This is a genomic window from Haemophilus influenzae (assembly GCF_019703545.1).
Lineage (GTDB): Bacteria > Pseudomonadota > Gammaproteobacteria > Enterobacterales > Pasteurellaceae > Haemophilus > Haemophilus influenzae_E.
The window spans coordinates 1495798-1553468 of sequence record NZ_AP018771.1; the positions used below are offsets into that span (position 1 = coordinate 1495798).

Genomic DNA, 57671 nt, shown 5'->3' on the forward strand with positions numbered 1-57671 from the left:
CCAAATATTTTCGTCCACGCCGTTTAATATCCCCACCAAACGACCTTGAGCTTTTAAGCCAGAAAGTAAGCCTTGTAAACCATAGGCAAATTCAGGTGTCGTGATTTCTTCTGCATAAGTTGGGCTAACAGTCGTGCTTGCATCAGAATAGAACAAGCCTGATTTTAAATAAGAAATTTGTCCGAATAACTCCAAACCGTCCACATTAAACATGCCTGCTGGCAAACCAATTTCGTACAAATGATGATAAGAAAACTGCCCTTGATACGCCAAGTTATGAATAGTGAACACCGATTTTGCTGGTTTGCCTTTGTTGAACAAATAAGCTGCACAAAGCCCTGCGTGCCAATCGTGAGCATGTACCACTTCTGCACGCCACCAGCTGTCTAAACCTGTAGCTAATTCTGCCCCCACCCAACCGAGCAAAGCAAAACGTTTGTAATTGTCGCCGTAGTCATTGTAATAGGCATTGTGGTAAGGATTGCCTTCGCGACCGTATAAGTGCGGTGCGTCAATCAAATAGATCCCGACACCGTTATATTCTCCATAACGCAACACCACGTGCCCAGCGAAGTTGTCAAATTCGGCAACCACTTGGGTATGCGGAATACCTGCTGTAATTGCAGGATAAGCAGGCAATAAAACGCGAGCATCCAACCCGATTTGGTTTTGTGCTTGGGGTAATGCCCCTAAAACATCGGCAAGCCCGCCTGTTTTTAATAGCGGATAGAGTTCCGAGCAAACATGTAGTATTTTCATTGAGTTTTTTATTTTCCCTATAAATATGAATAATGCTCGATCAGCCCCCCTCTTTAGAAAAGAGGGGGTTCATAAAGTGCGGTCAATTTTGACCGCACTTTTCCTAACTAATCTAAATGTCCTTCTTCGCCAATCTCGTATCCCTCAAGTTTCTTTAACATTTTCGAGATCACAAGAATCACTTTACCTGTTGAGCTAATACGGAAGCGTTTTTTATCTTCTTCTATATCCACACCAATTTGCATACCATCAGGAATTTCACATTCACGATCAATAATACAATTTTTCAACACACAATTTTTGCCGATTTTAACTTGCGGTAACACCACGCAGTGATCCACTTTTGAAAATGCGTCAATTTTAATATGGTCGAATAACACAGAATTGCTGATCGAAGCATCGGTAATCACACAACCGCCGCCGATAAGTGAGTTATCCACTGGATGCACATTGGAGTGTTTGTAGAAAAATTTTGATGGATAAGCCTGAATAGGATTACCACGAATTGGCCAGTTTTGGTCATAAATATCTAATTGTGGATTTTCAGAGACTAAATCGATATTGGATTGCCAGAAACTATCAAGCGTCCCTACATCACGCCAGTAAATTTCGCCTTCGGTGTTGCGTCCCATACAAGAACGGCTGAATGGGTGAGCATAAAGCGTGCCTTCTTCTAAACATTTTGGCAACACATCTTTACCGAAATCGTGGCTAGTTTGCGGGGTATTAACTTCCTGCTCAAGCATTTTATAAAGATAATCAGCATCAAATACATAAATCCCCATTGAGGCAAGCGAAACATCAGGTTTGCCCACCATGACTGGCGGATCTTTCGGTTTTTCCACAAAGGCTTTCACTTTCAAGTTTTCGTTTACTGCCATCACACCAAATTCGTGAGCCTCAGAACGTGGCACTTCAATGCAACCAACGGTACATTTCGCCCCACTATTGACGTGATCCATTAACATCACACTGTAATCTTGTTTGTAAATATGGTCGCCTGCTAAGATCAAAATATATTTTGGGCGATAGTGATTTTTAATAATAGCCATATTTTGATATACCGCATCCGCCGTGCCACGATACCAAGTGGAATCGTCAATTTGCTGACGAGCTGGCAACATATCGACAAATTCCCCTCTCTCTTGTGGCAAAAAAGACCAGCCTGTTTGCAAATGACGAAGCAAGGAGTGTGCCGCATATTGAGTCACGACCCCAATTCGGTTTAAACCTGAGTTAATGCAGTTAGAAAGTGCGAAATCAATGATACGACGATTACCACCAAAATAAAGAGCTGGTTTTGCACGTTTATCTGTCAATTCGTGTAAACGTGAACCACGTCCACCTGCGAGAACAAGCACCAAAGTGTTTTTAACTAAATCATATTTGTTAAGGTCGCCAGATTTCATAAGGATCTCCATAGTCTTATTGTTATTCGTCATTCAGCATACAAAAGCCCATTGAATAAATTTCGGCTTGTTGTGCTTCAAGGGTTACATTATGTGTACCGATTTGGGGCTTCCATTTCCCATTAGGCAAGTGAAACACCTGACCTTCGGCTTTGGCATTAATCAACAAAAGCCAACGATTATCTAAAACTACCTGTAATGCTTTGGTTTGTTGATTTTGCCAATCTTCAACTGTCATCGGTTCTCCTGCAATATTAAGCCATTGTACATTCTCATCCGACCACCATTGATCTTGGTTTAAACTGCCAATTTGCTTACGAAGTGCAATCGTTTGCTTGGTCAGTTCAAATAATGCTGTGTTAAATTCTGCCCATTTAAGCCAAGTAATCTCGTTATCTTGGCAATAGGCATTGTTATTACCATATTGGGTATTACCAAACTCATCGCCAGCCAATAACATAGGTGTACCATTTGCAAGCAATAAACTCATTAATAATCCACTTTGTGCAAAAGTGCGGTTATTTTCCACCGCACTTTTTTGCGGTTCAGCAATATTTTCAGTCGAACCCTCTATACCGTGGTTGTAACTGTAATTTTCATTGCGACCATCACGATTTTCTTCGCCGTTCGCTTCATTATGTTTTTGGTTGTAACTCACTAAATCTTTAAGCGTAAAACCATCGTGAGCGGTAATAAAATTAAGTGTAGTATGTGGCAAGCGGTCATTTTTCTTAAATAAATCGCTAGAACCTGCAAAACGTTCTGCAAATGCACCAATTTCGCCACTTTTCCATAGCCAGAAACGGCAGAGATCATCGCGGAATCGGTCGTTCCATTCGGCAAAATAACTTGGGAAATTGCCGACTTGATAACCGTAATGTCCAATATCCCAAGGCTCGGCAATCAATTTAATATTTTGTAAACTTGGCTCATTTTTTATGTCAGTAAAAAGCTGAGCTGACGAATTGAAATCAGGTGTATCACGCCCTAAAACAGTGGCTAAATCAAAACGGAATCCATCAATGTGGCATTGCTCCACCCAATAACGCAGGCAATCCACCACCCACTTTCGCCCTACATCAGAGGATAAATTGAGCATATTGCCGCAGCCTGTCCAATTGATATAACGCCCTTGATCGTTGCGCCAATAGTAAGTTTGATCATCAATACCACGCTGGCAGAATGTTGGGTAAGTTTGCTCTGATTCTGCAGAATGGTTAAACACCACATCTAAGATAACTTCAATACCCGCATTGTGAAACGCCTTTACCGTCGCTTTAAATTCAGCTAATGGATTATTTGTTGCCGCATATTTAGGTTCTACCGCAAACATCGCTAAGGGATTGTATCCCCAATAATTTTGTAAGCCTCGTGCCTGTAAGTGCGGTTCATTTATATGGAAATTTACAGGCAGCAACTCCACCGCAGTTACGCCTAATTCTTTCAAATACGCCAAATTCACAGGATGTGCTAATCCAGTATAAGTACCACGCAACGCCGCAGGGATTTTCTCGTTTAACTGGCTAAACCCTTTAACGTGTAATTCATACACAATGGTTTCAGCCCAAGGCGTATTGGGTAAAGTATCATTTTCCCAATTAAAATCTTCCGAAATCACACCCGCTCTTGGGGCAAGATGCGCGTTGTCGCGATTATCCGAAAGCAAGAACCAAGAACAACTTTCTTCGCTACTTAAATCAGGTTTACCATTCACGGCTTTCGCATAGGGATCGAGCATTAATTTATTCGGGTTGGCATATTCGCCGTGAATACGAAATCCATATTCCGTACCAGTTTTCACGCCAGTTACCGCCAAATGCCACACATTTTCAGTACGCACCATCGGCAAGCGTGTTTCTTGATTTTGTTCGTCAAAAAGGCAAAGTTCTACGCCTATTACCGCAGCGGAAAACAGGGCGAAATTGGTAATTTGCACGTTGTTTTCGACCGCTTGTGAGTATCCCATTGGAATAGGATTGCCATTGTTGTAGATTTTGAACATATTTTTATCGCTTTTGTAGGGGCAAATTACATTTGCCCAAAAACATCGGTGGTTTATCAGGGCGAATGTAATTCGCCCCTACAATTTATCTATTCGGATTATTTCGCCTTCAATCTCAAATAAACTGTTGCTAACGGCGGAATGGACACTGAAATCGAATTTTCTCGTCCGTGGCTTTCGATTTTTTCACTTGCGACACAACCAAAATTGCCCACGTTTGAACCTTCGTAATACATCGAATCGGTATTTAAAATTTCTTCGTATTTTCCTGCAACATTCACGCCGATGCGGTAATTGTGGCGAGGCACAGGGGTAAAGTTACTGACGACAATAATACGTTCTCCGTTTGAACTGCGACGTTCAAAGGCGAACACAGAATTTGCCGCATCATCAACGACAAGCCAATCGAAACCCTCTGGGGAGTTGTCGAGCTCAAAGAGCGGTCGATTTTTTTGATAAATTTGATTGAGGTCTTTAACCAGCTTCAATACGCCTTTATGCCAGCCTCCGCCAATATTTTCATCAAGCAAGAACCAGTCCAAACTTTCTTCGTAATTCCACTCACGACCTTGGGCAAATTCATTCCCCATAAAGAGTAATTTTTTGCCTGGGTAGCCCCACATATAACCGTAATATGCACGCAAGTTAGCGAATTTTTGCCACGTATCACCTGGCATCTTGCCAAGAAGTGAATATTTACCGTGAACCACTTCATCGTGAGAAAGTGGTAGCACAAAATTTTCGCTGTATTGATATACCATTCCAAAGGTCATTTTGTTGTGATGATATTGGCGGTCAATGGGGTCAAGCTTCATATAAGCCAGCGTATCGTTCATCCAGCCCATATTCCATTTGAAATTGAAGCCCAAGCCGCCGTTTTCGCTTGGGTGGGTTACGCCTGCAAAAGAGGTAGATTCCTCCGCAATAGAAATTGCCCCCGCCATTTCGCTGTGAATTTTCCAGTTGGTGTGTTTTAGAAACTCGATGGCTTCTAAATTTTCACGTCCGCCGTATTGGTTTGGAATCCACTCGCCCTCCGCACGGCTGTAATCGCGGTAGATCATTGAAGCCACAGCATCCATGCGAATACCATCTACGCCAAAACGTTCAAGCCAATACAGTGCATTACTGGATAAGAAATTTTTGACCTCATTACGCCCATAGTTATAAATCAAGGTATTCCAATCTTGATGATAGCCTTCGCGAGGGTCTTCATGCTCATACAAAGCTGTGCCATCAAATGCGACTAAACCATGCGTATCACTTGGGAAATGCCCTGGCACCCAATCTAAAATCACGTTGATGCCTGCTTCGTGAGCACGTTTTACTAAACGGCGGAAGGCTTCAGGTGAACCAAAGCGACTGGTTGGCGAATAAAGCCCAAGTGGTTGATAACCCCAAGAACCATCAAACGGAAATTCAGAAAGCGGTAAAAATTCTATATGGGTAAAGCCCATCTCTTTTACATAAGGAATTAATTCATCAGCAATTTGATCGTAATCTAGCCAAAAATTGTTTTCTAAATTACGACGCCAAGATCCTAAATGCACTTCATAAATGGAAATCGGTTGATTCGCTTGATTTGCTTGACGACGTTGTTCCGTCATTTCGACCACATTTGGTAATGCACTCACTTGCGATGCTGTATCAGGGCGAAGTTGCGAACTAAAGGCAAAGGGATCGGCTTTCAAACGAAGATTGCCATGACAATCAATTAATTCAAACTTATAGAGCTGTCCTAAACTGGCTTTTGGTAAAAATAGCTCCCATACACCACTTTTTAGATGAAAACGCATAGGATGACGGCGACCATCCCAATAGTTGAAATCACCTACAATAGAAACTCGTCTTGCATTAGGTGCCCACAAGCGGAAATTCACCCCGCTCACACCATCACATTCCATAAAATGTGCACCAAGCACTTCATATGGGCGAAGCATAGATCCTTCAGAAAGTAGCCATTGTTCTAAATCGTCAATCATTGGATGAAAACGATAAGGATCTTCGATAATTTGTGCTTCATTACCCCAAAAAACCTGTAATTGATAAGCAAAAAATTGACGACAATTTGGAATAACACCAACAAAAAATCCACGCTCATCGACACAATCCAGTTCCGTTATTTCTTTACCACTTTCACGCTCAATCACCACCACTCGATTGGCATCTGGCAATAACGTACGAATTTCAATTCCGCGCTCAGTTTCGTGCATACCTAGCGTAGCAAAAGGATCACCATTGCTCGCATCAAAAAAACCATCAATAATTGCTTGTGTTACTGCGGTTGTCATATTTACTCCTTATACATTTCGCCCTTGGTTAATTTGCACAAAGAACGTTTTTAAAGCTTCATTGCTAAAAATAAACGCTAACGGTTGAGCAAGTTTCTTGCACCAGTTTGGGTATTCATTTGAGGTGCCCGGTAAATTAAAACTGATTTCTTGGCTAAGTAAATTTTCTAATTGCACACCAATCAATCGGCTGTTACTTTCCGCTAAATAATAATGGATCATTCGGTTTAAATGATCGTGCATCGCCATAGAAAGCGCATCGCCTTCATAATGCGGCGGTAAATAATTATCACGATGTAAACTATTTAATAAGGCTTGTTTATCCATAACACGTTGATCATATTTTTGCTTGAGCACTTCCCCATTCAGAATACCGAGTTGATTAAATAATTCTAAATCACGGCAATGCCAAAAACTTTGTAATGAGGGAACATCATGTGTACCAATAGTGGCATAAGCATTTCGAGGATAATCAGATATACGAGGAAATTCGCCATTTCGTTGGGCGAAATACAATACAAAATAAGAGAAAATTTGAAACTCGTTTAATTTCCACCTCACTTCATCAGGCACAGTGCCGAGATCTTCACCAATAATCAAACATTCATTGCGTACACTTTCAATGGCAAGAATCGCCATTAATTCATCAAAAGGATAATGCACATAAGCACCGTCAGCCGCAGTTTTTCCTTTTGGAATCCACCACAAACGAAATAAGCCCATAACATGATCGATGCGAAGCACACCGAAATATTGCATATTGGCACGTAGCATATCGATAAATGGTGTAAAGCCACGTGCTTTTAGCACGGTTGGATTATAAGGTGGCAAATTCCAATTTTGTCCTACAGGGCCTAACGGATCGGGCGGTGCGCCAATAGAGGCATTTACACAATATAAATCAGGATCGCTCCATAAATCAGCACTGCCACGAGAACTATTCACCGCTAAATCGCCATAAATACCCAACTTCATACCAGACTGTTTACAAAGATTTTGTAATGCGGAAAGTTGTTCTTCTATAAGCCATTGCAACCAAGCAAAAAATTGGATTTGCTCATGGTGTGTTTTTAATAGGGCTTTTCTTTTTACCGCACTTAAATATTGCCATTCCTTATGCCAGCCAAGCCAACCGATGGTATTTTCTTCTGCTTGATGATCGGCGTGTTCTTGCAAATCCAAGACATTAAATAAACCCTGTAACAACAAAGGTTCACCTTTGTTTTTTAAATAATCAGCAAAGATTTTTCGACGTGTCACAATTTCAGCGGATTGACTACGCTGAAAGAAATCAAACAGGGACTCAAGTGCGGTTAATTTTAAAGCCAAAATTGAAGAATAATCGACGCAATCACTTTCACGTAAAGCAGCAATTTTTGCTTGAATATCCTCACGCTTAAACCAATTTTGTACTGAACGGCAACGCTTAAATTCGGGTAAATCAGGAATGGTCAAATATAAGAAATTCAACCAACGACGGGAAGATGAACTATAAGGGCTAGCCCAATTTGGCACAGCAGGATATGGCAAATGTAATGGATTAATTCCCACATAATCTGCGCCTAATTTTGCACTTTGTTCAATCAAAGCAGCCAAATCGCCAAAATCGCCAATCCCCCAGTTTTGTTCTGAGCGTAAACTGTAAAGTTGCACATTCACGCCCCACACTTTTTTATTTTTTAATACGGATGGTTGAAAAGCTGTTTTAGGAGAAATAAGTAAACGAACGCGATACTGTTCAGTGTCAGAAAAAATAGATAATTGATAATAGCCAAAAGGAAGTGGAGGCAAAGAAAGTGCGGATAAATTTGAAAGTATTTTTTCTAACAGAATAGCATTAGATTCATCAATCAGCTGATAACGATATTCCGCAGATGGTGGGAGATCTAGACGATTGAGTCGATAATCAATCGGTTCATTTTCAAATGCAGCCAGTACATCGTCAAACTGTCCTTTCGCTTTTGGCGGAGGCTGCAAAAGCTCAACAAAAGTTAAAACCGTCTTTTCATCCGCAAAAATAAGATGCCCATCAATATCATAATGAGAAAGCGCGATTCCGCATTTTTCTGCTTTTTGTTTGAGAGAATCCGAGATTTGCATAGACACCATATCACAACTATATAACTCTTGTTAGGGATTATAGCTAAGCTGAAAGTGATGACAACCGGCTTTATTTAAAAGTGTGATCTTCGTCAATAATAAATTCAAACCAATCAATCACATCGCGTTCGTGGATACCATTTTTAATCAAAATATCCGCATTTTTTACAGAATGGGGAGAGCCAGAAATAAGCGGATGCCATTCAGGGAGTGTTTTTCCTTCATAAAGCAAACGATAGGCACAAGTATCAGGCAGCCAATGAAAATCAGGTAAATTCTTTTTGGTGAGTTTGGTGCAATCGGTTTCAATGTTAAAACGCTCTGAATAATTACCGCACTTTCCTGTTTCCAGATCTAAAAGATTACAAGCAATTCGGGTGTAATAGAGTTTTTGGCGTTTACCTCGCCCTTGAATATATTTGCGATAACAGCATTTGCCGCAGCCATCACATAAGGCTTCCCATTCAGATTCGGTCATTTCAAGGAGGGATTTGGTTTGCCAGAAATTGGGTTCAAGTTGCATACTGGATTGCATAGTTGATACAAATAAAAAGTGCGGTCAAAATCACGTTTGTTTTGACCGCACTTGGTTGATTAAAATTAGAAGCCTTCTTTTAAGCTTACTGTTAAGTTAAATACCAAATGTTCAGGACGGCTATCTTTACTATCTGCACAGAAATAACCCTCACGTTCAAATTGGTAACCTTTCTCTGCTTCTGCATTTGCGAGGCTTTGCTCTACAAAACCTTGTTTTATCACTAAAGAATTTGGGTTTAACACGCTTTCGATATCATCTTCAGCCCCTGGATTTGGCACAGTAAATAAGCGATCATACAAACGGAATTCAGCTGGATGATTATTAACCGCAGAAACCCAATGAATGACACCTTTCACTTTACGTCCATCTGCTGGATTTTTACCTAAAGTTTCAGGATCGTAAGTACAGAAAATCGTGGTGATTTCGCCACTTGCATCTTTTTCTACACGTTCCGCTTTAATCACATAAGCGTTACGCAAACGCACTTCTTTGCCTAATACTAAGCGTTTATATTGTTTGTTCGCTTCCTCACGGAAGTCTGCGCGATCAATATAAAGCTCTTTCGTGAACGGCAATTGACGTTCCCCTAATTCAGGACGATTTGGATGATTTGGGGCAGTTAAAACCGCTTCGCTTTCAAAGTTTTCAATTACCACACGAACAGGATCAATCACTGCCATTGCACGTGGTGCATTTTCATTTAAATCCTCACGAATGCAGGCTTCAAGTGCAGAATATTCCACCACGTTATCTTGTTTAGTCACACCAATACGGCGACAAAATTCACGTAACGAAGCTGGTGTATAACCACGACGGCGTAAACCTGAAATGGTTGGCATACGTGGATCATTCCAACCATCCACGATTTCATCATTTACCAATTTCAATAATTTACGTTTAGAGGTTAAAGTGCCTTCTAAATTTAAACGTGAGAATTCATATTGATGCGGTAATGGACGCTCAATACTGATATTTTCCAATACCCAGTCATATAAACGACGGTTATCTTGGAATTCTAATGTACAGATTGAGTGTGTAATACGCTCAATGGCATCAGAGATACAGTGAGTGAAATCGTACATTGGGTAAATGCACCATTTGTCACCTGTTTGGTGATGGCTTGCAAATTTAATACGATAAATTACTGGATCACGCATGACCATAAATGGCGATGCCATATCAATTTTTGCACGTAAACTTGCTTTCCCCTCTGCAAACTCACCGTTCTTCATTTTTTCAAATAACGCTAAGTTTTCTTCAATAGTGCGGTCACGATATGGGCTGTTTTTACCCGGCTCGGTTAAGGTACCACGATATTCACGCATTTCTTCTGGAGAAAGCTCATCCACATAAGCCAAGCCTTTTTTAATCAATTCAATCGCATAGCCATAAAGCGCATCAAAATAATCAGATGCATAACGCGGTTCGCCCTCCCATTTAAAACCTAACCATTCCACATCCGCTTTGATAGAATCTACATATTCCACGTCTTCTTTTACTGGATTGGTATCGTCAAAACGTAGGTTACATAAACCTTGGTATTCTTTTGCCAAGCCAAAATTCAAGCAAATAGACTTTGCGTGACCAATATGCAAATAGCCATTCGGCTCTGGCGGAAAACGGGTATGAACGCTTTTATGTTTACCCGAAGCTAAATCTTCATCAATAATTTGGGTAATAAAATTGTGAGTGCGGGTATTTTCTGCACCCAAAGATGTCTCTGTATGGCTCATCATTTTCTCTCGTTAAAATAAAAAAATATTCGGCTATTCTATACAAATCTAAGGGAAAATAAAGGTTCATCTCCTGTTCTTGCCATAGAAATACTAGATTTAAATAAAAGATTGTAAAAATTTGCCATAAAAAACCGCCACGAAATTATCGTGGCGATGTATAAATGCACAAAGTGCGGTAAGTTTTTTGAATGTTTAGCTTACCAAACCCAGCCAGCTCCCATTTGATAGGAAATTTTGCTGTTTTTGCCTGCATTCACGGCGATACCGCTTTTTAATGTGATGTAGTGGAGGGAGGCGTATCAACTAAAGCTGCCTAATTTTACGTCATATAGATAAAATATAAAGGAAATATTGTTTTTATAAATAAAAAGTGCGGTGAAAATCTCAAAAATTTTTACCGCACTTTATTGAAATAGAGTTTACATTACAACCACATCAAACTGTTCTTGGTTATAAAACTGTTCTGTTTTTACTTTTACTCGTTTTCCAATAAACATTTCCACTTCTGGCAGTAAACCGTGAGATTCTTCATTAATAAGATATTCTGAAACTGCTGGCGAGGCATAAACAACAAATTGTTCACTACTGAATAAATGATACACCCGAATAATTTCACGCATAATTTCGTAGCAAACTGTCTCAACAGTTTTCACCCGACCACGTCCATGACAAGTTGGACATTCATCGCATAGCACGTGTTCAAGGCTTTCGCGGGTTCTTTTACGAGTCATTTCTACAAGGCCTAATTGCGTAAAGCCATTCACATTAGTTTTCATACGATCTTTAGAAAGCGCATCACATAAAGATTGCAATACTCGATTGCGATGTTCATCTGTTTGCATATCAATAAAATCAATAATGATTATGCCACCAAGATTACGTAGTTGTAATTGCTGCGCAATGGCTTTAGTTGCTTCAATATTGGTATTGAAGATGGTTTCTTCTAGATTACGATGCCCCACAAATGCGCCTGTATTAATATCAATGGTGGTCATGGCTTCTGTTTGCTCGATAATTAAATAGCCACCCGATTTGAGATTAACACGTTTATCTAAGGCTGTTTGGATCGCATTTTCAACCCCATACACATCAAAGATAGGTTGATTGCCAGAATAAAGAACAAGTTTATCGCTTAATTCAGGCATAAATTCATCGGTAAACTCTTTCACTTCGCCAAAACAAAGTTTAGAGTCGATACGAATTTTTTCTAAGTTTGTGCCGATAAAATCACGCAAAATGCGTTGCGGAAGTGCTGGCTCACCGTAAATTTTTGATTTGGTTGGATATTTAGATTTACGTTCTAAAACTTTACGCCATAAGCGTTTTAAAAATTCAGCGTCTTGACGTAATTCTTCTTCGCTTGCCCCTTCTGTGGCGGTACGGATAATAAAACCGCCGAGTTCATCACAAAAAGGTTCAACCAACGCTTTTAAACGGGTGCGTTCTTCTTCGCTTTCAATGCGTTGTGAAACACCTACGTGGCTATTTTCTGGCATAAAAACAAGATAACGTGATGGCAATGTGATATCCGTTGTTAAACGCGCGCCTTTTGTACCAAGGGGATCTTTTACCACTTGTACAACAATATCCTGCCCTTCTCGTACTAATTCTGAAATGCTCTTAACTTTAAATTGCTTTTGTTCATTTTCATCTACACATTCCGTGTGAGATACAATATCAGCGGCGTGTAAAAAAGCCGCTTTTTCCAAACCAATATCAACAAAAGCCGACTGCATTCCTGGTAACACTCGAGTGACACGACCTTTATAAATATTTCCGACAATTCCTCGTTTAGCTTGGCGTTCAATATGCACTTCGCGCAACATTCCTGTTTCGACTAGCGCAATGCGTGTTTCGTTAGGCGTTACGTTCATCAATAACTCGACAGAATCCATTTTATATTCCTAATTTCTTAAATTTCATCAAATATTTAGTCTAAATAGAATAATAGCCCGAAATAAGGTAAAATGCACCCTTTCTGAAATTTTAACCTATTTTGGACTGATATAATGTTTGGATTCGACCCAACTCTTATTACTTTTACTATTTATATTTTCGGGATGTTGCTGATTGGCGTACTCGCCTATTATTACACGAATAATTTATCAGATTACATTCTCGGTGGACGTCGTTTAGGCAGTTTTGTGACCGCAATGTCTGCAGGTGCTTCAGATATGTCTGGTTGGCTTTTAATGGGCTTACCTGGTGCGGTATATTTATCAGGCTTAGTTGAAGGCTGGATTGCTATTGGTTTAACTATCGGGGCTTATTTTAACTGGCTTTTAGTGGCTGGTCGTTTGCGTGTTTATACAGAATTAAATAATAATGCACTCACTCTCCCAGAATATTTTCACAATCGTTTTGGTTCATCACACAAATTATTAAAACTTGTTTCTGCCACTATTATTTTAGTGTTTTTTACTATTTATTGTGCTTCTGGTGTCGTTGCTGGCGCAAAATTATTCCAAAATATATTTTCTGTGGAATATTCCACCGCACTTTGGTACGGTGCAGCGGCAACCATTGCTTACACGTTCATCGGAGGTTTCCTCGCGGTAAGCTGGACAGATACCATTCAAGCCACATTAATGATTTTTGCATTAATTTTAACCCCTGTTTTTGTGTTATTGAGTTTCGCCGATACCGCTCAATTTTCCGCAGTACTAGAACAAGCTGAGGCTGCCATAAATAAAGATTTCACGGATTTATTTACTTCTACCACACCACTTGGTTTATTAAGTCTTGCGGCTTGGGGATTAGGCTATTTCGGGCAACCGCATATTTTAGCACGCTTTATGGCTGCGGATTCTGTCAAATCACTTATCAAAGCACGCCGTATTAGTATGACATGGATGGTACTTTGCTTAGGAGGCGCAATTGGCATTGGCTTATTCGCCATTCCGTATTTCTTTGCTAATCCAGCTATTGCAGGCACAGTCAATAATGAACCAGAGCAAGTATTTATTGAATTAGCTAAACTCTTATTTAACCCTTGGATCGCGGGCATATTACTTTCAGCTATCTTAGCCGCTGTAATGAGTACATTAAGCGCGCAATTATTAATTTCGTCTAGCTCAATCACAGAAGATTTCTACAAAGGTTTTATTCGCCCTAAGGCTTCAGAAAAAGAGCTCGTATGGCTTGGAAGAATTATGGTGTTAGTTATTGCCGCACTTGCTATCTGGATCGCACAAGATGAAAACAGCAAAGTATTAAAACTTGTAGAATTTGCTTGGGCTGGTTTTGGTAGTGCATTTGGCCCAGTTGTACTTTTCTCTCTTTTCTGGAAACGAATGACATCATCGGGCGCAATGGCCGGTATGCTTGTAGGCGCAGTGACAGTATTTGCTTGGAAAGAAGTTGTTCCAGCTGATACTGATTGGTTTAAAGTATATGAAATGATCCCAGGCTTTGCTTTCGCCAGCCTTGCAATTATTGTTATTTCATTACTTTCCAATAAACCAGAACAAGATATTCTTAATACCTTTGATAAAGCAGAAAAGGCTTATAAGGAAGCAAAATGATCGACTTTCGCCCTTTTTATCAACAAATTGCTACTACAAATTTATCAGACTGGTTAGAGACCTTACCGCGCCAATTGAAAGAATGGGAAACTCAAACTCATGGCGATTATGCGAAATGGAGCAAAATTGTTGATTTTCTACCAGATTTACATGCTGATGAAATCGATCTAAAAAGTGCGGTGAAATCTGACCGCACTTCTCCCCTTTCAGAAGGTGAAAAACAACGAATTATCCATCATTTAAAACAATTAATGCCGTGGCGAAAAGGGCCTTATCATCTTTTCGGCATTCATGTAGATTGTGAATGGCGTTCAGATTTTAAATGGGATCGTGTTCTTCCTCACTTGTCCCCCTTGCAAGGTCGCACTATTTTAGACGTGGGTTGTGGCAGCGGTTATCATATGTGGAGAATGGTAGGCGAAGGCGCAAAAATGGTGGTGGGGATTGATCCTACCGAGCTTTTCCTTTGCCAATTTGAAGCCGTACGCAAACTGCTTAATAATGATCGTCGAGCAAATCTCATCCCGCTAGGTATTGAGCAAATGCAACCATTAGCGGCATTTGACACTGTATTTTCAATGGGCGTACTCTATCATCGTAAATCCCCATTAGATCATTTAAGCCAATTGAAAAATCAATTGGTAAAAGGTGGCGAATTGGTATTAGAAACGTTAGTGGTGGATGGCGATGTAAATACTGTACTCGTACCGATAGATCGCTATGCAAAAATGAAAAATGTTTATTTTATCCCCTCTGTCGCCGCACTAATCAACTGGCTAGAAAAAGTTGGCTTTACCAACGTACGTTGTGTGGATGTAGCGACAACTACATTAGAAGAACAGCGTAAAACTGATTGGTTAGAAAATGAAAGCCTGATTGATTTTTTAGATCCAAATGATCACAGTAAAACCATTGAAGGTTATCAAGCACCGAAAAGAGCGGTAATTTTAGCGAACAAATAAAAAAGGGAATTATTCCCTTTTTATTGTACTCGCGTTTCATATTTATAAAGAATAATACTCTAGTTCTACCGAAGTTAATGTGGATAATAAGGTTTCAGCCATCGTTTTATGGCTCAATTTTAATGCTTTTTCAGCCATCACAATTCGCTCAATATCACTCAATTTTCTATCATTTAAATACGCAAAATTAAGTGCAGTTTGCAACGCTGGCAAACTCGGATTAAATGCGGCGTTTTCTGCATAACGTCCTGTCACCACATCACCATTTTTAAATAAAATCGCAATGCCGTGCGGACTATTTGAATAAGGACAATGAGATTGATTTGCCGCTAAAATAGCTTGATTAACCAAATCATCTTGATGATCAGCAACTAAATCATGATTTTCTTCCGCCAAAAGATGCGCTGCAATATCAAGATCTTTTGGTCCAAACGCATCTGGTAAATAAGAATGTAATGGATTATTTTGGCTATGCGGCAAATGAATTGAAATTTTTTCAGCACCGTGCAATTCATTCATAAATTGACGACAATGTCCGCACGGCGTGTAATTGACCACCATATCTGAAATACGGCGTTCATTACGCAACCAAGCGTGAGAAATTGCACTTTGTTCCGCGTGAATCGTTTGCTGAATGGCTGAATTAGCAAATTCTTGATTCGCGCCGAAATAAAAATCCCCTTGTTCGCCAATAGCAATTGCCCCCACATTAAAATGAGAAATAGCAGTATGACTATAACTTGCAGCAAGTGGCAACAAGTGCATAGCCAATTTTAGTGGGGTAAGTTCAAAATTATGACAAAGCTGCTGCACTTGGGAATAATTTAAAAAACCAGCCCAATTTTGTGAACGAAGTTCATTCACTATAGCTTGATTAAGTGCATCATCTTGTGGCAAGGTGCGCTTAATAAGTTCTTGCATAACATATCCTTAGAAAAAATATTAAAAATTATAACTGTACTTATTAAATCAAAATTTATTGTTAGCCGCGATAGTTTGATTAAATATTCATTAAAACTGTGATCTTGATCACTTATTTGATAGCTTCTATTTATTACAATTTCTTAACAAATAAGGCTAAGACTATCAATTATATTGAATAGAACAATTTCACTTCAAATTATAGAAACGTATAATACCCATATCAAAGGGAGGGCATTAGCTCAATTATTCAACTAGAAAAAGGAAATTATTATGTCAAAAACATCAATCGGACTAGATAAAGTTCAATCAGCAGAATTAGCCGATAAACTTAACGAATTACTTGCAACCTACCAAGTTTTCTATACTAATGTACGAGGCTATCACTGGAATATTAAAGGCGTAAACTTCTTTGCATTACACGCAAAATTTGAAGAAATTTATACTAATTTAGTTGCTAGAGTAGATGAGGTGGCTGAACGTATTTTAACTTTAGGCTACACACCAAATAATGCTTACAGCCAATACTTAAAAATATCTCGAATTAAAGAAGATATTGCAGTAAGTGAGGCACAAGAATGTTTATCAGGCACATTACAAGGTCTAAAAACATTACTAGATCAACAACGTGAAATTCTTTCTTTTGCAAATAACGCTAATGATGAAGGTACTGCATCACAAATGAGTGACTATATTAAAGAACAAGAAAAATTAGTATGGATGTTCCAAGCAGCGTGCCAAACTTGCCATAATTAATGAATAAATTTCAACGCTAACGAAAACTAACCTGCAATTAATCTAACTCAATAAAGTTAGATAAATTTAATTTGTCTAAGATCAAATTTGATCTAGCAAATTACCTCAAAAGTAAGAGTTTCCTATTTAGAATAGGAATGTCAAATTCAGTCTGAATAAAGGAAACTCTTATACCTCTTATTCACAGTGATCTCTTTAAACTAATTTAGTCAATTTAGCCACTAAATTTAACGTTTTTTTAAATCAGTAAATAAATCTATAGAAATAAATATTGTAGAGCGTTAAAAATTGTGATTATTAACTATTTTATTATTTCTTGTCCAATTAGATAAAAAAAGCCCCTAAATAATTAGGGGCATTAAAAAGGAATTTATGAATAAAATCTCTAAAGTTTAGCTTCATCAAAGAAATCTCGATAAAACGCCGCCATTATATTGAGCAATCTAAAGAATAGCAAGAAAAATCTTTACATTTCTTTACAAATCTTTACATTTCAGCATTTCGATAATTACTTGGACAGTATTTTCCATGCCTTGTAAAGAAACCAACTCGTGTTTACTATGGAAATTATAGCCACCAGTAAAAATATTTGGGCATGCTAAACCTTTAGAGGCTAAAAATGCCCCATCTGTACCGCCTCGAATCGGCTTATGATTTGGTTTAATTCCCACCGCTTTCATTGCACGATCAGCAAGTTCAATTGATTGAGGAACGTTTTTTACCACATCATACATATTTTGGTAGCTATCTTGAATTTCTAACTCTATAGGCTTTTTCAAACCTTTTTTAGCATTAAATTTTTCCACCTGATTTTTAATAAAAGCTTTTCTTTGTGCGAAATTCTGTTCGTCAAAATCACGAATCAAATAGGTAAGCTCTACTTGCTCAATATCGCCAGAAAAATCTTCTAAATGATAAAAGCCCGCTTTCCCATCGGTTTTTTCTGGTACTTCATCAACAGGAAAAACTTGCTGAAATTCACAAGCTAAAGTCAGCGCATTCAGCATTTTTCCTTTTGCATAACCTGTGTGAATATTTCGCCCGAAAAACCGCACTTTTGCCGTTGCAGCATTAAAGTTTTCGTATTCTAATTCCCCTACTTCTCCCCCATCAATGGTATATGCCCAATCACAGGAAAACTTTTCCATTGGGAAATAATGGATTCCCAAACCAATTTCTTCATCAGGCGTAAAAGCAACACGAATATTGCAATGGGGAATATTCTCTTTTTGAAGAATGGAAAGTGCGGTCATAATTTCTGCAATTCCCGCTTTATTGTCAGCCCCAAGCAAAGTGGTTCCATCAGTAACAATAAGCGTTTGTCCGACTAATTTTTGCATAAAAGAATAATAAACAGGGCTAATAAATTCCTCGCCAATACCTAATGCAATATCTCCGCCACGATATTCTTCTATCACTTCTGGGCGTACATTTTTACCACTACATTGCGGAGACGTATCAAGATGCGCAACTAAACCAATGGTTTTCGTTAAGTTAGGATCATTAGCGGGTAAAAATGCTGTTACCACTGCATATTTACTTACTTCAACATTCTCCAAACCAAGTTGGATTAATTCTTTTTGTAACTGCATGGCTAACTTCATTTGCCCGACTGAGCTGGGGGAATGCTTCGCATGAGGTTTTGATTGGGTGTGAAAAGACACATAATGTAAAAATCGTTCTAAAAGTTCTGTTTTATCTATTTGAGAAATCATATTCTCGCTCCTTTTAAAAATATCTTTTTTAGTTTAACGAGAAAAATAGAAAACATCTTGATATATAACAATATTTATAAAATTAACGAAGTAAAATTCATCGAAAGTGCGGTTAAATTTCTCGTTATTTTTATGAACGGCAGTTTTTTACTTTCTAAGGCATTAAGTCCTTTTCATTATTAACAATTCACTATATCATAGGCGTCTATTTTTATATGTCGCCCCTGCAGTCTTGCAGGTTTTATTTCTACTCAGTACCAAATCATTGGTGAAATTAGGGAGAAAACCAAAGCTAGTGGAAAATCAGCTTCAAAACAAGCCTATTATTGAGCTTCGTTCAATCAAAAAATCCTATGGTTCTAACACCATTATTAACGATTTCAATCTTACAATTAATAACGGTGAGTTTGTCACTATTCTTGGCCCCTCAGGCTGTGGTAAGACCACAGTTTTACGCTTACTAGCAGGCTTAGAAGAATTGGATTCAGGTAGCATTATTTTAGATGGTGAAGATATCACCAATGTGCCTGCGGAAAAACGTCATATTAATACGGTATTCCAAAGCTATGCGCTATTTCCACATATGACAATTTTTGAGAACGTGGCTTTCGGTTTGCGTATGCAAAAAGTACCAAACGAGGAAATTAAACCGCGTGTTTTAGAAGCCTTGCGTATGGTACAACTAGAAGAAATGGCTGATCGTAAGCCAACTCAACTTTCTGGCGGACAACAACAACGTATTGCCATCGCTCGTGCCGTAGTAAATAAACCAAAAGTGTTGTTACTTGATGAATCTTTATCTGCATTGGATTACAAATTGCGTAAACAAATGCAACAAGAACTCAAAATGTTACAACGTCAGCTTGGCATTACCTTTATTTTCGTCACCCACGATCAAGAAGAAGCGATTACAATGTCTGATCGTATTGTATTATTGCGTAAAGGTAAAATTGCACAGGATGGTTCTCCACGTGAAATCTATGAAGATCCAGCTAACTTATTCGTTGCTCGTTTCATTGGCGAAATTAACGTATTTGAAGCCACTGTGATTGAACGAAAATCAGAACAAGTTGTACTGGCAAATGTTGAAGGTCGTATTTGTGATATTTATACGGATATGCCTGTGGAAAAAGATCAAAAACTTCAAGTACTCCTTCGCCCTGAAGATATTGTGATTGAAGAATTAGATGAAAATGAACATTCTAAAGCAATTATCGGTCATATTATTGACCGCACTTATAAAGGAATGACATTAGAATCAACGGTAGAGTTTGATCATAACGGAATGCGTGTCCTTGTAAGTGAATTCTTTAATGAAGATGATCCACATATGGATCATAGCATAGGACAACGCGTAGGTATCACATGGCACGAAGGCTGGGAGGTTGTACTCAACGATGAAGATAATCAATAATAAATTCCAGAAAATTACTGTTGCGATTATCTTCAGTTGGCTAATCTTCTTTGTGCTGATTCCAAACTTATTGGTACTTGCCGTAAGTTTTCTGACTCGAGATGGTAGCAACTTTTATGCATTCCCAATTACTATTGAAAACTATACAAACTTGTTTAATCCGCTTTATGCACAAGTTGTGTGGAATTCATTGTCTATGTCGGGCATCGCCACCATTATTTGCTTACTAATAGGTTATCCATTTGCTTTTATGATGAGTAAAATTCATCCTAAATATCGACCGCTCTTATTGTTCCTTGTGGTTTTACCATTTTGGACAAACTCGTTAATTCGTATTTATGGAATGAAAGTGTTTCTTGGCGTGAAAGGCATACTTAACACGATGTTAATTGATATGGGAATTTTGAGTGCGCCAATTCGTATTTTGAATACCGAAATTGCGGTAATCATTGGCTTAGTTTATTTACTATTGCCATTTATGATTTTGCCACTCTACTCTGCCATTGAAAAACTAGATAATCGTTTATTAGAAGCAGCACGAGATTTAGGCGCAAATACATTCCAACGTTTCTTCCGAGTGATTTTACCATTAACTATGCCAGGCATTATCGCGGGTTGTTTATTGGTATTATTGCCAGCAATGGGAATGTTTTATGTAGCAGACCTACTCGGTGGAGCAAAAGTCTTGCTTGTTGGTAACGTAATTAAGAGCGAATTCTTAATTTCTCGTAACTGGCCATTTGGTTCTGCAGTCAGTATTGGTTTAACTGTTCTAATGGCATTGTTGATTTTCGTGTACTACCGCGCGAATAAACTATTGAATAGGAAAGTGGAGTTAGAATAATGAGTCGTTTACTACGTAATGCATTTATGTTTGTGGTATACGCTTATTTGTATATCCCAATTATTATTTTAGTCACTAATTCCTTTAACAAAGATCGTTATGGTTTGAGTTGGAAAGGTTTTAGCTGGAACTGGTACGAGCGTTTATTTAATAACGACACCTTAATACAAGCTGCGATTCATTCGGTAACTATTGCATTTTTTGCGGCTACCCTAGCTACTATTGTAGGTGGATTAACTGCAATCGCACTTTATCGCTATCGATTCCGCGGTAAACAAGCAGTAAGCGGTATGCTATTTATCGTTATGATGTCTCCAGATATTGTAATGGCAGTATCTTTACTTGCATTATTTATGGTTGTGGGTATTTCATTGGGCTTCTGGTCTTTACTACTTGCCCACGTAACTTTCTGTTTACCGTATGTGACCGTAACTATCTTCTCTCGCTTAAATGGCTTTGATTCCAGAATGTTAGAAGCGGCGAAAGACTTAGGTGCAAGCGAAGTGACTATTTTACGTAAAATTATCCTTCCTTTAGCATTACCTGCAGTTGTATCTGGTTGGTTATTAAGTTTCACTATTTCATTAGATGATGTTGTGGTTTCATCATTTGTCAGTGGTGTAAGTTATGAAATCTTACCATTGAGAATATTCTCTCTAGTGAAAACTGGTGTAACACCTGAAGTTAATGCTTTAGCAACGATTATGATCGTGCTTTCATTAGCTCTTGTCGTTTTAAGCCAGCTAATTACACGAAAAAATAACCATTAATTAACAAAAGGTTTCACAAACCTTTGAATTTAAAATAGAATACGCCTTGACGCACAATCAAGGCGTTTTTTTATGCCTGTCATTCGGCAGGTGGTTTTTTACGACTCTTTAACAGGAGAACAAACAAAAATGAAAAAATTTGCAGGTTTAATTACTGCCAGCTTCGTAGCTGCAACTTTAACCGCTTGCAACGATAAAGATGCTAAGCAAGAAACTGCAAAAGCTACGGCTGCTGCTAATGACACTGTGTATCTCTACACTTGGACAGAATATGTACCAGATGGTCTTTTAGATGAGTTTACTAAAGAAACTGGCATCAAAGTTATCGTTTCAAGCCTAGAATCAAACGAAACAATGTACGCTAAACTCAAAACTCAAGGCGAGTCTGGTGGCTATGATGTTATCGCACCTTCTAACTACTTCGTTTCTAAAATGGCACGCGAAGGAATGTTAAAAGAACTTGATCACAGCAAATTACCTGTTCTTAAAGAATTAGATCCTGATTGGCTCAATAAACCTTATGATAAAGGTAACAAATACTCTCTTCCGCAACTTTTAGGTGCGCCGGGTATCGCATTCAATACCAACACTTACAAAGGCGAACAATTCACTTCTTGGGCAGACTTATGGAAACCTGAATTTGCAAACAAAGTTCAATTATTAGACGATGCGCGTGAAGTATTCAACATCGCTTTATTGAAAATTGGTCAAGATCCAAATACTCAAGATCCAGCCATTATCAAACAAGCCTATGAAGAATTATTGAAATTACGTCCAAATGTACTTTCTTTCAATTCCGATAACCCAGCTAACTCGTTCATCTCAGGCGAAGTGGAAGTGGGTCAATTATGGAATGGTTCGGTACGTATTGCTAAAAAAGAAAAAGCACCTTTAAATATGGTATTCCCAAAAGAGGGTCCTGTACTTTGGGTTGATACTCTTGCAATTCCTGCAACAGCTAAAAATTCTGAAGGCGCACACAAGCTGATTAACTACATGTTAGGGAAAAAAACAGCTGAAAAATTAACCTTAGCTATCGGTTACCCAACCTCAAATATTGAAGCGAAAAAAGCATTACCAAAAGAAATCACTGAAGATCCAGCGATTTATCCGTCAGCTGATATATTAAAAAATAGTCACTGGCAAGATGACGTTGGCGATGCAATTCAATTCTATGAACAATATTATCAAGAATTAAAAGCAGCAAAATAATTGGTCAATTAGCAAAGAATTAAAATATGATTCTGTGCAATATTTCCTCTAAATAAAAACGCCCTTTCGGGCGTTATTTTTTAAGCTTTACCGTCAGCCAAATTTTTCTTTTCTTCTAATTCTTCCCAGCGTAAAAATGCTGTTTCTAATTCGGCTTCAGTATCCGCCAATGCTTTTAATTTAGCGTCGGTAATATCGTGAGCTTGTTGGAAAAATGCTGGATCGGCTATTTCAGCTTGAAGTGTGGTGATTTTAGTTTCTAATTCTTCCAAAAGTTGTGGAAGTTGCTCTAGCTCTCGTTGTTCTTTATAAGAAAGTTTCACGGATTTCGGCTTAGAAGTGCGGTCATTTTTCACCGCACTTTCTTCTTTTAGTGGTTCAGATTTCTTCGCTTTAGCCTGCTCTTCCACTGCTTTGCTTGCCCAGAAATTGGCTTGTTGCTGTTTCGCATCAAAGAATCCACCCACATACTTATTCAAACGCCCTTCACCTTCGAATAAATAACATTCTGTCGCAGTATTATCGATAAATTGACGGTCGTGGCTCACAATTAACAATGTGCCTTGATAATCCGTCAAAATTTCTTCTAAAAGCTCCAATGTTTCTACATCAAGGTCATTGGTTGGTTCGTCAAGAATCAATAAATTATTTGGTTTGAGTAATAATTTTGCGAGTAATAAACGATTTCGTTCTCCCCCCGATAAGGCTTTAACTGACGTTCCTCACGCATCGCTTTTAATGCTCGCACTCGCCCTTCATTTCTTGTACGGCGAGCCTTGATACCTTGGCGAATCCACACTTCTTCCTGTGCAAGTCGTTTATCAAATAATTCATTTTGCAAGGCTTCAACGCGTAGATTTTCTTCTTTCGTAGTTAAATATAAATCGTAATTGCCTAGATAAGACCGCAATTGACCACGATCTAAATCCACAATGCGTGTTGCCATTTTGCGAATAAAAGAACGGTTATGGGAAATAAATACAATACTACCTTGGAAATCCAGTAAGAAATTTTCCAACCATTCAATAGCTTCCACATCCAAGTGGTTGGTTCATCAAGTAATAACACATCAGGATCGCATACCAATGCACGTGCTAGTGCCGCTTTGCGTAACCAACCGCCCGAAAGTGCGGATAATTTTGTGGTTCGATTTTGCATTATATTGCAGAAATTAGAAACGAATGTGGTAGTTATGCTTCTCACGGTCAAGATATAGAACACAAACAAATAAGTAGTGATCTTGCTTTATTTGTACTTCATTCAACCAATGCAATTTTAGGATTTATTCTACACTTTTACATTGCTACAAATGATTACCGTAGAAGTGAAAGGATACAATATGAAGATAATCAAAGAATCAACGAATTAATTGATTAGGCGTATGAAATGGAAACAATATATAAAATTTCATATTCACAAGCATTATTTGCTCAAGATCCTGATACCTATAGAGAAATGGTATTGGAGTTTGAGCAAATAGAATATGAACGGTTGATGGACACTCTCTAATTTCTTACAAGGTTCATTTCACTTCTGCCAAATCTCCCCTACCCCTCTTTGCTAAAGAGGGGGACTATTTGGAATGTTTAGCTGCAAGCGGTCGAATTAACAGAAAAATTATTCATGAAAACACCTAAACTAAAACTACGCTCAAGACCATTCCCCTCTTTTGTAAAGAGGGGTTAGGGGAGATTTAAACCATACACTAAGGAACTCATCATGCTCAACGAAAACGACATCGAACAACTCACTCTTCAACGCCTGAAATCCCTCGGTTGGGAATATCGCTACGGTAAAGATTTGCCTGTTCATTAGATAACTGAGTTAGATCCTGTTGCAAGATCGATGATGCGGAAAATTAACGCGGTAGGTTTCACAATATACTGGCTCTAACTCAATGGAAAGTAACTGGCGAAATCCAGCATAATCAAATCCTAGAGAAAGACCGCCAGCACCAGAAAATAAATCGAGATAAGTTAATGACATATAAAATTAAAATAATAAAAAACGAGAGATATTGTATTTCAGATAGAGCCTTTAACAAGCAACCAAGCTTACTTAAAAAACACTAAACTAATTTTAATCCACGAAACTGTGGATAACCATCTGGTTATATCCCACTTCCCATTATATTTCGTTGTTTTTTATGATAAACAAGTTGTCCCCAACCTTTCACTTAATCTTTCAATAATTTAATTTTTTCAATCACATTTGTTGTTGAACAACCATTTTCAAAGTTTAGCACTTTAACATCGCCACCGTTTGCCCACACTTCTTTACTGCCTGCAATCTCTTCGGGTTTGTAATCGCCGCCTTTGACTAAAAGATCTGGTAGAATTTCGCCGATTAAACGTTGTGGTGTATCTTCAGTGAAAGGCACCAACCAGTCCACGGATGCCAAACCAGCCAATACCGCCATACGGTTTTCAAGATTATTAATTGGACGACTTTCGCCTTTTAAGCGTTTAACAGAATCGTCGCTGTTTACCGCAACAATTAGACGATCGCCCAATTTGCGTGCATTTTCTAAATAAGAAATATGCCCTGGATGCAAAATATCAAAACAGCCATTAGTCATCACAATTTTTTCACCGCGCGCTTTAGCTTGTGCGACAGCATCTTTTAATTCTGCTTCACTCATAATGCCAAATCCAGTTTCAGGACGAGCATGAATCGCATTTTCAAGTTCCACGGTCGAAACCGTTGAAGTCCCCAATTTACCCACCACAATTCCAGCGGCTACATTGGCTAGGTAACAAGATTCCTCAAAAGAACGTCCATCTGCTAATGCGGTTGCTAATACGCTAATGACAGTGTCACCGGCTCCCGTCACATCAAACACTTCTTTTGCAACGGTTGGCAAATGATAAGGCTCTTGATTTGGGCGTAATAATGTCATGCCTTTTTCAGAACGCGTTACCAAAAGTGCGGTTAATTCAATATCAGAAATTAATTTTAAACCCTTCTTAATAATTTCTTCTTCTGTATTACATTTACCCACAACGGCTTCAAATTCAGACATATTGGGTGTCAATAATGTAGCCCCACGATAACGTTCAAAATCAGTTCCCTTTGGATCGATCAACACAGGCACATTCGCTTTGCGTGCAATTTGAATCATTTTCTGAACATCTTTAAGCGTGCCTTTGCCGTAATCAGAAAGAATCAAAGCACCGTAATTTTTCACCGCACTTTCTAACTTCGCTAATAAATCCTTGCAATCTACATTATTGAAATCTTCTTCAAAATCAAGGCGGAGCAGCTGTTGGTGACGAGATAAAATACGTAATTTAGTAATAGTTGGATGGGTTTCTAATGCAACAAAATTACAATCAATTTTTTGTTTTTCTAATAAGAGGGAAAGTGCAGAACCAGTTTCATCTTGTCCAATCAATCCCATTAACTGAACGGGTACATTGAGTGAAGCAATATTCATCGCCACATTTGCAGCCCCACCCGCGCGCTCTTCATTTTCTTGTACACGAACCACTGGCACTGGTGCTTCTGGTGAAATACGGTTGGTTGCGCCGAACCAATAACGATCAAGCATCACATCGCCTAATACAAGTACTTTTGCTTGCTTAAATTCTGCTGAATATTGAGCCATTTTAAAATCTCTCTATTTGAATAACCAAAATTGTGGCAATTTTACCACAACTCAAATTTACGATAAACTACGCCCCTAACTTACGTGGAAAGAACAATGAAAAACGAAAAACTCCCTCAATTTCAACCGCACTTTTTAGCCCCAAAATACTGGCTTTTTTGGTTAGGCGTGGCAATTTGGCGAAGTATTTTATGTCTTCCCTATCCTATTTTGCGCCATATTGGTCATGGTCTCGGTTGGCTGTTTTCACATTTAAAAGTGGGTAAACGTCGAGCAGCCATTGCACGTCGTAATCTTGAACTTTGTTTTCCTGATATGTCTGAAAACGACCGTGAGGCGATTTTGCAAGAAAATCTCCGCTCTGTAGGCATGGCAATTATCGAAACTGGCATGGCTTGGTTTTGGTCGGATTCACGTATCAAAAAATGGTCAAAAGTTGAAGGCTTACATTATCTAAAAGAAAATCAAAAAGATGGAATTGTTCTCGTTGGTGTTCATTTCTTAACGCTAGAACTTGGCGCGCGCATTCTTGGTTTGCATCATCCCGGCATTGGCGTTTATCGTCCAAATGATAATCCTTTGCTTGATTGGCTACAAACGCAAGGTCGTTTACGCTCTAATAAAGATATGCTTGATCGTAAAGATTTACGCGGAATGATCAAAGCTTTACGCCACGAAGAAACCATTTGGTATGCACCAGATCACGATTACGGCAGAAAAAATGCTGTTTTTGTACCATTTTTTGCAGTGCCCGATGCTTGCACAACCACTGGTAGTTATTATTTATTGAAATCCTCACAAAACAGCAAAGTGATTCCATTTGCGCCATTACGCAATAAAGATGGTTCAGGCTATACCGTGAGTATTTCAGCACCTGTTGATTTTATGGATTTACAGGATGAAACGGCGATTGCTACGCGAATGAATCAAATCGTTGAAAAGGAAATCATGAAGGGCATATCACAATATATGTGGCTACATCGTCGTTTTAAAACACGCCCCGATGAAAATACGCCTAGTTTATACGATTAAAAGTGCGGTCGAATATCACCGCACTTTTTGATAGAATTTTCTCAAATTTAAAAATTAACGACTCATCTAACCATGACAACCAATTATTCAGCTCAAGAAATTACCGTTCTTAAAGATCTCGAACCAGTGCAAATTCGCCCTGGTATGTATACAGACACAACTCGTCCTAATCATTTAGCACAAGAAGTTATTGATAACAGCGTAGATGAAGCCCTTGCGGGTTTTGCCACAAAAATTGAAGTAATTTTACACCCTGATCAATCCATTGAAGTCACAGACAATGGTCGCGGTATGCCTGTGGATATTCATCCTACGGAAGGCGTTTCCGGCGTAGAGGTGATCCTGACTAAACTGCATGCGGGTGGTAAATTCTCCAATAAAAATTATGAATTTGCGGGTGGTTTACACGGTGTGGGGATTTCTGTGGTGAATGCGCTTTCTGAACGCGTAGATATTCAAGTCAAACGCAATGGGGAAGTATATAAAATTGCCTTTGAAAACGGCAGTAAAGTAGAAGAATTGGAAGTTATTGGGACTTGTGGCAGACGCACAACGGGAACAACCGTTCACTTCAAACCGAATCCAAAATATTTTGACAGTGCAAAATTTTCCGTTAGCCGCTTACGCCATTTGTTAAGAGCGAAAGCGGTACTCTGCTCAGGGCTTGAAATCAAATTCATTGATAAAGTAAACAATACTCAAGATATTTGGTTATATGAAGATGGGCTTTCCGATTACCTTATCGAAGCAGTAAATGGCTTTGAAACCCTTCCCAAAAAACCATTTGTTGGCGAATTTAAAGGAACAAATGAAGCGGTTAGCTGGGCATTACTTTGGTTGCCAGAAGGTGGCGAACTGATTGGCGAAAGCTATGTAAACTTAATTCCAACAATTCAAGGCGGAACACATGTTAATGGCCTACGTCAAGGTTTATTAGATGCCATTCGTGAATTTTGCGAATTTAGAAATCTATTACCACGCGGGGTAAAACTTACCGCTGATGATATTTGGGAGCGTTGTTCTTACATTCTTTCCCTTAAAATGCAAGATGCACAATTCGCAGGGCAAACTAAAGAACGCTTATCATCACGCCAAAGTGCGGTGTTTGTCAGCGGTGTTTTAAAAGATGCGTTCAGTCTATGGCTAAACCAAAATGTACAAGACGCTGAAAAATTAGCAGAAATTGCCATTAGTTCTGCACAACGCCGATTACGTGCGGCTAAAAAAGTCGTACGTAAAAAACTTGTTAGTGGCCCAGCATTACCAGGAAAATTAGCAGATTGTGGCTCACAGGATTTAGAAAAAACAGAATTATTTTTAGTGGAGGGCGACTCTGCGGGCGGTTCAGCAAAACAAGCGCGTGATCGCGAATATCAAGCGATTTTGCCGTTACGTGGGAAAATCTTAAACACATGGGAAGTTTCCCCTGATCAAGTATTAGGTTCAACAGAAATTCACGATATTGCCGTTGCTCTAGGCATCGACCCTGACAGCAATGATTTATCACAACTTCGCTATGGTAAAGTCTGTATTCTCGCAGATGCTGATTCCGATGGACTGCATATTGCTACTCTACTCTGCGCCTTGTTCTTACGCCATTTTCCGAAATTGGTACAAGACGGTCACGTTTATGTAGCAATGCCACCGCTTTATCGTATTGACTTAAATAAGGAAGTCTTCTACGCATTAGATGAAAATGAAAAAGAGGCAATTTTAGATCGGTTAAAAAATAAAAAAGGCAAACCGAATGTTCAACGTTTTAAAGGTTTAGGCGAAATGAATCCATCACAATTGCGTGAAACAACAATGGATCCTAATACTCGTCGTCTCGTTCAATTAACTTATGATTTAGGGGAAGATCAAGGCTCAGATACATTAGAACTGATGGATATGTTATTAGCGAAAAAACGTTCCGAAGACCGTAAAAATTGGTTGCAAGCGAAAGGCGATCAGGTTGATTTATCTGTTTAGACTAAATTAATCTCAGCAAATCCGAATTTTAATAAATTAAGAATATATCAATTAACAGAAACAAAAATGACAAATATCAACTATGAAGGCATTGAGCAAATGCCTCTACGCACCTTCACTGAAAAGGCTTATCTCAACTATTCTATGTATGTCATCATGGATCGTGCGTTGCCTTTTATCGGTGATGGTTTAAAACCCGTTCAACGTCGTATTGTATATGCGATGTCTGAACTTGGCTTAAATGCCACGGCAAAATACAAAAAATCTGCTCGTACCGTCGGTGATGTACTCGGTAAATTCCATCCACATGGTGACAGCGCTTGTTATGAAGCAATGGTGTTAATGGCACAACCCTTCTCTTATCGTTATCCGCTTGTAGATGGTCAAGGTAACTGGGGGGCGCCAGATGATCCAAAATCCTTCGCAGCCATGCGTTATACGGAATCTCGCCTATCTAAAATCTCTGAAATCTTGTTGAATGAACTCGGACAAGGAACAGTAGATTATCAACCAAACTTTGATGGAACCTTAGCTGAACCACAATATTTACCTGCTCGTTTACCGCATATTTTATTGAACGGCACAACTGGTATTGCGGTGGGTATGGCGACAGATATTCCACCACACAATATTAACGAAATTGCTGATGCGGCAGTAATGTTGCTAGATAATCCTAAAGCGAGATTAGATGATGTACTTGAAATTGTTCAAGGCCCAGATTTTCCAACAGAAGCTGAAATTATTTCGCCAAAATCAGAAATTCGTAAAATTTATGAGCAAGGTCGTGGCTCAATAAAAATGCGTGCAACTTGGAAAAAAGAAGACGGCGAGATCATTATTTCTGCACTTCCACATCAATCTTCGCCCTCAAAAGTTATTGCACAAATAGCCGATCAAATGACGGCAAAAAAACTGCCAATGCTAGAAGATATTCGAGATGAAGCCGATCACGAAAACCCAATTAGAATTGTACTAGTCCCTCGCTCAAATCGAGTCGATACTGATGCCTTAATGGCACATTTATTTGCTACAACAGATCTTGAAAAAAGCTACCGTGTAAATATGAATATGATCGGGCTTGATCATAAACCTGCGGTAAAAGGCTTATTAGAAATCTTAAATGAATGGCTCACTTTCCGTCGCACAACGGTCACTCGTCGCCTTCAATATCGCCTAGATAAAGTGCTCTCTCGCTTGCATATTTTAGAAGGCTTGATGATAGCCTTTTTAAATATTGATGAAGTTATCGAAATTATACGCCACGAAGATGATCCAAAAGCAGAGCTTATGGCACGCTTTAATTTAAGCGATGAACAAGCCGATGCCATTTTAAATTTACGCTTACGTCATTTAGCGAAATTAGAAGAAAACCAACTCAAAGCAGAACAAGATGAACTTGAAAAAGAGCGGTTAAATTTAGAAGCAATTTTAGGATCAGAACGCCGTTTGAATACGCTTATCAAAAAAGAAATTCAAGAAGATGCGAAAAAATATGCCAGTCCACGTATGTCTCAACTGGTCGAACGTGAAGAAGCCAAAATGATCTCTGAAAGTGATATGACGCCAGCAGAACCAGTTACTGTCATCTTATCAGAAATGGGCTGGGTACGTTGTGCAAAAGGACACGATATTGATCCTAAATCATTAAGCTACAAAGCTGGCGATAGCTATCTAGCTCACGCTTGTGGCAAAAGTAATCAAGCCGTTGTATTCATTGATAGCACGGGGCGGAGTTATGCACTCGATCCGCTTTCATTGCCTTCCGCTCGCTCCCAAGGCGAACCACTTACAGGTAAACTCAATTTACCCACTGGTGCGACCATTGAATATGTTGTAATGGCCAGCGAACAGCAAGAATTATTGATGGCTTCTGATGCGGGATATGGTTTTATTTGTAAATTTGAAGATTTAATTGCACGTAACAAGACTGGAAAAGCCTTGATTTCTTTACCAGAAAATGCCAAAGTGTTGAAGCCTAAAACATTGATAAATTCTACCGCACTTGTTGTCGCAATCACATCAGCAGGCAGAATGTTGATTTTTCCAGCACAGGATTTACCGGTATTATCAAAAGGTAAAGGCAATAAAATGATCACTATTCCCGCAGCGAATGCAAAAGATCGTAGCGAACTATTGACAAAATTATTGCTTATTTCAGATCAAGCAAGTCTTGAATTTTATTCTGGAAAACGAAAAATTGTATTAAAACCAGAAGATCTGCAAAAGTTCCGCGCAGAACGAGGCAGAAAAGGTTCGACATTACCACGTGGATTACATACCAATCTTGAAATTATGGTAATCGAGCCGTAACACAACACATCACTTAAACATAACATAGGGAGATCCAATTTATGAGCTATACTTTTAGCACGTATGAAACCCTTGCATTAGCAAGCTTAGTTTTGCTATTGGGCTATTTTTTGGTTAAACGCATTAATGTATTAAAAACATTTAACATTCCAGAGCCAGTTGTTGGTGGCTTTATTGTTGCCATTGGTCTTTTAATTTGGCACAAAATTGATGGAACATCCTTTAACTTCGATAAAAATCTACAAACCACAATGATGTTAGTGTTTTTTACTTCTATCGGTTTAAGTGCTAACTTTTCCCGTCTAATTAAAGGCGGAAGGCCACTCGTTGTATTTTTATTCATTGCTGCATTATTAATCTTAGGACAAAACGTTATTGGCATTGCAAGCTCAATGGCATTAGGAATCCATCCCGCTTATGGTTTACTTGCAGGTTCAGTAACCTTAACAGGTGGTCACGGCACTGGAGCTGCTTGGGCGGATACATTTGCACATCAATTTAATCTACAAGGTGCAACTGAAATTGCCATTGCCTGTGCAACTTTCGGTTTAGTATTCGGTGGTATCATCGGTGGTCCTGTCGCTCGTTTCTTATTAAATCGCCAAAAACAAGGCGAAAATCCTGAAAATGATGAAGTTGATGACATTCAAGAAGCATTTGAACACCCAACTTATAAACGTAAAATTACTGCACGTTCATTAATTGAAACAATTGCAATGATTTCAGTATGTTTATTAATTGGTCAATATTTAGATGTGCAAACAAAAGGTACTGCACTCCAATTACCAACTTTCGTATGGTGTTTATTCACTGGTGTTATTGTCCGCAATATTTTAACCAACATTTTCCGTTTCCAAGTAGCAGAATCCGCTATTGACGTATTAGGTAGCGTAGGCTTATCCATCTTTTTAGCAATTGCTTTAATGTCATTAAGACTTTGGGAACTTGCAGGTTTAGCAATTGATGTATTAATTGTTCTTGCTATTCAAGTCGCATTTATGGCTGCCTTTGCAATTTTCATTACTTATCGAGCAATGGGTAAAGATTACGATGCCGTCGTATTAAGTGCTGGACACTGTGGTTTTGGTTTAGGCGCAACCCCAACAGCAATCGCTAATATGCAAGCTGTCACCAGCCGTTTTGGGCCATCGCACAAAGCATTTTTAATCGTTCCAATGGTCGGTGCATTCTTTATCGACTTAATCAACGCTGCGCTATTAAAAGTTTCATTTGCAGTTGTAAATATGCTCGCGTAAAGTGCGGTTGAAATTGACAATGTTTTAGAGAAATGCCTTTATCTTGAATTGATAAAGGCATTTATTTCAATATAATCAATTATTTCAGCTGCAATATCAATCCCACTTGTTTTTTCAATCATTTCTAAGCCTGGGCTTGCATTCACTTCTAAAACCAATAATCCATTTTTCGAACGAATTAAATCCACGCCAGCCACATCTAAACCGATAGCTTTTGTTGCTTGAATGGCTATCTGCTTTTCTTCATCGCTTAGGGTAATTTTTTCGGTTTTTCCGCCACGATGGCAATTCGCCCGAAACTCACCATTTTGCCCAATTCTCTGCATCGTTGCTACCACTTGATCACCCATCACAAAACAACGAATATCCGCATTGCCCGCTTCTTCGATAAAATCTTGTTGCAACATAGATATATTGGTTTGCTTAAAAGCTTCCATAATGCTCACCGCACTTTGTGGTTTTTCAGCTAAAATTACCCCAATTCCTTGTGAACCATTTAGCGTTTTTAAAATTGTCGGCGAACTGATATGAGGTATCGTCGCATGAGCTTGTACTTCACCGCCACTTAAAAGTGAATTGGGAACAGGAACACCAGCCTTCAGCAAAAGTTGCAAACTTTTCCATTTATCACGCGCATTTAAAAATGCCTGAGATGAATTTAAACAAAAAGTCCCTTTGCCTTCAAAATGCTGTAAGACTGAACATCCCATTTGCGTACTCGTTGTGCCAAATCGAGGCAAAACTGCATCATAATCAGGCAATAAATAAGGTTTCGACTCAGAATTTTCTTGATAAAAAATCTGAAAGTGCGGTGGATTTTGCGAGAGTTTTAAGAAACAGTGATTCGGATCTAAAATATCCATCTCATGCCCTTGATGTTTAGCCGCTTCTTTTAAGCGTTGGCAACTATAAAGACGAGGTTCTCGGCAAAGCATTAATAATTTCATAACATTTAATTTATTATCTACGATGTTCCTTATATTACACGAATAAAAACACTTTATGTAGACGATAAAAATCAGGTAGAATTGCCTAGAATTTTTAACTCAAAAAAGGAAATCTTATGTTCGTTGTTATTTTTGGTCGTCCTGGCTGCCCTTACTGTGTGCGTGCAAAAAACCTTGCTGAAAAATTAAAAGGCGAAGTTGCTGATTTTGACTATCGTTATGTGGATATTCACGCAGAAGGCATTACCAAAGAAGATTTATCAAAATCCGTCGGCAAACCAGTAGAAACCGTACCACAAATCTTTATTGATGAAAAACCAATCGGTGGTTGCACTGATTTTGAAGCATTAATGAAAGAACAATTTGGTATCGTTGCTTAATTTTTCTTTTTAATTTATACAAAAAAGCCACTTTCAAGCGAAAGTGGCTTTTTTCATAGAATCGTTTTAACCGTTATAACGTTTAAAAATTAATGTCGCATTTGTACCACCAAAACCAAAGCTATTTGACATGACAGTTTGTAATCCTGCATTTTCTTTCGTCTCAGTAACGATGTTGCAACCTTCAGCGGCTTCATCTAAGGTTTCGATATTAATACTTGGTGCAATAAAATCATTATCCAACATTAATAACGTGTAAATTGCTTCGTGTGCACCCGCCGCACCTAAAGAGTGACCAGTCATTGATTTAGTTGAAGAAATCGCTGGGATTTTGTCACCAAATACATTTTTGATTGCACCTAATTCTTTCACGTCACCTACTGGTGTAGATGTACCGTGTACATTGATGTAATCAATTGGGGTATCGACAGTTGCCATTGCTTGTTTCATACAACGCTCTGCACCTTCACCACTTGGTGCAACCATATCGTAACCATCAGAAGTTGCGCCATAACCTACAATTTCAGCGTAAATTTTTGCACCACGAGCAAGTGCGTGTTCTAATTCTTCCACAACCACAACAGCACCACCACCTGCAATAACGAAACCGTCACGATTTGCGTCATAAGCACGAGATGCTTTTTCTGGCGTTTCATTGTATTTAGTTGAAACTGCACCCATTGCATCAAACTCAGTAGCACATTCCCAAGATAATTCTTCTGCACCACCAGCAAAAACGATATCTTGTTTGCCTAATTGAATTAATTCAACCGCATGACCAATACAATGTGCAGAGGTTGCACAAGCAGAACTCATAGAATAATTCACACCACGAATTTTATAAGGTGTTGCTAAACAAGCTGAAACACTTGATGCCATGGTTTTCGTTACAGCGTAAGGACCAATCGCTTTTACACCGCGAGGGCCACGAACCGCATCACAAGCCACTAATTGATTATGTGCAGACCCCGTACCTGCGCCAATCACTAAGCCAGTACGATCATTAGAAACTTGATCTTCTGTTAAGCCTGCATCTTCAATCGCTTCACGCATAGAAAGATAAGCATAAGCCGCTGCATCACCCATAAAACGGAACACTTTACGATCAATGTGCTCGCTTGGGTTTAATTTGATTGTTCCGGCAACATGGCTACGCATATTCATTTCTACAAACTCAGGCACAACTTCAATACCTGATTTCCCTGCTTTTAATGAAGCCAATACTTCTTCTTTGTTGTTACCGATACTTGAAATAATCCCAAAGCCTGTAATTACAGTTCTTCTCATTGCTTCTTCCTTATTGTTTTATATGTAAAAATAACGACCCAAAATTACTACGAAATAAAAATATTTCAAGCAATAATTCATTTGTTCGACCAGTTCAGAAAATCGCGTTATTATACGCAAATTTCATTAGGCAAGAAAGGAATAAAAAATGACCTTTAGCGTCCAACATGCTGAGATTCACTTCAACCAAAACCATATTCCCGTCTCAGATCAATTCGATGATGTCTATTTTTCTAACGAAAATGGATTGGCAGAAACCGATTATGTTTTTCTACAAGGTAATCAACTTTGGGAACGTTGGATAACACACAAAGACGCTAATTTTGTCATCGCTGAAACAGGATTTGGTACAGGATTAAATTTCTTTGCGGCAACTCAATTGTTCCGTGAATTTCGCCAGCAACACGAGAATCATCCTTTAAAACGCCTAAATTTTATTTCCTTTGAAAAATATCCGCTAAAAATCACCGCACTTTTGCAAGCGCATCTTGCCTGTCCGCAGTTTGAAGATTTAAGCGCTCATTTGCAACGTTATTGGCCTTCATTGATTCTAGGTTGTCATCGTATTCATTTTGAAGAGACAACCTTAGATTTATGGTTTGGTGATGTCTCAGAAAACTTGCCACAACTTGGCGATTATATGAATGAACGTATTGATGCTTGGTTTTTAGATGGCTTTGCACCGAGTAAAAATCCTGAAATGTGGAATGATGATCTCTATAACTTAATGTTTCGTTTCACGAAACCCAATGGAACTTTTGCCACTTTCACCGCAGCAAGTGCAGTCAGAAAAGGACTTGAATCCGCAGGCTTTAACGTGACAAAACGTAAAGGCTTCGGCAAAAAGCGAGAATGTTTAAGTGGGTTAAAAATACAATCAAAATCTACCGCACTTTCAACACCTTGGTATCTTGCTCAGCCTGCGAAAATGGAAAAACAAGATGTCGCTATTATCGGCGGTGGTATTGCCTCTCTTTGTGCTGCCATTTCCTTAATAAAACGTGGGGCAAAAGTCACCATTTATTGTGAAGATGCCGCGCTTGCACTTAATGCCTCAGGCAATAAACAAGGTGCATTTTATCCGCAACTTAGCGATGATAATGCGCTCACCGTTGATTTTTACCTGCACGCTTTCAGTTACGGTCGCCAATTACTTGATTGGGCAATCGAACAAAACATAGCGTTTGAACACGAATTTTGTGGCGTGGCACTATGCGCTTACAACGAAAAAAGTGCGGTTAAATTAACAAAGATTTCTCAGCTTGGTTTGCCGAACGAAATCTTCCAAATGCTGAATGCTGAACAACTCAGTGAAAAAGTGGGATTACCGCTTAATTGCGAAGGCGGTTGGATTGAACAAGGGGCTTGGCTTGCACCAAGACAATTTGTTCAAAATGCCTTTTCATTTCTTGAAAAGCAGGGTGTCATCATTAAAACCGCACAAAAAATTACCGCACTTTCTCAAGAAGAAAAAGGTTGGGAACTAAAAAATATGCAAGGTCAAAAATACTGCCATGAAGTCGTCATTCTTGCGAACGGACATAAAATTACTGATTTTGTTCAAACAGAAAAGCTACCGCTCTACCCTATCCGCGGGCAAGTCAGCCAAATTCCAACATCAGAAAACTTACTCAAACTGAAATCTGTGCTTTGTTATGATGGCTATCTTACTCCAGCCAATCAATTAAAAACCTCACATTGCATCGGTGCAAGCCATGTTCGTGATAATGTTGATCGCCATTTTAGCGAACAAGAACAACAAGAAAACCAACAAAAACTCCAGCAAAATATCGCCCAACCTTGGACGCAAGATGTGGATACATCAGATAATCTTGCTCGTGTAGGCATTCGTTGCTCTGTAAGAGATCTTGCCCCAATGGTGGGAAACGTGCCTCATTTTGAACAGCAACAAGCGGATTATTACAATCTATTTAACCTCCGCCGCCGTAAACAACCTATTCAAAGTGCAGCCAATTTTCAGAATCTTTTCTTAACGGCAGCCTTAGGTTCTCGTGGGCTTACCTCTGCTCCACTCTTAGGTGAAACCTTAGCTTCAATCATTTATGGCGAGCCATTACCAATAAGCGAAGGCATATTACATAATCTTTCAGCTAACCGAGCTTGGGTAAAAAAGTGGTTGAAAGGTTCAAAAGTTGAATAAATTCATAAGATTCAGAGCCTTACAAAAATAACTTTAACGTGTTAAAATCAAACAAAATTTAAATATAAAAATGAATACAAAAATGCTATGCAATCAATCAATCAATCAATCAATCAATCAATCAATCAATCAATCAATCAATCAATCAATCAATCAATCAATCAATCAATCAATCAATCAATCAATCAAATTGTAGGATTTGTTAAAACTTGCTACAAGCCTGAGGAAGTATTTCATTTTCTTCATCAGCATTCCATTCCTTTTTCCTCTATTGGAGGAATGACCAATCAAAATGTTCTACTTAATATTTCTGGAGTTAAGTTTGTATTACGGATCCCTAATGCCGTAAATTTATCACTTATAAATCGAGAATATGAGGCATTCAATAATGCTCAGGCATATCGTGCTGGCTTGAATGTAGAAACTCCCGTATTAGATGCCAAAAGTGGCGTAAAACTGACTCGTTATTTAGAAAATAGTAAGCCGTTAAGTCAGATACAATTAAACGAACAAAGTTGTTTGTCTCAAGTTGTGAATAATTTATATCGTTTACACAATAGTGAATTTGTTTTTCGTAATGTATTTAGCGTATTCGATGAGTTTCGCCAATATTTTTCATTGCTAGAAAACAAATCCGCTTTTTATCAAGCTGATTCGAGAATGGATAAACTTTCAGCTGTATTTTGGCAATTTGAAGAAATCAATAAAGAGATAATTTTACGTCCGTGCCACAATGATTTAGTCCCTGAAAATATGTTATTACAAGATGATCGGCTATTTTTTATCGATTGGGAATATTCGGGCTTAAATGATCCGCTATTTGATATAGCTACTATCATTGAGGAAGCTCATTTATCGAAAGAAGCTGCTGATTTTCTATTAGAAACCTATTGCAATCAGACAAATAAATATCACAAGACAGAATTTCAAATCGCTCACAAACGGTTAAAAATCCATCGTTTTTGCCAAAATGTATTGTGGTTTTTATGGACAAAAGTAAAAGAAGAACACGGCGAGAATTTTGGCGATTATGCGTTAAAACGCTTAGACGCAGCATTTAAACTGTTAGAGGAATTGCCATAATGCGTGGCTATCTCTTTGGCATACTGTCCGCTGTATTTTGGGCATTATCTGGACTGTTGTATAATGAATTGCCATTAAGTGAATATACTGCGTTAGGGAAAGTAATTTCATTGCTTTTTTTAATTGATTTTTGCTCGTTATTAGTTATCGGCATCACATTATGGCGAAAAAGTGCGGTAGATTTTCAAGGTGTTTTTTGGCAACCTGCGTTATCTGGCGTATTAGGTGGACCAATAGGAATGTCTGCCTATTTATTAAGCATTCATTATTTAACAATCTATTATGCTGCACCGCTTTCATCTCTCTTTCCTGTTTTCGCTGCGTTAATGTCTTATTGGATTCTAAAAGAAAAAATTACCAAAACAGCCCAATTCGGATTCGCCTTGGCTATTATTTCTTCTTCGTTGCTTGCTATTGAAGTAGGACAAGAAATAACCTTTAATACTATCGGTTTTATTTTTTTAATAATTTGTATATTAGGGTGGTCATCTGAAATAGTGATATCCTCCTATACAATGCGTTCTCTCTCTGGACTTCAGGTGTATTTTTTAAGACTATGTGGTTCAACTATTGGTTATTTATTGATTCTATTTATTCTTTCCTTGAAAAATTTCTCACTAGATATACTTAGTTTTAATTATGTACAAATTGCTGGTGTAATAATCTTTGGGGCATTATCTTACTGCTGCTATTACCAAGCGATTTATCTGTTAAAACCAATCAAAGCAATGGCATTAAATATCACATATTCTGTATGGGCAATTGGACTTGGTTATCTGCTCTATAAACAGCCAATTAAGCCCATTACCTTACTACTCACCTTATTATTAAGTGCAGGAGTGATCGTTACACTTTATTACAAAGGGGAACAAAAATGAATGCAATTATTTTGGCTGCAGGCCTAGGCAGTCGTTTTAAAGACATCACACAAAGCACACATAAAGCATTGTTAGATATTCACGGCACACCTAACTTGGAACGAACACTGGCGTTTTTACAACAAGCGAATATTGATAAAATTGTCATTATTACTGGGCATTTGCACGAACAATTCGAGTATCTAAAGAAAAAATATGACTGCACCTTGATTTACAACGAAAAATATTGCGAATATAACAGCATTTATTCCTTTTCTCTGGCACAAGACTTCTTTAGTGATTGTTATGTTATTGATGCGGATGTTGTGCTCAATCGTAATATTTTTCTAACGAAGCCACCACACAGTACATATTTCACAGTCATCCGTTCTAAAACGCACAATGAATGGTTACCGATTTTAAATAGTAATGGGCAAGTAATACGTATTGAGATTGGATCATTAAACCAGCCTAGCTTGTCAGGGGTATCTTATTGGACAACTCGGGATTGCAATATTATTCTAAATTTGCTCAAAGAATATATAAATGAAGTGCGGTTAAAAAATCCAAAACTTTATTGGGACACCATTCCGATGGAATATATAGATAAATTAAATGTTCATACGGAGCAACTTAACCGTGATGATATATTTGAGATGGATAACCTTGATGATTATCAGCGTATTTTACAAAAATTGACACCAAACAAAGAAAAATAATGAAAAAATTGACTCTCAGAGAACAACAACTCGTTTGTCTCGATATCTTAGATTATTTCCACGCTCTATGTGAGAAACACCAAATTCACTATTCTCTTGGTGGTGGAACATTAATCGGTGCTATACGCCATAAAGGCTTTATCCCTTGGGACGACGATATTGATGTATATATGCACCGCGATGAATATCAAAAATTTGTTGATGTTTGGTTTCAAGAAACTCACGAATACTACAATATGGAAACGGCAGAAAATATACTTGCTCAATATACCGGTGAAATGGCAAAAATTTTCGATTGTCGCACTCAAATAACAGATGCTAAGGGAAGAAAAAGCCCAATGTTTATGGATATATTTATCTATGATGGCGTACCGAATGAACCAAAGATCATCTACCCACTGATGAAAAAGCATCGAAGAATTAAACTTCGATTTTCTTCTTGTAAGAAAAGATGGTTAAGATCAAAAGAAAATACTTTGCAAAGAACGATACTTGGTAAATTAAGCCACTTTTTATTTTCCAAAATGCAGAAAAATTTAGCACAATTCCAAATAAAATATCCGATAAAACAATGCGATTATATTGGTCTTGTATTATCTGACTACGGTGGTTGGCAAAAATCTTATATGCCGAAAGAATATTTTAATCACATTGTTTATAAAGAATTTGAGGGGAGACAATTTCAAGTAATGAATGGATATCACGAACACTTAACGCAATATTACGGCGACTATATGCAACTTCCCCCTGAAGAAGACCAAAAGCCACATCATATTCAAGAAGCGTATATTTTGTAAGCGAAAGGGCAGATTTAATTCTGCCCTTTTTCAATTATTACTGAACCTTCCCACAATTCAAACAATACAAATATTGACCTTTAGGATCATTAAATTTAGTTAATACATTCAATTCTTTTTGTAATTTTTGAATTGGAGCTGGCAGACCAAGCCATTTAGCTAACTGTTCTTGCGCACCTTTTTTAGTATCGCGCAATAAGGTGCTAATTAAACTCACATTATCATCAGTGAACCATTCCACGCTAAAATCTTGTACGGCAGTATCTTGGCGTTGATTCACTAATTGCTCTGCTTTATTGACCGCTTCATTAAAAGAACCGATCTCATCCACCAAACCATTTTGGAATGCATCACTGCCTAACCAAACCTGACCTTGAGCAAGTTTATCTACTTGTGTTTTAGAAAGCTGGCGACCTTTGCTGACAATTTCTAAAAATCTGTCATAACCATGCTCAATTTCTGTTTGATAAATATCTTGCACTGGTTTTGCTAATGGAGAAAACGCGGATGTATTAGCTAATTCAGTGGTTGAAACACCATCTGCATTCACTCCGATTTTCTTTATGCTATTTTCAAAAGTCGGGAACATCGTGAAAATACCGATAGAGCCTGTAATAGTGTTTTCATCGGCAATAATATAATCTGCAGTGGATGAAATCCAATAACCGCCAGATGCTGCCATTGCGCCCATAGATACGATGACAGGCTTACCGATTTTCTGTAAGTTTTCTGTTTCTTGACGAATAATTTCAGAAGCAAAAGCACTACCGCCTGGTGAATTCACTCGTAAAACAACGGCTTTTACTGAGTTGTCATCGTAAGCTTTACGGAGAATTCGCGCAATAGTATCACCGCCTGAATTTTCATCATCACTTTCTCCATCGATAATCGCTCCCTCCACATTCACAACCGCAATTTTATTCGGTACGTTGTAATGTTCTAAGCGATCAGGCAGTTGAGTCAAATAATCATCAAATTCGATAAGGTTCGCTTTTCCATCGCTTCCTTTGCCAAAAAGTGCGGTGAGTTTTTTATCTAAATCCAAACGAGTTACAACATCGGTTACTAATCCACGTTGTTGGGCATAAGCAGTACTATTGCCTTTTAACGCTTTAAGATCCGATAAATATTGTTTCGCATTCGGCAAAACGTTATCTTTCTTAATATTACGATTTTCGCTGACGGATAAAACATAATTATTCCACATTTCGCCTAACCAACGTTGCATATTTGCTTTTGCCTCAGCCGACATATCGTTGCGTAAAAATGGTTCAACTGCTGATTTATAAGTCCCTACGCGGAAAATATGTGGTGTAACGGCTAATTTGTCTAGCATCTCTTTAAAATACAAATTCTCTTGCGATAAACCGTGAATATCCACGCTTCCAATTGAATTTAAATAAATTTCATCAGCAAAGCTCGCTAAATAATATTGTCCTTGTGAATAATTATCTGCATAGGCGATCACTGGTTTCCCTGCATCTTTAAAGTGACTGATAGCACCACCAATAAAATCTAATGCGGGTAAATCCGCCCCTTCAAAATAATTAAGATCGAGCACTAATCCTTTAATTTTAGGATCATCTTCCGCTTGTTGAATGGCAAATACCACATCAAAAGTCGAAATTTTTCGAGGGACGTGCTCGCCATTCAATTCGCTTAACGCATCTTGCCAACGAAGTGTTTCATCACGGTTGTCCGCTAGATAGCCATCTAAATTAACTAATAATGCGCCTTCCCCTGTTAATGTTGTAGATTTTTTTCCACCGCTTGAAAAGCTAATTACCGCCACTAGCAATAGTACAAAACCTAAAAACACGACATTCATCACAAGATCACGAATGAAACAAAGTGCTTTCCAACAAAATTTTAATACTCGAAACATACAAATTACCTTTAAAAAAATTTGCCCTAGCGTATCACAAAGCCTTGCCAAAAACTATGTTATAATCTACCGCACTTTTATTCATAGGGAATAATAAAATGGATGCACTTACACTTTTAACCACAAGAAAATCAAATAAAAAATTAACCACACCTGCACCTAATGCAGAACAGCTTGAGCGTATTTTCGAAGCAGCAATGCGTTCGCCAGATCACGGAAAATTACATCCCTATCATTTTATTGTAATGGAAAACGAGAGCTTAAATAAATTGGAAACGTTACTTAAAGCTGCCGTTGTAGAATTTGATTTGGGTGAAGAAAAATTGATGAAAGCTGAAAACCTAGCACATCGCGCACCTATGGTTATTGGTGTGGTAGCAAAAATCAATCCAACTATCGTTAAAGTGCCAGATTGGGAACAAATGCTAAGTGCGGGCTGTGCAACTTACGGAATACAACTGGCTGCTCAAGCACAAGGATTTGATAACGTGTGGATTTCAGGGAAATGGGTTAATGGCACTGCATTACGAGAAGCTTTCGGATGTCGTGAACAAGATCGTGTGATTGCGTTAGTCATGATTGGCACAAGTATGGAGAAAGCCGAACGTGAATGCCGAGTTATCGATACAAAAGATTTTGTAACCTATCTATAAAATATTTTGCTTTCCTCAAGACTTAGAGGAAAGCAAAATATTGCCTACTCTTCTTCCAATTCATCCGCCATTGCCGCCAATATTTCTCGTGTAAGAAGAGCCAATGCACGATAAAAAGGCAAAGTTGCTTGATTTTCTACTTGAGTTAAAAACTTCGCTGCACAAGGCAGTAAAAAAGTTTCAAAGAATTCTTGTTGAGCCACTAAAGAATCCGAATTATCTTCAAGCCAAGAGGCTGTGAGCAATAATAAAGCAAAATGATCCGCACTTTCCACCTCTGGCATATTGCGTACAAGACGAAAATTCACAAATTCTTCAACATCAATGCCATAAGCTGAAATAGCCGTCATCACTTTCCCATTCGCACCAAATAATTTTTGATACTCTTCGTTCAATAAATTGAGATCGATTTTAACTTGCAAGCTATTCAGCGCTAATTCACTTTCTTTATCAGTATCTAACGCCCAAACTTGACTCAAACCTTTTTGTTGTAACCAAACAAATGCGTCAGCGAGTACTTTATCTGTTGGAGAACGATAAAAAAGATTACCGAATAATCGACTAATTAATGAAAAATTATTAATTTGTTTTTCAGACATTACTCTTTTTCCTTTAAAAGTGCGGTCAATTTTGCTTGAGTTTTTTGAGCAGCAAGTTCAATCATCGCCTTACGCGCCTCATCATCAATTAAATGAATATCTCCAAATAATTCAAACTCGACATTTTCAATTCCACAATAATTGAATAATCCATTAATCAAACAATGATTAAGCGATTTATCCACACCAAATTCTTTATATTTATCAACATTACTGCCAATCGTAATAAATTGCTGCATTTGCTTATTTTTGAGCAACCCCACTGATTCGCCGTTTTCTGTTTTATAGGCAAAACCGTGACTTAATACGCGATCTAAATAGCCTTTCAAAATTGCTGGGAACCCCATCCACCAAAGGGGATAAACCAACGTAATTAAATCTGCTTGAAGAATAAAATCATGCTCTTGCTGAATATCTTCTGGAATAATACCTTTGTTAGCATTCTGCAATTCTTCATGAGATAAAATTGGATTGAAATTCATTTCATAAAGATCACGAAAAAATACATTTACACCATTTTCTTGACTAATTTGCTCAATACAATTGGCAATCGCTCGCCCAAAACTACGCACTGAATTAGGATGAGCAAAAATAATTAAGTGATTCATTTTTCTTACCTATTTGTAGGGAAATAAAACGTGACAGAAGTCTATCAAAATAGAGCGCACTTTGCATATAAAATCACATAAAAAAAAGCGGGCATGGCCCGCTCTCTTATTTGCATCATCATTATGCTGCGTTTTTACGTTCTTCTTCCATACATACTGCCGCAGTAAATAATACGTCAGTTGATGAGTTTAATGCTGTTTCAGTTGAGTCTTGTAAGATACCAATAATGAAACCAACACCGATCATTTGTGCTGCTACATCATCAGAAATACCAAATAAGCTACATGCTAATGGGATTAATAATAATGAACCGCCCGCTACGCCAGATGCACCACAAGCACAAAGTGCTGCAACAATACTTAATAAAAGTGCACTAACGAAGGAAACTTCTAAGCCCAGTGTATGAACTGCGGCTAAAGTTAAGATAGTAATAGTAATCGCCGCACCCGCCATATTAATGTTCGCACCCAATGGAATAGAAACAGAATAAGTTTCTTCATCAAGATTTAAGCGTTTTGCTAATTCAATATTCACTGGAATATTTGCTGCAGAACTACGTGTGAAGAATGCAGTTACCCCACTTTCGCGTACACAAGTCCACACTAATGGGTAAGGATTACGACGGATTTTCCAGTAAACCAAAATAGGATTTACAACAAAAGCAGTAAATAACATCGTACCAATTAATACAGCAAGTAATTGCACATAACCGCCTAATGCGACTAAACCTTTATCAGATAAGGTTTCAGCCACTAAACCGAATACACCAAATGGCGCAAAAGAAATAATCACGTGAACAATTTTTGATACACCTTCTGCAAAATCAGATAATACGTTCTTAGTTGCATCAGATGCATGACGTAAAGCCAAACCTAAACCGATAGACCATGCTAATACACCAATAAAGTTTGCTTTGAAAATCGCATTTAATGGATTATCTACCACATTTAAAATTAATGTTAGCAACACTTGACCAACGGCTTGTGGTGCAGAACTTGAATCTTCTTTCGCAGCCAATACCACTTCCGTTGGGAATGCGAAACCAGCAATAACAGCAACAAATGCAGCTAAGAATGTGCCTAAAAGGTAAAGCACAATTATTTCTTTCATATTGCTTTTCGTACCAATTTTACGGTTTGCAAGGGCAGCCATAACAAGAAAGAAAATTAAAATTGGTGCAACGGCACGCAGAGCTTTTACAAAAATCGTACCTAATACGCCAACTTTTTCAGCAAGATTAAAACCAATGGTTTCTTGTAATGGTGCTGAAATCAATGCAACAACAATACCAAGAACCAAGCCAGCGGCAATTCGTTTTACCAAACTACCCTGAAATAACAGACTAAATAGACGTGATGTGTTCATATTTTTATCTTTCTTTTAGTAAATTTAACTTCAGATTGTTACCAATCCACCTAGGGGGAATTAAAGATAGCGTAAAATTTTAATGAAAGAAAATATTTTTATTATTTTTCACTCTAAAAGTGAACTTTTTTCTAAAGTTATTAGATATTCTCTAAAAACATACTTATAAAAAAATTTTTTATTTAACCTATTGACACCCTGTATGAAATATCAGTAAAATTTGACTGTACAAAAAAACAAGGTAAAAGGTTATTTATCCATATTATTTAACAGGAGATAAGAGAATGAACAACCAAACTTTGGCTACACAATATGAAATGGATTTTTCTTATAATCCACTGCCTTTTTTCAGTGATATAGAAGATAACCTTAAATTCAACAAAAAATTAGATTTAAATCTTTACTGTATCAAACGTCCAAAACAAACTTGTTTTATTCATATCACTAACCCAAATATGTTGGCTTGGGGAATTGAAAGCGGCGATATGTTAGTCGTCGAAAAAAATGACGATCTTTATTCTGGTGATCTTGTTGTGCTAGAAGAAAATAACGAATTTCATGTCTATGAATTTATGGCGCATAACGGTAATTATCTTTTTATGGCATTGGATTCCACAACACAAAATATAAATACAAAAGATTGGTCAAATTTACCTATTGTCGGCACCGTAACCAATACGATTCATCAAATGAAACGTCGCAATAAAATGAAATGGGCAGCGTAGTTAAAAGCAAATAAAAAAGTGCGGTGAAAATCAACCGCACTTCTATCTAGTATCTAGATTATATTTCAATTAATTACTCGTCGCTTTACGTCTAGCAATAACTGCATCAGAAAGTTGTTGCAATAATCTTTCAGAATCTTCCCATCCAATGCACGCATCCGTAATACTTTGCCCATAAGTCTGTGCTTTGCCATCAACTAAATCTTGACGACCTTCCACTAAATGGCTTTCCACCATTACGCCAAAGATTTGTTTAGAACCAGATGCAATCTGATTACATACGTCTTGGCAAACATCCATTTGCTTTTTATATTGTTTACTGCTGTTTGCATGGCTAAAATCAACCATAACGTGTGGAATACGCCCTGTTTTTTCAATATCAGCACAAACTTTTTCTACATCTTCAGCACTATAGTTAGGGCCTTTATCTCCACCTCGTAAAATAATATGGCAATCTTCATTCCCTTTTGTAGAAACAATTGCAGAATGACCAAATTTAGTGACAGATAAGAAATTGTGGGGAGCTTCAGCCGCACCAATTGCATCTAAAGCGACTTTCACACCACCATTAGTGGCATTTTTAAACCCAACAGCACAAGATAAACCTGAAGCCAACTCACGATGAACTTGTGATTCTGTTGTTCTAGCCCCAATCGCCCCCCAGCTCATAAAATCTGCCAAATACTGAGGTGTAATCATATCTAAAAACTCGCCCGCTGCAGGCACACCAAGATCATTAATATCTGAAAGTAATTTCCGTGCAATACGTAACCCATCATTTAAACGATAAGTATCATTCAAATATGGATCATTAATTAAACCTTTCCAACCCACCGTTGTACGCGGTTTCTCAAAATACACACGCATAATAATTTCAAGGCTATCTTTGTATTTTTCACGTAATGGTTTTAAACGAGTCGCATATTCAATGGCAACTTTCGGATCATGAATAGAGCAAGGCCCAATCACGACTAATAAACGATCATCTTTACCATGAATAATATTATGTGCCTCATGACGAGTTTGCTTCACTAATGCCGCAGCCTGTTCACTAGCTGGATATTTTTCTAATAATGCAATCGGTGGTAATACCTGATCAACTTTTTCAATTCTCGTATCGTCGTTCGCCACGACAATTTCAATTTTCCCTTTAGCCATACATTACTCTCTTGCTTTCAAATGTTGTGTTTAAATTATGTAGCTAATCTACACTTATTTTTGTACTAGTAAACTAGTTCGATATGTTTTTTTTAGAATAAAACCTACGAATTCCCTATTAAACTATCTTTACAACTCCCTTGCAAGCTGAATAAAACGAAATAATTAAGTAAATAAAAGATAAAAAAATACCGCACTTTTGTGCTGTACTCTCGAAATTAATGGCTACTTAATACTTGTGCAGGTTGTAATTTAGCAGCTCGGCTTGCTGGATAAAGGCTTGCTATTAAACTCAAGGCAAGTGCAGCGATTAAAACCATCAAAACATCCGACCAATGTAACTCGCTTGGCAAAAAATCCACAAAATACACATCGCCCGATAATAATTTCTTACCGATAACCCACTCAATACCTTGAATAAAAGTTGTCAGATTTAATGCAAGTATAATGCCTAACACAATTCCAATTAAGCAACCTTTCATTCCTGCCTGTAAGCCATACCAAATAAAAATACGTTTGATAAACGCGTTATTCGCCCCAAGTGTACGCATAATGGCTATATCGCCTTGCTTATCTTTTACTGCCATAATCAGCGTAGAAACAATATTAAAACACGCAACACCGATCACAAGCACCATTGCGATATACATTACGGTTCTAATAAGCTGAATATCGCGATACATATAACCAAATTTACTAATCCAATTTTGCATATATAGCATCTGCGGATAATCATTAAGCATTGATAAATCCAGATTTCTCACAGAAAAAGGATCATCTAATTTCAATTCAACACCTGTAATTTGATCAGGTTGATAAGTCAAAAAGGTTTGTGCTTGAGCAAGTGGCAATAAGGCATAACTATAATCAAGCTGACCATCTAAGCGTAAAATAGCGGTAACTTGCACTGGCTCACGAGTTGGTTGAGCAAATTGTTCATCGCCATTTTGCTGAGAAATAAGCAAGGTAACCCAATCCCCTACTTTTACATCAAGTTCTTTAGCAATACCTGATCCCAAGACTAATCCACCTTCTTTCTCAAATTTGTTCCACCCTTGCTCTTGTACGAAATTACCAATTGAACTTACCTTATCTTCTGCTTGTTTTTCAACACCTTTGACCTGAACAACTTTCAATTTTGAGCCATTTTCTACCAATGCCGTAAAGCTAACAAAAGGAGAGATTCCTTTAATTTGTGGATTTTGTTGTAGGCGTTTTTCTAAATTTTGCCAATGATGAATTGTGGGATCTTTCGCTTGAGGCGCAGAAAAAATCTCAATATGCGGCACGACCGCCAAAATCCGTTGATTAAGCTCACGCTCAAAACCATTCATCGCACTTAAACCAACAATTAAAACTGCAACACCCAACGCAATACCAATTGCAGAAAATTTTGCAATTAACGCGACTAAAGGATTTTTTTGTTTGCCACGTTGATAACGCCAGCTAATAAAAAACGGCGTATTCATCACGCCCCCTCCTTCAAAAGACCATCTTGCATCACTAAACGGCGTGATAATTTTTCCGCAAGCCCCATATCGTGAGTGACTAATAAAAAAGCGATATTTTGTTCTTGATTAAGTTGTTGAATCAGCTCAAAAATACTTTCAGTGGTCTTGTGATCGAGATTTCCTGTGGGTTCATCCGCTAAAACTAACGATGGATTATTCACTAAAGCACGCGCAATCGCCACACGCTGACGTTCCCCACCAGAAAGTGCAGAAGGACGATGGGTAATTCTATGACTTAATCCCACCGCACTTAGCATTTTTTCGGCGCGATCTTTCGCTTCTGCTTTATTTTGATGACCAATCAACATCGGCATCATCACATTTTCAAGTGCGGTAAAATCCGCCATTAAATGATGAAATTGGTACACAAATCCTAAATAACGATTACGCAAAGCAGCTAATTCATTAGCCGATGCTTTTTGCAAGGATTGTCCATTAATAAACACTTCCCCACTACTTGGCTGATCTAAGCCACCCAAAGTATGTAATAAAGTACTTTTCCCTGAACCAGAGCTTCCCACAATCGCAACCAATTCTGCAGGTTCCATAGAAAAAGAAACGCCTTTTAACACTTGCGTTTGATTTTCGCCTTCTTGATAAAATTTATTGATATTTTCGCATTTTAATAAATAGTTATTCATTTTTTACTCTTTTTAACCGCACTTTAGCGGCAGATAATCCCATCAAAAACTTGTGCGAGTCTATCACACTTTTCCTTGAGCTTAAGTTTCAATACACCCAAAGTATTCAAATCCTGTTTCAGGAAAATATTTTTCAAGATAACGTTTTAAATAGCGTTGGGTTTCTTGACTAATAATAGGATCATATTCTGGGTAACCGTTATACATTACACTTAACACTGAAATACCGCGAGTACGGCAGGCCTCTAAACTTAATAATGTGTGGTTTATACTACCTAATTTTCCCGATGTCACTAAAATTAAAGGGTAATTATTTAACTGGATATAATCTAACGTCGTCGCATCGTCGCAATAAGGCACCATTAATCCACCAGCACCCTCCAATAGTACATAATCATATTTTTCTGCCAAAAGTGCGGTGGATTTTTCAATGATTTTTGCTTCAATTTTTCTACTTTCTCGCTTTGCCGCTAAATGTGGCGAACAAGGATATTCAAAAACATAAGGGCAGGTTTTGCCTTGTAAATCTTCTTCCGTTAAATCAATCCCTTGAATCTTTCGATGCACAAGTAAATCATCAGCGATATTTTTACAACCTGTTTGAATCATTTTTTGTGTAATCACGGAAAAGCCTTGTTCCATCAACTTTTTAGCATAAATGCCTGTAGCAATCGTTTTCCCCACATCAGTATCAATGCCAGATATAAAAATAACCTTTCCCATAAATATTCCTTACTGATTTTCTATGTGAGAATAGCGCGCGATAAAAAACAATGGATGATAAGTCAGGCGCACTTTGCCCGACGGCATACTGAACGCCGACAAGTAATCGCCAATAAATCCATTGAGATTTTTTCTTGTCCAATTTTTTTGGTTCGTGGCTGTTACGCCTGTATATTTAAGGTGTTTGAGTACATCTAACGGCGTATCAAAGTCTAGTATTACCTTAAAATCCTCACACCATAAAAGCTCAAAATCTTTGGCTAACCAAGTCTGCCATTGGGATAAAGTCGGGTAATTTAATCCTATATTTGTGATCTGGCGGACTTCTTTTAAATTGTCTTCGCCAAAGGTTGCAACCGCCAATAATCCGTTTGTTTTCAAGCCTGTTTTGCAATGGGCGATAAAAGCGTCGGGTTGGTGAAACCATTGCACGGCGGATGCGCTTGCGATTAAGTCAAATTGTTGCAAAAAAAGGAAATGTTCGGCATCGCCGCAATGAAAATCAAAGGATTGCGGCAATTTTTCAGCCAGTTGGACCTGCACATCGCACAAATCATTAAATAACCAATAATCCGCTGAAATCTGTTTTTGCAACAATGAACTCAACATACCAGACCCGCAACCAAGCTCCAAAACGCTATCTAATGACCCATTTGGTAAATAGTCTTGCAAATGTGTCATTAACTTAATATTCATTTTTTGTTGAATTAACGCATGTTCATCATAGCTATTTAAGGCTTTTTGGAAGGCGTGTTGAATACGCGATTTATCTACGGAAGTTAATGATTCCATAATGCCGACCAGTGGGTAAATCTTGAAAACACATAATGCTCACCCTCTATTTCCTGAACTGCACAACGCAATGCCCAATATTGGTGCTGATTAGCTGGCGTAAAAATTTTATCGCGAGAACTAACCCATGCATTTGCCCAGTGAATAAGATCTATGCGTTTATCCTGCTGAATCATCGCAAAAAGTGCGGTAAGTTCTTGATGAATTTCGTCAAACGGACGGGCTGGAAATAGTTGGTAACGTTCAAAAGATGCTTTATCGCCACAGATTCTGCGTTCAAATTTTAAACGGGTATTTTCTGTGAGATTATCTAACGTACCTTTAAAAATAGCGTAGGGAATACCGAAGCTATCATCACAAGGTAAACCTGTGCCATTCACTGCCGTTGCGGATTTTAATCTTATTCCTTGCAATACCCTCTCTGCCGCCCAAACGCCCATAGACCACGCCACCAAACGGATGTGCCGATAGGCAGAAAAATCAAAATCTAACTTCAAATCTTGATAATCGTAGCAAATTAATAAATCATGATCTGTTGGCAAAATCAAATGAGCTACAGCATCAAGAGGTGTCCCCCAGCCAGCAAAATAAACTATTAAATGCCCACCTTGATGATCATAAAATTTCGTTTTCACATTATTTCCTTATAAGCATGCCACAAACTGTTTCACTTCATCCATTGTCATATCTGCCGTCAAAGACAATCGTATTCTGGATGTACCTTTTGGTACTGTCGGTGGTCTAATCGGCAAGCAATAATAACCTTGCTCTTGCAGATCTTTCGCCTTAGCAAGGGTTGCTTCGTTCTCGCCTAAAATATAGGGAACGATGCAAGTTTGGCTTGGCATTATTTGGGTTCTATGCTCCACTTCTTGGCGTAAAAATGCACTTAACTGCTCAAGATGCGTTCTTTCTTTTGAAAATTGTGGTAATCGTTCAAAAATAAAATGAGTCCACGCCACATTAAACGGCGGAAGTGCGGTTGAAAAAATCAATGGACGCATTTGATTAATCAAACATTCTTTTAATATTTGATCACAGACGACATAAGCCCCCATTGAAGCTAAGGCCTTGCCAAAAGTGCCAACCAACAAATCTATATCAGCTATCACATTAGCTCGTTCGGCAATACCTAATCCGTTTTTACCGTAAACGCCTATTGCATGGGCTTCATCCACATAAAGATAAGTATTGGGAAACTGTTTTTTTAATTGAACAAGATACTTCAAATCAGCTACATCGCCATCCATACTAAAAACGGACTCTGTCACAATAAAAGTGCGGTCAAATTTTCCGGCATTTTTTTCGAGCAGGCTCTTTAGATGTTCATAATCATTATGACGATAACGAAAGAACTCACATTGGCTTAAACGAATGCCATCAATCATGCTGGCATGCACTAATTTATCTGCCAAAATCAAACTTTTCGTCGTCGTCAAAGCAGGCAAAATGCCGATATTGGCGTGATAGCCGCTGTTGAACAATAACGCGCTTTCCCGTTGGAAACGTTGTGCGACAAGCTCTTCCAAATCGGTATAAATAGGAAAGTTACCCGTTAATAAACGAGAGGAAGAACTGGTAAAAGAAGGGAAATTATCGCCATATTGCTGTAAAAAAGACTGGCGCAAGTTTTCATTTGATGCCAAACCTAAATAATCATTAGATGACATATTCAGCATTTTGCGGTTTTCTCGCGTAATATATCGTCCTTGATGAACTAAATCTGGAATTGAACGATATTGATTTTGTGCACTAAGCTGTTCCAGTTGCTGTTTGAAAGCATCCATTTTTTATCCTAATGTTCATATTCCTGCGTTAAAGCCAGAATCATGCCTTCCGTTAATTTCTGAAGTTCATCATTTTTAATCACAAATGGTGGCATTACATAAACCAATTTTCCGAAAGGCCGAATCCAAACACCTTGTTCCACAAAACGTGGGACTAAAGTTTTCATATTTACCGAACTTTTCATTTCAACCACCCCAATCGCTCCTAATACGCGAACTTCTTTGACGTAATCTTTTTCAGCTAAAGGCGAAAGCTGTTGTGTTAAGGAATGCTCAATTCGCTGAATATTTTGCTGCCAAGGACTTTCCAACAATAAACGGATAGATTCAGCCGCAATCGCACAAGCCAACGGATTTGCCATAAAAGTGGGCCCGTGCATAAAGCATTTAGCCTCACCGCGACAAATAATTTGCGCAATTTCAGTGGTCGTAATGGTTGCCGATAAAGTTAAATAACCACCCGTTAATGCTTTACCGATACACATAATATCTGGCGAAATGCCTGCGTGTTCAGCTGCAAATAATTTTCCTGTTCGACCAAATCCCGTGGCGATTTCATCAAAAATCAGCAAAACGCCATATTGTTTACAAAGTGCTTGCGCTTTCACTAAATAAGTTGGCGAATAAAAATACATACCACCCGCACCTTGCACAACAGGTTCTAAAATCAGTGCGGCGATTTCGCTACCTTTTTTCTTAAGTAAATCAGCTAAAGGTTCAATGGCACAATCATTCCAAGATTCATTAAATGGAATGTTGGGTTGAGGAAGAAAATATTGTACAGGCAGGCTATGATGAAATAAATGATGCATCCCTGTGGTTGGATCACACACTGACATCGCATTCCAAGTATCGCCGTGATAACCAGAACGAATAGTGGCAAATTTTTGTCGTTGCACTTCTCCTTTAGCGTGCTGATATTGAATAGCCATTTTCATCGCTACTTCCACTGCAACAGAACCACTATCAGCAAAAAAGATCTTATCTAATCCATTGGGCAAAATTTGTACCAATAATTGAGCTAATTCCACCGCAGGGTCATGGGTAAATCCGCCAAACATAATATGGCTCATTTTTGCTAATTGATTCTGTGCCGCCGCATTTAAACGAGGATGATTATAACCGTGCAACGCCGCCCACCAAGAGGACATACCATCAATCAAACGACGACCATCTTTTAAAGTTATCATCACGCCATCAGCACGTTCCACCGCATAAAGCGGCATATCAGAAGAAACTGAAGAATAAGGATGCCAAATATGTTGTGTATCAAAAGCTAAAAGTGATTGTTCATCCATCATTTATTTACCATTAAAAACTTATTCGTATCGCAAGGCTGCGGCAGGTTCTACTTTCGCAGCTCGATAAGCAGGATAAAGGGTTGAAAGCAAGGAAAGTAACAGCGAAAATCCAATGACAAAAATCATTTGAACAAAGGATAATTCTGTCGGTAAAAAAACACCTTGTGGATTTACCGCACTTACAATCTCTGTTAAGTTCAACGTAGCTAAAACACCTAAAATAGCACCGAGCAATGTGCCAACAAATCCCACCAGTAATCCTTGATAAATGAACACCGAACGAACTTGGGATTTTGTTAAGCCCTGAGTTTGCAAAATCGCAATTTCCCCTTGTTTATCCACCACCATCAAACTTAAAGAGGTGACAATATTGGAAATCGCCACGACAATAATCAAACTAATCAGTAATCCCATCATATTTTTTTCCATTCTCACCGCTTGGAAAAATTCGCCTTTTTGCACACGCCAATCCGTGATTTTTTGTGTTGAGAAATGTTGTGGGAGTTCTGTAATTTGGAACGGATCATTCAGAAATAAACGATAGCCCTGCGCTTGCTGAGGTTGAATACGCATTAAGCGACCAATATCTGTAATATTAGCAAAGGCTTCGTAACCAGATGCTTCGCCATAACCATAATAAATATCGCTAACAGTAAACAAACGCTGCATTGGCACCCGACCGAATGGTGTATATTGGCTATTTTCCGTAATCATCAAACGGATTTTATCCCCAATATTCACGCCCAGTTTTTGCGCCAGTTGATCGCCAATGACCAGTTTAAACTCCCCACTAGGCAAAATTTCATTAAATTTAGCCTGCTCAAAAGATTCAACCAAAGGATCATCAGAAAATGATTGAATACCAATAATTTGTCCTGCACTCACGCCTTTTGCCGTTTGATAAATCACATTTGTTGTATTGATCGGCACGGCTTTTTGGACAAAGTGCGGTAAATTTTCTAATGTTTTTTCTGTAGAAATAGGCTGTTCTTCGCTCACAATCGCATGAGGAATGGAAGATAGCACCTGTTGTTTTTGGTAACCTTCTAATCCATTCATCACCGAAAGCACGATGATCAATGCCATCACACCTAGCACAATCCCCAGGCTTGCAAGATTAGTCACTAATCGCCCAAAACGATCCGCACTTTTCGCACGCCAATAACGTAGTGCAATATAAAGAGAAATAGGAAAATTCATTACTTTTGATGTAATTGTTGTACAAATTCTTCGATGTTTTGCATTACTTTGCCAACTAATGTTGTCACTGCACTATCACTCGCCCAAGCAATATGTGGTGTGATAATTAAATTAGGCATCGTTTTTGCAGCTAAAATTAACGGATTATCTTTTTCTGGTGGCTCTTTTACCATTACATCCAAAGCCGCTCCGCCTAAATGCCCTGTTTTTAACGCATCAACTAAGGCAAGTTCATCAATCAAAGGCCCACGCCCTGTATTAATCAAAAATGCACCTTTTTTCATTTTGGATAAGGTTTCTGCATTAATTAAATCCTTTGTTGTTTCCGTTAATGGGCAATGCAACGTCACAATATCCGCTTGTTTTAATACTTCATCAAAAGGCGTATAACCTTCACGGCAAACAGTAGCATCTTTATGTTCTGCATAAAGTACTTTCATTCCCACGGCATTAGCCAAACGCCCCACTTCTGTCCCTAAACAACCTTTACCAAATACGCCCAACGTTGAACCGCGCACATCTGTAATTGGATAATCAAAATAACAAAATTGTTTACTTTCCGTCCATTTTGCTTCCGTTTGATCGCGTAACCAACCTGCCAAACTGTGTTTTAAAGAAAAAATCAGACCCATTACGTGTTCTGGCACGGTTGTACTGGAATAACCTGTCACATTACGCACGGCGATGCCCATTTCTTCTGCAGCCACAAGATCAACATTATTTGTACCTGTCGCAGTAATGGCAATCAGCTTTAATTTTGGCAGTTGTTGCAAAGTTTCACGATCAAAAATCACTTTGCTCGTAATCACAATATCTGCATCCTTTGCGCGTTCAATCGTTTGCTCAGCAGATGTATGTTCATATTCTGTCCAAGTATGTTCAAAACTTGGGCGAGGAATTGAAATATGTTTAGGAATAGCCGTGCTATCTAAAAATACGATTTTCATTAATTGCTCCTTTTTTATATACAAAGTGCGGTCAAAATTAACCGCACTTTTGATGAAATTTAAATTGAAGTATCCAATTCTGGAAAAGATTTTACTAAATCATCGATCGCTTTCATTTGAAAGACAAAACCTTCAAGCGCAGAAAGTGGCAATGCAGAAGGGCCATCACATTTTGCTTGATTTGGATTTGGATGCGCTTCTAAAAATAAACCTGCAATGCCTACTGCTAAACCTGAACGCGCTAATTCGGTTACTTGCGTGCGACGACCACTCGATGCCGCCCCAAATGGATCACGGCATTGAAGTGAATGGGTTACATCAAAAATAACAGGGCTACCCTTAGAGGCTTTTTTCATTACACTAAAGCCAAGCATATCCACAATTAAATTATCGTAACCAAAATTTGTTCCACGAT

At 38.3% G+C, this 57671-nt stretch carries 49 protein-coding genes and 2 pseudogenes (2 of these 51 only partly in view); 21 read left to right on the forward strand and 30 right to left on the reverse strand.

The genetic code is table 11. The annotated features are described in order from the left end of the window. The 8 genes from glgA to rng form a co-directional block, all read right to left on the reverse strand. Positions 1 to 759, reverse strand: partial view of a glycogen synthase GlgA gene (glgA, locus tag K6J66_RS07500; protein WP_038439867.1) — the 5' portion only. It extends 672 nt beyond the left edge of the window; 759 of the gene's 1431 nt are visible here — the first part of the coding sequence; its start codon is at positions 757 to 759; its stop codon lies off the left edge, out of view. A 107-nt stretch (positions 760 to 866) separates the two neighbouring features. Further along, positions 867 to 2168 (reverse strand): glucose-1-phosphate adenylyltransferase, encoded by a 1302-nt coding sequence (glgC, locus tag K6J66_RS07505; protein ID WP_038439868.1) that lies wholly within the window; start codon positions 2166 to 2168, stop codon positions 867 to 869. Positions 2169 to 2190: 22 nt separating this feature from the next. Beyond that, positions 2191 to 4170: a glycogen debranching protein GlgX gene (glgX, locus tag K6J66_RS07510; RefSeq protein WP_038439869.1), complete on the reverse strand. Its 1980-nt coding sequence runs from the start codon at positions 4168 to 4170 to the stop codon at positions 2191 to 2193. Between the two features lie 98 nt (positions 4171 to 4268). Next, positions 4269 to 6461 (reverse strand): 1,4-alpha-glucan branching protein GlgB, encoded by a 2193-nt coding sequence (gene glgB, locus K6J66_RS07515; protein WP_038439871.1) that lies wholly within the window; start codon positions 6459 to 6461, stop codon positions 4269 to 4271. Positions 6462 to 6470: 9 nt separating this feature from the next. Beyond that, a complete protein-coding gene (gene malQ, locus K6J66_RS07520) occupies positions 6471 to 8561 on the reverse strand; it encodes a 4-alpha-glucanotransferase (protein WP_192876819.1) in 2091 nt (696 codons plus the stop codon). 70 nt (positions 8562 to 8631) lie between these two features. Further along, positions 8632 to 9084, reverse strand: a complete 453-nt coding sequence (locus K6J66_RS07525; RefSeq protein ID WP_005650678.1) for a YcgN family cysteine cluster protein — start codon at positions 9082 to 9084, stop codon at positions 8632 to 8634. 77 nt (positions 9085 to 9161) lie between these two features. After that, positions 9162 to 10832, reverse strand: coding sequence for a glutamine--tRNA ligase (gene glnS / locus K6J66_RS07530; RefSeq protein WP_038440250.1), 1671 nt, complete (start codon positions 10830 to 10832; stop codon positions 9162 to 9164). 422 nt (positions 10833 to 11254) lie between these two features. Next, complete coding sequence (gene rng, locus K6J66_RS07535; protein ID WP_005687243.1) at positions 11255 to 12730, reverse strand: ribonuclease G; 1476 nt, start codon at positions 12728 to 12730, stop codon at positions 11255 to 11257. A 114-nt stretch (positions 12731 to 12844) separates the two neighbouring features. On the opposite strand from rng, the gene putP reads away from it, so the two are divergent. Together putP and cmoB are read left to right on the forward strand one after the other, a co-directional pair. Continuing rightward, entirely contained in the window at positions 12845 to 14359 is a 1515-nt protein-coding gene (putP, locus tag K6J66_RS07540) for a sodium/proline symporter PutP (protein WP_005687244.1), read from the forward strand. After that, complete coding sequence (gene cmoB, locus K6J66_RS07545; protein WP_038439874.1) at positions 14356 to 15321, forward strand: tRNA 5-methoxyuridine(34)/uridine 5-oxyacetic acid(34) synthase CmoB; 966 nt, start codon at positions 14356 to 14358, stop codon at positions 15319 to 15321. The genes putP and cmoB overlap by 4 nt, the downstream gene beginning before the upstream one ends. Positions 15322 to 15363: 42 nt before the next feature. Here the strand turns inward: cmoB and cdd are convergent, their stop codons facing one another. Beyond that, positions 15364 to 16242: a cytidine deaminase gene (cdd, locus tag K6J66_RS07550; RefSeq protein ID WP_038439875.1), complete on the reverse strand. Its 879-nt coding sequence runs from the start codon at positions 16240 to 16242 to the stop codon at positions 15364 to 15366. A gap of 273 nt (positions 16243 to 16515) precedes the next feature. Between cdd and K6J66_RS07555 the strand changes: the two genes are divergently transcribed. Continuing rightward, positions 16516 to 16998 carry a Dps family protein gene (locus K6J66_RS07555; RefSeq protein ID WP_011962026.1) on the forward strand — a complete coding sequence of 161 codons (483 nt, stop codon included), beginning with the start codon at positions 16516 to 16518 and terminating at the stop codon, positions 16996 to 16998. 476 nt (positions 16999 to 17474) lie between these two features. Here K6J66_RS07555 and pepT read toward each other — a convergent pair whose 3' ends face one another. Then, positions 17475 to 18713 carry a peptidase T gene (gene pepT / locus K6J66_RS07560; RefSeq protein ID WP_038439878.1) on the reverse strand — a complete coding sequence of 413 codons (1239 nt, stop codon included), beginning with the start codon at positions 18711 to 18713 and terminating at the stop codon, positions 17475 to 17477. 295 nt (positions 18714 to 19008) lie between these two features. On the opposite strand from pepT, the gene potA reads away from it, so the two are divergent. From potA to K6J66_RS07580, 4 genes are all read left to right on the forward strand, one after another. Beyond that, entirely contained in the window at positions 19009 to 20127 is a 1119-nt protein-coding gene (gene potA, locus K6J66_RS07565; RefSeq protein ID WP_011962024.1) for a spermidine/putrescine ABC transporter ATP-binding protein PotA, read from the forward strand. Beyond that, positions 20111 to 20971: a spermidine/putrescine ABC transporter permease PotB gene (gene potB / locus K6J66_RS07570; protein WP_005694014.1), complete on the forward strand. Its 861-nt coding sequence runs from the start codon at positions 20111 to 20113 to the stop codon at positions 20969 to 20971. Before potA ends, potB begins: the two co-directional genes overlap by 17 nt. Continuing rightward, positions 20971 to 21741, forward strand: coding sequence for a spermidine/putrescine ABC transporter permease PotC (potC, locus tag K6J66_RS07575; RefSeq protein ID WP_005650699.1), 771 nt, complete (start codon positions 20971 to 20973; stop codon positions 21739 to 21741). The genes potB and potC overlap by 1 nt, the downstream gene beginning before the upstream one ends. 129 nt (positions 21742 to 21870) lie before the next feature. Further along, a complete protein-coding gene (locus K6J66_RS07580; RefSeq protein ID WP_005650701.1) occupies positions 21871 to 22953 on the forward strand; it encodes an extracellular solute-binding protein in 1083 nt (360 codons plus the stop codon). An 80-nt stretch (positions 22954 to 23033) separates the two neighbouring features. On the opposite strand, the pseudogene K6J66_RS07585 reads toward K6J66_RS07580, so the two are convergent. After that, positions 23034 to 24105, reverse strand: a pseudogene (locus K6J66_RS07585) (ATP-binding cassette domain-containing protein); the annotation flags it as partial. 234 nt (positions 24106 to 24339) lie between these two features. Between K6J66_RS07585 and K6J66_RS09645 the strand changes: the two are divergent. Beyond that, complete coding sequence (locus K6J66_RS09645) at positions 24340 to 24462, forward strand: hypothetical protein (protein WP_038439882.1); 123 nt, start codon at positions 24340 to 24342, stop codon at positions 24460 to 24462. A gap of 210 nt (positions 24463 to 24672) precedes the next feature. Further along, positions 24673 to 24765: pseudogene (locus K6J66_RS09725) on the forward strand (type I restriction endonuclease); the annotation flags it as partial. Positions 24766 to 24777: 12 nt separating this feature from the next. Here K6J66_RS09725 and K6J66_RS07595 read toward each other — a convergent pair. Together K6J66_RS07595 and hldE are read right to left on the reverse strand one after the other, a co-directional pair. Further along, a complete protein-coding gene (locus tag K6J66_RS07595; RefSeq protein ID WP_223877544.1) occupies positions 24778 to 24939 on the reverse strand; it encodes a DNA cytosine methyltransferase in 162 nt (53 codons plus the stop codon). Between the two features lie 190 nt (positions 24940 to 25129). Beyond that, a complete protein-coding gene (gene hldE, locus K6J66_RS07600; RefSeq protein WP_038439883.1) occupies positions 25130 to 26560 on the reverse strand; it encodes a bifunctional D-glycero-beta-D-manno-heptose-7-phosphate kinase/D-glycero-beta-D-manno-heptose 1-phosphate adenylyltransferase HldE in 1431 nt (476 codons plus the stop codon). A gap of 96 nt (positions 26561 to 26656) precedes the next feature. Between hldE and htrB the strand changes: the two genes are divergently transcribed. The 4 genes from htrB to gltS all read left to right on the forward strand — a co-directional run bounded on the left by htrB (position 26657) and on the right by gltS (position 33129). Then, entirely contained in the window at positions 26657 to 27592 is a 936-nt protein-coding gene (gene htrB / locus K6J66_RS07605; protein WP_038439884.1) for a lipid A biosynthesis lauroyl acyltransferase HtrB, read from the forward strand. Positions 27593 to 27664: 72 nt separating this feature from the next. Next, the gene (gene parE, locus K6J66_RS07610) at positions 27665 to 29563 is read left to right on the forward strand and encodes a DNA topoisomerase IV subunit B (RefSeq protein WP_038439889.1); all 1899 of its coding nucleotides are present in this window, start codon (positions 27665 to 27667) and stop codon (positions 29561 to 29563) included. Between the two features lie 66 nt (positions 29564 to 29629). Further along, positions 29630 to 31873 (forward strand): DNA topoisomerase IV subunit A, encoded by a 2244-nt coding sequence (gene parC / locus K6J66_RS07615; RefSeq protein WP_038439891.1) that lies wholly within the window; start codon positions 29630 to 29632, stop codon positions 31871 to 31873. Positions 31874 to 31914: 41 nt separating this feature from the next. Then, a complete protein-coding gene (gltS, locus tag K6J66_RS07620) occupies positions 31915 to 33129 on the forward strand; it encodes a sodium/glutamate symporter (protein ID WP_005655130.1) in 1215 nt (404 codons plus the stop codon). 38 nt (positions 33130 to 33167) lie between these two features. Here gltS and K6J66_RS07625 read toward each other — a convergent pair whose 3' ends face one another. Continuing rightward, entirely contained in the window at positions 33168 to 34076 is a 909-nt protein-coding gene (locus tag K6J66_RS07625; RefSeq protein ID WP_038439893.1) for a RimK family alpha-L-glutamate ligase, read from the reverse strand. A 116-nt stretch (positions 34077 to 34192) separates the two neighbouring features. Between K6J66_RS07625 and K6J66_RS07630 the strand changes: the two genes are divergently transcribed. After that, a complete protein-coding gene (locus K6J66_RS07630; RefSeq protein WP_005628952.1) occupies positions 34193 to 34456 on the forward strand; it encodes a GrxA family glutaredoxin in 264 nt (87 codons plus the stop codon). Between the two features lie 66 nt (positions 34457 to 34522). On the opposite strand, the gene fabB is transcribed toward K6J66_RS07630, so the two are convergent. Continuing rightward, positions 34523 to 35743 (reverse strand): beta-ketoacyl-ACP synthase I, encoded by a 1221-nt coding sequence (gene fabB, locus K6J66_RS07635; RefSeq protein ID WP_005655138.1) that lies wholly within the window; start codon positions 35741 to 35743, stop codon positions 34523 to 34525. Positions 35744 to 35891: 148 nt separating this feature from the next. Between fabB and mnmC the strand changes: the two genes are divergently transcribed. The 5 genes from mnmC to K6J66_RS07660 all read left to right on the forward strand — a co-directional run bounded on the left by mnmC (position 35892) and on the right by K6J66_RS07660 (position 41360). Then, positions 35892 to 37904 (forward strand): bifunctional tRNA (5-methylaminomethyl-2-thiouridine)(34)-methyltransferase MnmC2/FAD-dependent 5-carboxymethylaminomethyl-2-thiouridine(34) oxidoreductase MnmC1, encoded by a 2013-nt coding sequence (gene mnmC / locus K6J66_RS07640; protein WP_038439895.1) that lies wholly within the window; start codon positions 35892 to 35894, stop codon positions 37902 to 37904. Positions 37905 to 37991: 87 nt separating this feature from the next. Continuing rightward, positions 37992 to 38987: a phosphorylcholine kinase LicA gene (gene licA / locus K6J66_RS07645; RefSeq protein WP_042611419.1), complete on the forward strand. Its 996-nt coding sequence runs from the start codon at positions 37992 to 37994 to the stop codon at positions 38985 to 38987. Then, positions 38987 to 39865, forward strand: coding sequence for a choline transport protein LicB (gene licB / locus K6J66_RS07650; RefSeq protein WP_005687794.1), 879 nt, complete (start codon positions 38987 to 38989; stop codon positions 39863 to 39865). The genes licA and licB overlap by 1 nt, the downstream gene beginning before the upstream one ends. After that, on the forward strand, positions 39862 to 40563 hold the full coding sequence (locus K6J66_RS07655) for an NTP transferase domain-containing protein (protein WP_038439896.1): 702 nt from the start codon (positions 39862 to 39864) through the stop codon (positions 40561 to 40563). Before licB ends, K6J66_RS07655 begins: the two co-directional genes overlap by 4 nt. Further along, positions 40563 to 41360, forward strand: a complete 798-nt coding sequence (locus K6J66_RS07660) for a LicD family protein (protein WP_038439900.1) — start codon at positions 40563 to 40565, stop codon at positions 41358 to 41360. The genes K6J66_RS07655 and K6J66_RS07660 overlap by 1 nt, the downstream gene beginning before the upstream one ends. Before the next feature lie 37 nt (positions 41361 to 41397). Here the strand turns inward: K6J66_RS07660 and sppA are convergent, their stop codons facing one another. Next, positions 41398 to 43245, reverse strand: coding sequence for a signal peptide peptidase SppA (gene sppA, locus K6J66_RS07665; protein ID WP_038439902.1), 1848 nt, complete (start codon positions 43243 to 43245; stop codon positions 41398 to 41400). A 98-nt stretch (positions 43246 to 43343) separates the two neighbouring features. Between sppA and K6J66_RS07670 the strand changes: the two genes are divergently transcribed. Further along, on the forward strand, positions 43344 to 43898 hold the full coding sequence (locus tag K6J66_RS07670; protein WP_038439904.1) for an NAD(P)H nitroreductase: 555 nt from the start codon (positions 43344 to 43346) through the stop codon (positions 43896 to 43898). 44 nt (positions 43899 to 43942) lie between these two features. Here the strand turns inward: K6J66_RS07670 and K6J66_RS07675 are convergent, their stop codons facing one another. The 3 genes from K6J66_RS07675 to sstT all read right to left on the reverse strand — a co-directional run bounded on the left by K6J66_RS07675 (position 43943) and on the right by sstT (position 46471). Next, positions 43943 to 44497, reverse strand: coding sequence for a TorD/DmsD family molecular chaperone (locus tag K6J66_RS07675; protein WP_005664747.1), 555 nt, complete (start codon positions 44495 to 44497; stop codon positions 43943 to 43945). Then, complete coding sequence (locus tag K6J66_RS07680; protein WP_038439906.1) at positions 44497 to 45105, reverse strand: NAD(P)H-dependent oxidoreductase; 609 nt, start codon at positions 45103 to 45105, stop codon at positions 44497 to 44499. Before K6J66_RS07680 ends, K6J66_RS07675 begins: the two co-directional genes overlap by 1 nt. Before the next feature lie 121 nt (positions 45106 to 45226). After that, a complete protein-coding gene (gene sstT, locus K6J66_RS07685; RefSeq protein WP_005650955.1) occupies positions 45227 to 46471 on the reverse strand; it encodes a serine/threonine transporter SstT in 1245 nt (414 codons plus the stop codon). A 284-nt stretch (positions 46472 to 46755) separates the two neighbouring features. Between sstT and K6J66_RS07690 the strand changes: the two genes are divergently transcribed. After that, a complete protein-coding gene (locus K6J66_RS07690; RefSeq protein WP_005656849.1) occupies positions 46756 to 47196 on the forward strand; it encodes a LexA family protein in 441 nt (146 codons plus the stop codon). A 69-nt stretch (positions 47197 to 47265) separates the two neighbouring features. On the opposite strand, the gene aroG is transcribed toward K6J66_RS07690, so the two are convergent. The 11 genes from aroG to kdsA all read right to left on the reverse strand — a co-directional run. Next, positions 47266 to 48354, reverse strand: coding sequence for a 3-deoxy-7-phosphoheptulonate synthase AroG (aroG, locus tag K6J66_RS07695; RefSeq protein WP_038439907.1), 1089 nt, complete (start codon positions 48352 to 48354; stop codon positions 47266 to 47268). 218 nt (positions 48355 to 48572) lie between these two features. Further along, on the reverse strand, positions 48573 to 49823 hold the full coding sequence (lolE, locus tag K6J66_RS07700; protein ID WP_038439909.1) for a lipoprotein-releasing ABC transporter permease subunit LolE: 1251 nt from the start codon (positions 49821 to 49823) through the stop codon (positions 48573 to 48575). Next, on the reverse strand, positions 49823 to 50506 hold the full coding sequence (gene lolD / locus K6J66_RS07705; protein ID WP_005656856.1) for a lipoprotein-releasing ABC transporter ATP-binding protein LolD: 684 nt from the start codon (positions 50504 to 50506) through the stop codon (positions 49823 to 49825). The genes lolE and lolD overlap by 1 nt, the downstream gene beginning before the upstream one ends. 81 nt (positions 50507 to 50587) lie before the next feature. Next, positions 50588 to 51229, reverse strand: coding sequence for a dethiobiotin synthase (gene bioD, locus K6J66_RS07710; RefSeq protein ID WP_038439911.1), 642 nt, complete (start codon positions 51227 to 51229; stop codon positions 50588 to 50590). 9 nt (positions 51230 to 51238) lie between these two features. Then, positions 51239 to 52021 carry a malonyl-ACP O-methyltransferase BioC gene (gene bioC, locus K6J66_RS07715; protein WP_005692885.1) on the reverse strand — a complete coding sequence of 261 codons (783 nt, stop codon included), beginning with the start codon at positions 52019 to 52021 and terminating at the stop codon, positions 51239 to 51241. Then, positions 52009 to 52656, reverse strand: coding sequence for a DUF452 family protein (locus K6J66_RS07720; protein WP_038439913.1), 648 nt, complete (start codon positions 52654 to 52656; stop codon positions 52009 to 52011). Before K6J66_RS07720 ends, bioC begins: the two co-directional genes overlap by 13 nt. A gap of 9 nt (positions 52657 to 52665) precedes the next feature. Then, complete coding sequence (gene bioF / locus K6J66_RS07725) at positions 52666 to 53808, reverse strand: 8-amino-7-oxononanoate synthase (protein ID WP_038439915.1); 1143 nt, start codon at positions 53806 to 53808, stop codon at positions 52666 to 52668. An 8-nt stretch (positions 53809 to 53816) separates the two neighbouring features. Next, positions 53817 to 55106 (reverse strand): adenosylmethionine--8-amino-7-oxononanoate transaminase, encoded by a 1290-nt coding sequence (gene bioA, locus K6J66_RS07730; protein ID WP_038440252.1) that lies wholly within the window; start codon positions 55104 to 55106, stop codon positions 53817 to 53819. 21 nt (positions 55107 to 55127) lie between these two features. After that, positions 55128 to 56309, reverse strand: a complete 1182-nt coding sequence (locus K6J66_RS07735) for a lipoprotein-releasing ABC transporter permease subunit (protein WP_038439917.1) — start codon at positions 56307 to 56309, stop codon at positions 55128 to 55130. After that, positions 56309 to 57256, reverse strand: a complete 948-nt coding sequence (locus K6J66_RS07740; RefSeq protein WP_038439919.1) for a 2-hydroxyacid dehydrogenase — start codon at positions 57254 to 57256, stop codon at positions 56309 to 56311. Before K6J66_RS07740 ends, K6J66_RS07735 begins: the two co-directional genes overlap by 1 nt. A gap of 59 nt (positions 57257 to 57315) precedes the next feature. Further along, a protein-coding gene (kdsA, locus tag K6J66_RS07745; protein ID WP_038439922.1) for a 3-deoxy-8-phosphooctulonate synthase crosses the window boundary here: on the reverse strand, positions 57316 to 57671 show its end. Its footprint extends 499 nt past the window's final position; only the last 356 of its 855 coding nucleotides appear in the window; its start codon lies off the right edge, out of view; the stop codon is at positions 57316 to 57318.

Coding starts and splice junctions, on each gene's coding strand:
- glgC (WP_038439868.1), bottom strand. CDS start 2,168: ATGAAATCTGGCGACCTTAACAAATATGATTTAGTTAAAAACACTTTG.
- glgX (WP_038439869.1), bottom strand. CDS start 4,170: ATGTTCAAAATCTACAACAATGGCAATCCTATTCCAATGGGATACTCA.
- glgB (WP_038439871.1), bottom strand. CDS start 6,461: ATGACAACCGCAGTAACACAAGCAATTATTGATGGTTTTTTTGATGCG.
- malQ (WP_192876819.1), bottom strand. CDS start 8,561: ATGCAAATCTCGGATTCTCTCAAACAAAAAGCAGAAAAATGCGGAATC.
- K6J66_RS07525 (WP_005650678.1), bottom strand. CDS start 9,084: ATGCAACTTGAACCCAATTTCTGGCAAACCAAATCCCTCCTTGAAATG.
- glnS (WP_038440250.1), bottom strand. CDS start 10,832: ATGAGCCATACAGAGACATCTTTGGGTGCAGAAAATACCCGCACTCAC.
- rng (WP_005687243.1), bottom strand. CDS start 12,730: ATGGATTCTGTCGAGTTATTGATGAACGTAACGCCTAACGAAACACGC.
- putP (WP_005687244.1), top strand. CDS start 12,845: ATGTTTGGATTCGACCCAACTCTTATTACTTTTACTATTTATATTTTC.
- cmoB (WP_038439874.1), top strand. CDS start 14,356: ATGATCGACTTTCGCCCTTTTTATCAACAAATTGCTACTACAAATTTA.
- cdd (WP_038439875.1), bottom strand. CDS start 16,242: ATGCAAGAACTTATTAAGCGCACCTTGCCACAAGATGATGCACTTAAT.
- K6J66_RS07555 (WP_011962026.1), top strand. CDS start 16,516: ATGTCAAAAACATCAATCGGACTAGATAAAGTTCAATCAGCAGAATTA.
- pepT (WP_038439878.1), bottom strand. CDS start 18,713: ATGATTTCTCAAATAGATAAAACAGAACTTTTAGAACGATTTTTACAT.
- potB (WP_005694014.1), top strand. CDS start 20,111: ATGAAGATAATCAATAATAAATTCCAGAAAATTACTGTTGCGATTATC.
- potC (WP_005650699.1), top strand. CDS start 20,971: ATGAGTCGTTTACTACGTAATGCATTTATGTTTGTGGTATACGCTTAT.
- K6J66_RS07580 (WP_005650701.1), top strand. CDS start 21,871: ATGAAAAAATTTGCAGGTTTAATTACTGCCAGCTTCGTAGCTGCAACT.
- K6J66_RS09645 (WP_038439882.1), top strand. CDS start 24,340: ATGGAAACAATATATAAAATTTCATATTCACAAGCATTATTTGCTCAA.
- K6J66_RS07595 (WP_223877544.1), bottom strand. CDS start 24,939: ATGTCATTAACTTATCTCGATTTATTTTCTGGTGCTGGCGGTCTTTCT.
- hldE (WP_038439883.1), bottom strand. CDS start 26,560: ATGGCTCAATATTCAGCAGAATTTAAGCAAGCAAAAGTACTTGTATTA.
- htrB (WP_038439884.1), top strand. CDS start 26,657: ATGAAAAACGAAAAACTCCCTCAATTTCAACCGCACTTTTTAGCCCCA.
- parE (WP_038439889.1), top strand. CDS start 27,665: ATGACAACCAATTATTCAGCTCAAGAAATTACCGTTCTTAAAGATCTC.
- parC (WP_038439891.1), top strand. CDS start 29,630: ATGACAAATATCAACTATGAAGGCATTGAGCAAATGCCTCTACGCACC.
- gltS (WP_005655130.1), top strand. CDS start 31,915: ATGAGCTATACTTTTAGCACGTATGAAACCCTTGCATTAGCAAGCTTA.
- K6J66_RS07625 (WP_038439893.1), bottom strand. CDS start 34,076: ATGAAATTATTAATGCTTTGCCGAGAACCTCGTCTTTATAGTTGCCAA.
- K6J66_RS07630 (WP_005628952.1), top strand. CDS start 34,193: ATGTTCGTTGTTATTTTTGGTCGTCCTGGCTGCCCTTACTGTGTGCGT.
- fabB (WP_005655138.1), bottom strand. CDS start 35,743: ATGAGAAGAACTGTAATTACAGGCTTTGGGATTATTTCAAGTATCGGT.
- mnmC (WP_038439895.1), top strand. CDS start 35,892: ATGACCTTTAGCGTCCAACATGCTGAGATTCACTTCAACCAAAACCAT.
- licA (WP_042611419.1), top strand. CDS start 37,992: ATGCAATCAATCAATCAATCAATCAATCAATCAATCAATCAATCAATC.
- licB (WP_005687794.1), top strand. CDS start 38,987: ATGCGTGGCTATCTCTTTGGCATACTGTCCGCTGTATTTTGGGCATTA.
- K6J66_RS07655 (WP_038439896.1), top strand. CDS start 39,862: ATGAATGCAATTATTTTGGCTGCAGGCCTAGGCAGTCGTTTTAAAGAC.
- K6J66_RS07660 (WP_038439900.1), top strand. CDS start 40,563: ATGAAAAAATTGACTCTCAGAGAACAACAACTCGTTTGTCTCGATATC.
- sppA (WP_038439902.1), bottom strand. CDS start 43,245: ATGTTTCGAGTATTAAAATTTTGTTGGAAAGCACTTTGTTTCATTCGT.
- K6J66_RS07670 (WP_038439904.1), top strand. CDS start 43,344: ATGGATGCACTTACACTTTTAACCACAAGAAAATCAAATAAAAAATTA.
- K6J66_RS07675 (WP_005664747.1), bottom strand. CDS start 44,497: ATGTCTGAAAAACAAATTAATAATTTTTCATTAATTAGTCGATTATTC.
- K6J66_RS07680 (WP_038439906.1), bottom strand. CDS start 45,105: ATGAATCACTTAATTATTTTTGCTCATCCTAATTCAGTGCGTAGTTTT.
- sstT (WP_005650955.1), bottom strand. CDS start 46,471: ATGAACACATCACGTCTATTTAGTCTGTTATTTCAGGGTAGTTTGGTA.
- K6J66_RS07690 (WP_005656849.1), top strand. CDS start 46,756: ATGAACAACCAAACTTTGGCTACACAATATGAAATGGATTTTTCTTAT.
- aroG (WP_038439907.1), bottom strand. CDS start 48,354: ATGGCTAAAGGGAAAATTGAAATTGTCGTGGCGAACGACGATACGAGA.
- lolE (WP_038439909.1), bottom strand. CDS start 49,823: ATGAATACGCCGTTTTTTATTAGCTGGCGTTATCAACGTGGCAAACAA.
- lolD (WP_005656856.1), bottom strand. CDS start 50,506: ATGAATAACTATTTATTAAAATGCGAAAATATCAATAAATTTTATCAA.
- bioD (WP_038439911.1), bottom strand. CDS start 51,229: ATGGGAAAGGTTATTTTTATATCTGGCATTGATACTGATGTGGGGAAA.
- bioC (WP_005692885.1), bottom strand. CDS start 52,021: ATGGAATCATTAACTTCCGTAGATAAATCGCGTATTCAACACGCCTTC.
- bioF (WP_038439915.1), bottom strand. CDS start 53,808: ATGGATGCTTTCAAACAGCAACTGGAACAGCTTAGTGCACAAAATCAA.
- bioA (WP_038440252.1), bottom strand. CDS start 55,106: ATGGATGAACAATCACTTTTAGCTTTTGATACACAACATATTTGGCAT.
- K6J66_RS07735 (WP_038439917.1), bottom strand. CDS start 56,309: ATGAATTTTCCTATTTCTCTTTATATTGCACTACGTTATTGGCGTGCG.
- K6J66_RS07740 (WP_038439919.1), bottom strand. CDS start 57,256: ATGAAAATCGTATTTTTAGATAGCACGGCTATTCCTAAACATATTTCA.